The sequence below is a fragment of the Massilia sp. UYP11 genome, assembly GCF_050434805.1.
Taxonomy (GTDB): Bacteria; Pseudomonadota; Gammaproteobacteria; order Burkholderiales; family Burkholderiaceae_D; genus Telluria.
Window position 1 is genome coordinate 1 of sequence record NZ_JBNDJE010000018.1, and the last position, 55,224, is coordinate 55,224.

A 55,224-nucleotide genomic window follows, 5' to 3' on the forward strand; every position below is an offset into this window, starting at 1 on the left:
AAATATTCTTGCACGACTGCGAGCTTGAACTGCTCATCGTACTTGGTCATGAAAAACCCCCAAAAGTTGTGTCCAACTTTTGGGGGTCAGTTCACCGAGGTGCGCCGTTTTTTTGTTCCAGCTCAGCTGATCAGAACTTGGCGGTCAGGTTCAGGAATACGTGACGGCCCATCGCGTCGTACACCTGCGGGTAGGTGTTGCCGTTGCCGAAGACTTCAGCCACGACGCCCGACAGTGGCGGATCCTTGTCCAGCGCGTTGTTCATGCCGGCGCGCAGAGCGAAGATCTGGTTGATTTGCCAGCCGGCGGTCAGGTCCAGGTAGTTGCGCGCGCCCAGGCGTGCGTCGGCTGCCTGGAAGGTGCCGCTCAGCAGAGGCTGCTCGCTGGTCGAGTCGAGGTCGGTGCCCTTGACGTAGCGCCAGGTCGCGCCCAGCTCCACGCCACGCCATGGGGTGCCCCACACCGCGCGCACCTTGTGACGCCATTTCGGCAGCGGCACGCCGCAGGTGGTGCCGTGCAGGCCGGCGCAGTCGTACTCGCCCGAACCCGGGAAGTCTTCCTGCTTGAACTCCTTCAGGTAGGTGCCCATCAACGACAGGTTCAGGCTGCCCCATGCGCCGAGCTTGGTGTTCCAGTTGGCGCCCAGGTCGACGCCCTTGGTCGAGCTCATGCCCAGGTTCTGGTTGGTGGCGACAATGTTGGCGCTTTCCAGGGCCCACAGGCTGCCCAGGCGGTCACGCGTGATCAGGCCGCAGAACTGCGGGTCGCCGGTTTCCAGGCACTGGGTCAGGGTGGTCGATGCCGGCAGGCCGCCGATCGTGCCGTTGACCTTCATGTCGAAGGCATCGATGGTCAGCGAGGTATTGCGGGTCGGGGTCAGCACCAGGCCCAGGGTGTACGAATCCGATTCTTCCGGTTCCAGGTTGGTGTTGCCACCGATGATCTGGTTGTACTGCTGGGCCGGCGAATTCAGGATGTTGCCGTACTGGCCAGCGGTCACGCCGGTGCGCGCGCACTGTTCCAGGGTCGCGGCCGGATTGGCGCCGGCGCAAGGATCGGCGCCCATGCCGAACAGCGCCAGGCCGGACGGGGTGTACAGCTCGACCACGTTGGCGGCGCGCGCCGCGCGCTGGTAGCTGAAGCGGAACTTCGCTTCCTTCACTGGCGCCCACTCGAGGCCGAAACCGTAGGAGTCGGTGTCCTGGCCGGTCGAGTAATCCGATTTGCGGTAGCTGCCGGTCATGGTCAGCTGGTCGGCGAACGGCACGTTCTGCAGGATCGGGATGCGGGTTTCGGCGAAGTAGTCGCGCACGCTGAACTGGCCGCTCACGTTCTTGGTCGGGCCGCCCTGGCCGGCCAGGTCACCTGACTCGAAGGCGACGTCCGAGTTCAGCTCGAGCTTTTCGGTGCGGTGTTCCCAGCCGAGCGCGATGCCCACGCCTTCGCTGCTGGTGGGGAGCTTGATGCCGTATTCGCCCAGGTCGGACGACAGGTTGATGCCCTGCACGGTCTGCGAAGTGTGGCCCTTCTGGAAGCCCGGGGTCTGCAGGTAGGACAGCGCTTCCGGAGTCACGCCGCCCAGGCGCCAGATGTTGTACGGGACGCAGTTCGGGTCGACGCCGTTGAGGGTGCTGGCGCAGACCGGCTGGCCGTTGGCGCCCGGGACCACGTTCAGCGCGCGCGCGCTGCGCGAGACCGAGAAGTCGTTGAAGTAGGTTTCCGAGTACAGCACCTTGCCGACCTGGGCGAAGGCGTCGTACCTCCAGTTGCCGATATCGCCCTTGACGCCGATCACGCCGCGGTACGAGGTGTGGCGCAGGTCGTCGCGGCGACCGCCGCCTTCGACGTTGCGGCGCAGGATGACGACGTCGGCGGTGTCGCCGGGGCCGGTCATGCCCAGTGCGCTGCGCCAGGCGTCGGACAGCAGAGGATTTTCCCAGCGGATCGCATTGGCGCCGGAAGCGTCCAGGCCGAACAGGCCGGATGGCGCGATCTGGGCCACGGTGCTGTCGTCGTGGAAGCTGGCCTCGGCGTACAGGCGGGCCTTGTCGTTGATGTCGTAGTGGGTGAACGAGCTGAAGGTGTAGCGTTCCGAGGGACGGCGGAAGTAGTTCAGCGGACCGAAGTTGTAGGCATCGCTGGCGCCCACGTAGTTACGCACGTTGCCGTTGGCGTCGGCCACGGTTTTCAGGCCGGTGGCGGTGATGAACTGGCCGGGGAAGCTGGTGCCGGAACCGCCGCAGTTGAAGACGTCGCCACGGCTGGCGCCGCCCAGCGCGCAAGACGTGAAGTCGCGCTCGGATTGCAGCAGCGCGTCTTCCTTCTTGTAGCCGAAGAACACCACGGCATTGCCCTTGCCGTCGGCGAAGTTGCCGCCCATGGTCAGGCTGATGTCCTTGACCTTGCCGTCGGCGCCCTTGTCGCCCGGCAGCGCGAAATTGCGGCGCTTGGCGGCGTCGGCCACCGGGCCGCCGTTCTGGTCGTGGTTGTAGAACTGGTAGTTGGCGTCGATCTGGACGCCCTGGAAGCGGTCGTCCATGATGAAGTTGACCACGCCGGCCACGGCGTCCGAGCCGTAGATGGCGCCGGCGCCGCCGGTCAGTACTTCGACGCGCTTGATCAGGCCCACCGGAATCTGGTTCAGGTCGGCCGCGGTATTGCGCGGGCTGCCGGCCGGCAGGCGGCGGCCGTTGACCAGCACCAGGGTGCGGTCGGCGCCGAAGTTGCGCAGGTTGACGGTGGCGGTGCCGGACGAGCCGTTCGACACCGAGCCGCCCTGGTCGGCGAACACCTGGGGCAGGTTGTTCAGCAGGTTCTCGACCGAACGGACACCTTCCATCTTGATGTCCTTGGCGTTCACCACGGTCACCGGGCTGACGCTTTCCAGGTTCGCGGTCGCGATGCGCGAGCCGGTCACTTCCACCCGCTGCAGCGATTCGGCGGCAGGCGCCGTATCCTGGGCGTGGGCCGCCGTGCAGGCGACGGCAAGGCCGCCCGCGCAGATCAGGCGCACCGATCGAGATAACACAGTTTCAACCATCATAGTCAGTCTTCCCCGTAAGACCTGGCGGCGGGTCGCGCCGGCCAGTAAAAGTCAGTGAATCGCCGTGTGATATGGACACGGCATGTTTTTGCTACTTAACAATAAAAACATTGACCAATCGACAGTGTCAATTGGTAACGTCGGCGCCGAGCAAAATACAACTACTTGATGGCTTGTCTTTACAATCTGAATTTTTTTTGCTAGTCACACAAAAGTCACAAAACTCGGACTGCGATAGTTCATGCGACAAATATAGTTGGATGTGGAATTTGATTCGTTCAAACTTTATTTTTTGGGCATGATATTGCCGTCAGCACGTTGTGTGTGCCGAAGGAGGATGGCAAGGTTCTTATATGAAATATTGATACCTGTGTCATTACGTGGCAATAACCTGCAACTATCGGGGCATAAGATTGCGCGGCTGTCGGCGCGTGCGGATATGCGCTATCGTGTCGTTTTTTGCCGCCTAGAATTTGGGCTGGTGGCAATCCTTGGGGCGGCCCGTTCGCCCAATCCGCAAATTCGGGAGTGCGATGTTTGCTTATGTCCTGCGCCGGCTGTGGCAGATGGTGCCGACAATGGGCGGCGTGGTGCTGCTGGTGTTTTTCTTGTTCAACTGGGTCGGCGGCGACCCGGCCTATCTTTTGGCAGGCAAGATGGCCGACGCCGGCGCGATCGAGAACATCCGGCGCCAGCTGGGCACCGACCAGCCCTATGCTGTGCAGCTATGGATCTTCGTCAAGCAGATCCTGACCTTCGACTTCGGCAACGCCTGGAGCACCGGCGAGCCGGTGTCGCACATCATCAAGAGCCGCCTGGGGCCGTCGCTCACGGTCCTGATTCCACTCACCGTGCTCGAGACCGTGCTGGGCGTCGCGCTGGCGCTGGCGATCGCCTTCGTGCGCGGCTCGCTGACCGACCGTGCCGTGATGGTCGCCTGCACGGTGGGGATGTCGATCTCGATCCTGGTCTACATCATCGTGTTCCAGTACGTCTTCGCCTATCAGCTGGGCCTGTTTCCGGTCCAGGGCTGGGGCAATAGCCTGGGCGAGAACCTGCTGCGCTATGCGCTGCTGCCGATCATCATCGGCCTGGCGGTCTCGATCGCGCCGACGCTGCGCCTGTACCGCAGCTTCGTGCTCGACGAGGCAGGGCAGGACTACGTGCGCACCGCGCGCGCCAAAGGCCTGGGAGAGGGCCGCATCGTCTGGGTCCACGTGCTGCGCAATGCCGCGATCCCGATCATCACTCACGTGATGGCCAACCTGCCGGCGCTGCTGATCGGCGCCTTCCTGCTCGAGCGCTTCTTCGGCATTCCCGGCATCGGCCGCGAGGTGATCCTGGCCGTCGAACGCAGCGACTTCCCGGTGATCAAGGCGATCACGGTCTACGTGGCCGCCGCGACCATGGTGTTCAACCTGCTGGCCGACCTGCTGTACCAGGCGGTCGATCCCCGCGTGCAGCTCAAATAGCGATGACGGCCACCCTGAACACGAGCGCGCACATGCGCTCTCCCGGATTGTGGGCGCTCGCCTGGCGGCGCCTGTGCGCCGACCGCGTCGGGATGGCGGCGCTGGCCGTCGTCGCCGGTTTCCTGCTGCTGGTGTTGTTGTCGGCCACGGGCATGCTGGCGAGTGACTGGGAAGAAGAGGTTGCGGTCAACTATGCGCCGCCCACGTTCGTCGGCGCCGACCCCACGGCGCGTGCGCTGGCGCTGGCCCAGTTGCCGCGCACGACGCCGCCGAACGCCTTCGATCCGCTGGCGGAGGAGCTGGCCGAACTCAGGGCGCAGGTCGCGCAGACCCATCCGCCAGTGGAAAAGCGCACGACGTTGCCGTTCGGCGCCGACAAATGGGGGCACGACATCGTCAAGAAAACCATCAAGGGCGGCGAGACCTCGATCGTGGTGGGGCTGGTCGCGGCCCTGCTGGCGGTGGCGCTCGGCACGCTGTTCGGCGCTGTCTCGGGCTTTTATGGCGGCTGGGTCGACGACCTGTTCAACTGGTTCTACAGCATCTTCACGGCGATCCCGGCGATCCTCATGATCCTGACCGTGGCCGCCGTGCTCCAGCAAAAAGGCGTGGCCACCATCGTGCTGATCCTCGGCCTGACCGGCTGGACCGGCCCCTATCGCCTGATGCGCGCCGAATACATCAAGCACGGCGCGCGCGAATACGTGATGGCGGCCGATGCCATCGGCGCCTCGCCCTGGGCCCGCATGTTCGGCCACATCCTGCCCAACGTCTCGCACGTGGCGCTGGTGCAGATGTCGATCCTGGTGGTGGGCTTCATCAAGGCCGAGGTGATCCTGTCGTTCCTGGGCTTTGGCGTGCCGGTCGGCACCGTATCCTGGGGCAGCATGCTCAACGAGGCGCAGAATGAACTGATCCTCGGCAAGTGGTGGCAGCTGGCGGCGGCGGCGGGCGCGATGGCGCTGCTGGTGACGAGCTTCTCGCTGTTCGCGGACGCGCTGCGCGACGCACTCGATCCCAAGATCAAATGATGCCCGATATGACCCCAGCAACCACGCCCCTGCTGCAGGTACGCGACCTGCGCATCGCCTTTCGCACCGACAAGCGGCACACGTTCGAGGCTTTGAAGGGCGTCTCGTTCGACGTCCCGGACGACGGCACGGTGGCGCTGGTGGGCGAGTCCGGCAGCGGCAAGTCGGTCAGCTCGCTGGCCGTGATGGGCCTCTTGCCCGCGGCGACCACCGTCATCGATCCCGCCTCCAGCATCCGCTTCGCCGGCCGCGAACTGCTCGGCCTGCCTGCGCGCGAGCGGCGCGCGCTGTGCGGCAAGGAGATCGCGATGATCTTCCAGGAGCCGATGTCCTCGCTCAATCCGGTGTTCACGGTCGGCTATCAGATCGGCGAAGTCCTGCGCTTGCACCTGGGCATGAGCAGGCGCGCGGCGCGGGCGCGCACCCTGGCGCTGCTGCACGAGGTCGGCATTCCCGATCCGGACCGGAAGATCGACGCCTACCCGAACCAGATGTCGGGCGGCCAGCAACAGCGGGTGATGATCGCGATGGCGATCGCCTGCGAGCCACGCCTCCTGATCGCCGACGAACCGACCACGGCGCTGGACGTGACGATCCAGAAGCAGATCATGGACCTGATCGCGCGCCTGCAGCGCGAGCGCCGCATGGCGGTGCTGTTCATCACCCACGACCTGGGGCTGGTGGGCGAGATCGCCGACCGCGTGATCGTGATGCGCCACGGCGAGGTGCGCGAGCAGGGCGCGGTCGGCCAGGTGTTCGGCGCCCCGGTCGACGCGTATACCAGGGCCTTGCTGCATTGCCGGCCGCCGCTCGATGCGCGACCGCTGCGCCTGCCGGTGATCGACGACTATCTGCGTGGCCTCGAGCCCGATCAGGCGCCCGAGCGGGCGCCGGCGCAGCGCGTGCGCGGCACCGCGCCGGATGACGAGCCGGTGCTGGTGGTCAACAACCTGGCCAAGAGTTTCTGGGTGCGCGAAGGCCTGTTCGGCAAGCGCGAATTCAAGGCGGTCAAGGACGTTTCGTTCACCCTCTGCCGCGGCAAGACCCTGGGCGTGGTGGGCGAGTCGGGCTCGGGCAAGACCACGGTGGGCTTGACCCTGCTGCGCCTGCATCGCGCGAGCGGCGGCTCGGCGCTGTTCGAGGGGCGCGACCTGCTGGCCATGTCCGACCGCGAATACCAGGCGTATAAACGCCGGATCCAGATCATCTTCCAGAATCCCTATGCCTCGCTCAACCCGCGCTTCACGGTGGGCCAGATTTTGCTGGAACCGATGCGCATCCACGGCATCGGCGCCAATGAACTGGAGCGCGAAGCGTTGGCGCGCCAGCTGCTGGGACGGGTGGGCTTGCCGGACGCCGCCTATGGCCGCTATCCGCACGAGTTCTCGGGCGGCCAGCGCCAGCGCATCGCGATCGCGCGCTGCCTGACCATGCGGCCCGAGATCCTGGTGTGCGACGAATCGGTGTCGGCGCTCGACGTCTCGGTGCAGGCCCAGGTGCTGAACCTTCTGCAAGACCTGCAGGACGAATATGGCATGAGCTATATCTTCATCTCGCACGACCTGTCGGTGGTCAAGTACATCTCGGACCAGGTGATGGTGATGCACCACGGCAGCGTGGTCGAGATGGCGGATGCCGACGTGCTGTACCGCAATCCGCAGCATCCGTACACGCGCTCGCTGCTGGCGGCGATTCCCCGCGGCGCGGGGTAGAGCGGGGCGCAACCGGCGTCGATCGTCTGCGCCACATCCGTCCCGCATGCGCCCGGAGTCAAGGCCGCGTTGCGCTGACGCCAAACGGAATGGGGGCGCTCCTGTGCCGCCAGCCCAATTGCGCTAATATACATGGATGCCCCAGTTAGCCGAACTCCTCCAGGTCTATGGCGTGCTGATCGTGTTCGGCATCGTCCTCGTCGAACAGTTCGGCCTGCCCATACCCGCCTACCCGGTCCTGATCGTGGCCGGCGCGCTCTCGGTCACCGCCGACGTGAGCTGGCAGCTGGTATGGATGGCGGCCATCCTGGCCTGCCTGATCTGCGACGCCTTCTGGTTCCGCGCCGGCCGCTTCTACGGCAAGCGCATCCTGCGGCTGCTGTGCAAGATTTCGCTGTCCCCCGATTCCTGCGTCAACCAGACCGAGGATCGCTTTCGCAAGTTCGGCGTCAAGTCGCTGCTGGTATCCAAGTTCATCCCCGGCTTTAACATCGTCGCGGCGCCGTTGTCGGGCGCCATGGGCGTCCACCTGCGCCCGTTCCTGCTGTATGCGGTGAGCGGCGCGGCGCTCTGGAGCGGCACCGGCATCCTGCTCGGCGTCTGGTTCCACGACAGCGTCGACGGCGTGCTCGATACGCTCTCGACCATGGGCAGCACGGCGCTGACGATCGTGGCCGGCCTGCTGGCCCTGTTCATCGCCTTCAAGTATGCCGAACGGCGCCGCCACCGCTCGCGCAGCGCGATCGAGCGCATCGGCATCGACGAGGTGCTGGCCCTGATCGATGCCGGCCAGGATCCGGTGATCGTCGATGCGCGCAGCCTGAGCGCGCAACAGCTGGAAGCCCCGATCCCGGGCGCCCTGATTTTCAAGGCTTGCCAGCCCGAACACCTGATGGCCTCGCTCGACCGCGACCGCCACATCGTCGTCTACTGCAGCTGCCCGGACGACGTCACCGCCGCCCAGGTGGCGCGCCAGTTCCTGGCCAACGGTTTCCACCGGGCGCGGCCGCTCAAGGGCGGGCTCGACGCCTGGAACGCCCGGCGCGGCGACGATCCCGCGCTCGATCCGGCCGCCTGCTGATCGGCGCCGCGCGTCCGGCGGCGCGATGCTTTCAATGTTCGGTGCAAGTAGTTCTACTACGTCGGCGTGCGTCCAGGTAATAAGGTGCATTGGTGCATCGTGCCGCCGGGTATGTACCTAAACTACAGAAAACACTTGTCGTCAGGGCAAAAAATTTAGTAAGCTTGGGGGTCTCTTACATGCGTACCGCCATGACTGTCTCCCCGCTCAGCCCTTCCACCGACCGCCTGCACCGCGGCGGCGCCCGCCTGCTTGCCGATATCGGCGGCACCAATTGCCGCTTCGTGCTGGAGCTGGGGCCGGGCCGGCTCGCGGCAGTCGAGGTGCTGCCTTGCGCCGACTATGCGACCCTGGGCGAGGCCATGCGCGCCTACCTGGGCAGCGCGGCGGTCAAGGCCTGTTGGGCGGCGCCGATCCGCCACGCCGCGATCGCCATCGCCAACCCGGTGAATGGCGATTATGTGCGCATGACCAATCATCACTGGGAATTTTCCACTGAAGCCTTGCGGCAGGAATGCGGTTTCGAGATCCTGCTGGTGGTCAATGACTTTTCGGCCCTGGCACGTGCGCTGCCGCACCTGGGCGAGCAGAAGCGCCAGGTGGGTGGTGGTGCGCCGCAGCCGGACGCGGTGCTGGGTCTGGTGGGCGCCGGCACCGGCCTCGGCGTTTCCGGGCTGGTGCCGTGCGGCGCCAGCTGGACCGCGCTGCGCAGCGAAGGCGGCCACGTCAGCTTTTCCCCCGTCAGCGAGCAGGAAATCGCGATCCTGCAATATGCGTGGCGCGAGTTCGAGCACGTCTCGTTCGAGCGCTTCCTGTCCGGCGCCGGCGTCGAGCTCATCTATCGTGCGCTGGCCGATCGCGCCGGCCGCCCTGGCGAGCGCCTCGGCGCGGCCGAGATCTCGCGCCGCGCGCTCGCAGGCGAATGCGCGCTGTGCGACGAGGTGCTGGAAGCCTTCTGCGGCATGCTCGGCACCGTGGCCGGCAACCTGGCCGTCACCCTCGGCGCCCAGGGCGGCGTGTACATCGGCGGCGGCATCGTGCCGCGCCTCGGGGAGCGCTTCGACCGTTCGTCGTTCCGCCGCCGCTTCGAGCAGAAGGGGCGCTTCGCCGGCTACCTGGCCGACGTGCCGACCTATGTGATCACTGCCGAGTACCCCGCATTCCTTGGCGTATCGGCGATTTTGTCCGAAAAACTGTCCGACTGACGCAAATAGGTGCGCATCGCAGGGCCGTCCCTTGTCCGCTGCGGGGTTTTATCGGTTACAATGGCCGCCAGTTGGAAGAAACGACGTCGTCCACTCGCGTGCCGCACAGGCCGCTCCCAGGCGGCGCCCCGATCGCGGGCGTGCCTAAGAGCCAGAGTTCCGCCGAGTTCCACGTTTCGCAATGAAAATCAACACCAGCGGCCCGTCGCACAGGCGGGTTGCCCTGGCGGGTTCCTTGCCCGCCATGTATTAGCTCCGGCGCTCAGCGCGCCGGGCCCACGGATTCCGGTTTCAGGCAGCACAGCGCAAAGCGCAGGGCGACAGCCGGCGCATGGCACGCAGGCATGCGCACCACGCGCATCGATGCTGTCCCAACCCCGATTGGCCCAATTGTTTGATTGACGACATCGCGATATGAATACTGACGAGGCCAAGAGAGTCCTCGAAACCGCCTTGCTATGCGCCCGCGAGCCGATGTCGATCCACGGCATGAAGAAACTTTTCGCCGAGGTCGACGGGCAAGGACGGCAGATTGGCGCCGGCGTCGGCGCCGATACGATCAAAATCTTGCTGGAAGAACTGCGCCAGGACTGGGATGGACGCGGCATCGAGATCGTCAGCCTGGCGTCGGGCTGGCGTTTCCAGAGCCGTCCCGAGATGAAGCCCTATCTCGACCGCCTGGCGCCCGAAAAGCCGCCCAGGTACTCGCGGGCGACCCTGGAAACACTGGCGATCATTGCCTACCGCCAACCGGTGACGCGCGGCGACATCGAAGAGATCCGCGGCGTCGCGGTCAATTCGCAGACCATCAAGATGCTGGAAGACCGCGGCTGGATCGACGTCGTCGGGCACCGCGAAGTGGTGGGGCGGCCAGCCCTGCTGGGCACCACGCGCCAGTTCCTGGACGACCTGGGCCTGGCGGCGCTGTCCCAGTTGCCGCCGCTGCAGCCGCTGGCGGAAGGCCCGGACAGCCGCAGCCTGGAAGCCCTCGAGGCGGCATTGAATGACAATTTTGACAAGGTGGATGCCCCCGCACCTGCCGACGATATAGAGTTAGCGACTTCACCCGTTGAAGTTCCGATCCGCGACACGCTTGACGACGGGATTGCCAAGGCGGGTCAGCACAATAAAGACACGAACGATGAACCCAACTGAACAAAACGATACCAAGCCCGTGGATGCAGGCGAGCCGGCAGTAGCCAAGCCGAAGCGTACGCGCAAGACGGCTGCCGCTGTCGTTGCCGACACGACGACAGGCGAGGCCGTCGCGGCCGACGCGCCGGCCAAGCCGAAGCGCACCCGCAAGGCAGCCGTTGCCGCCGAGCCGGCCGCACCGGCGCCAGATGCCGAAGCGCCGGCGCCGAAGGCCCGCAAGCCGCGCGCCGCCAAGGTGGCGAAGGAGGCGTCCGACGCTTCGGCCGTGCCGGCAGCCGCCGCCGAAGCGCCGGCGGCCGTCGAAGTCGCCCCGGCCCAGGAAGCGCGCAAGCCGCGCGGCCCGCGCCAGATGCGCGAAAAGCGCGCCGAACGCGAAGCGTTGCAGCAGGCCGCCGCGCCGGTTGTCGCCGAGCAGGCTGCTGCCGCGCCCGAGACTGGCGCCGACGCCGCGCCGGAAGGCGCCGGCGCGCAGGAGGGCGCCCAGGAGGCGCGTGGCCGCGGCCAGGGCAAGCGCGGCCAGCAAAGCGGCCGTCCGACCCAGCAAAGCGGTCGCCCCACCGAAGGCGGACGTCCGGCCAAGCAGATCGGCCGCGGCGGCAAGCAGCAGCCGGGCAAGGGCGGCAAGCAACAGCCGGGCAACGAGGCCGATAATGTGTTTTCGTTCGTCACCTCGAGCGACTTCGACGCCAACGACGGCGCGCGCAGCAATGCGCCGGCCAAGGCGGCGCGGCGCGACCTGACCGCCGACGACGATGCGCCGAAGCTGCACAAGGTGCTGGCCGAGGCCGGCCTGGGTTCGCGCCGCGACATGGAAGACCTGATCGTCGCCGGCCGCGTCTCGGTCAATGGCGAGCCGGCCCATATCGGCCAGCGCATCCTGCCGACCGATGCGGTCCGCATCAACGGCAAGCTGATCCAGCGCCGCGTGAGCAGCAAGCCGCCGCGCGTGCTGGTCTACCACAAGCCGGCCGGCGAGATCGTCAGCCACGACGATCCGGAAGGCCGACCATCGGTGTTTGACCGCCTGCCGACCATGAAGGCCGGCAAGTGGCTGGCCGTCGGCCGCCTCGACTTCAATACCGAGGGCCTGCTGCTGTTTACGACCTCGGGTGATCTGGCCAACCGCTTGATGCACCCACGCTACAACATCGACCGCGAATACGCGGTGCGCACCCTGGGCGAGCTCGAGGAAGGCATGCGCCAGAAGCTGCTGTCCGGCGTGGACCTGGACGACGGCAAGGCTGCGTTCTCGAAGATCCAGAACGGCGGCGGCGAAGGCATCAATCGCTGGTACCGCGTGGTGATCGGCGAAGGCCGCAACCGCGAGGTGCGCCGCATGTTCGAGGCGGTCGGCCTGACCGTCTCGCGCCTGATCCGTACCCGCTACGGCGCCATGACCCTGCCGAGCGGCCTCAAGCGTGGCCGTTGGGAGGAGTTCGAAGAGAACGATGTGCGCGCGTTGATGGCGGCCTTCGGCGTCGAAAAGAAAGGCGCTGCCCCCGAGAAGCATGTCAAGGGCGGCCACAAGGGCAAGGGCCCGCGACCGGACGGCATGCGCGCCGACGGCAACCGCGGCGCCGAGCGCAACAACGAGCGCAGCGGCGAGCGCGGCAACGATCGCAGCGATGGCAATCGCATCGACCGCGCCGACGCCAACCGCAACGTCGATCCCTACGGCCCGCCGGTCGCGCGGGTCGGCAGCACCCGGGGGCAGGGCATCCTGAACGGTCCAGTGCCGAGCGGCAAGCCAGCCACCGGGCGCCAGGGCGGCTTCGGCGGCCAGGCTGGCGGCAAGGGCCGTGGAGCCAGCGCGGGCGGCGGCAAAGGTGGCGCCAACAGCGGCGCCGCCAGCAGCCGTCCGCGCCAGCCGGACCCGCTGCAGACGACCTTCGGCTTCGCCGGCACCGGCGGCGGTGGGCGTCGCGGTGGCCAGGGGCCGCGCGGCTCCGAGCACGGCCTGCCGCGCCGCGGTCGTCGCGGCTGAGAACCTACCGGGACAGGTTCTGAGTAGCATCCATGTCCGGCCTGCGCGAGCGTGCGCTGGCCGCGCATGCGCCGGTGGATCGGCGTAAAATATTTCTTCGCCCTTAGAAACTATCCCGTAGGTTCTTAGCAGCTCGCCAACTGTTGTTTAAAATCTCATTGATGGTATGGCGATTGCGAGAGAAGCGGAAAAGCAGTATAATTTGCAGCCTAATCGAAGTCCTTCCCCGAACGCTGTATCCGCAAGTCATGATGCGCGTGAAATTGGTGCAAGTGCTTTCATCTGGTTGGGTTGTAAGTACAAAAAGATGGGCAGATGCCCATTTTTTTTTTGGTAAATCGTTTTAAAGCCCTGGAGAAGTGCCGTGCAGCAGTTTGACTTAATCGCCACGACAGTCAGTGGACTCGGCTATGACCTCGTCGATGTGGAACGAGGCGAGCGCGGGATCCTGCGTGTGTACATCGATTTCCCGGCTGCCGATGCGGACGAAAAGGGCCCGATCACGGTCGAGGACTGCGCCAAGGTGAGCCACCAGTTGTCGCACGTGTTGACCGTGGAAAACGTCGATTACGAACGATTGGAAATTTCGTCGCCGGGCCTCGATCGCCCGGTACGGACCCTCGCCGATTTTGCCCGCTTCGCCGGCCATGAGTGCACGGTCAAGCTGCGCGTCGCGGTACCCGGCAGTGATCACCGCAAGACGTTCACCGGTATCCTGCGCGGCGTCGAGAACGACAAGGTCGGCTTGGAATTTGACAGTAAAGATGGCCCGGCGTTGATGGAATTTACGCTGGCCGAATTGGACAAGGCACGTTTGGTGCCACAGGTGGATTTTAGGAGTCGCAAAGCATGAGTCGCGAAATTTTATTGCTGGTGGATGCGCTTGCGCGCGAAAAGAACGTCGACAAGGAAGTCGTTTTCGGTGCGCTCGAGTTCGCGCTGGCACAGGCCACGAAGAAGCGCTATGAAGGCGAAGTCGACATTCGCGTGTCAATCGATCGCGACACCGGTGAATTCGAGACTTTCCGCCGCTGGCACGTGGTGCCGGACGAAGCGGGCCTGCAACTGCCTGACCAGGAAATCCTGCATTTCGAAGCCAAGGAACAGATTCCTGACATCGAAGTCGACGAGTACATTGAAGAGCCGATCGAATCGGTCGATTTCGGCCGTCGTTTTGCCCAGGATACCAAGCAAGTGGTGCTGCAGCGCGTGCGCGATGCCGAGCGCGAGCAGATCCTGCAAGACTTCCTGGAGCGCGGCGATTCGCTGGTCACCGGCACCATCAAGCGCATGGAACGCGGCGATGCGATCGTTGAGTCGGGCAAGATCGAGGCGCGCCTGCCGCGCGACCAGATGATCCCGAAAGAAAACCTGCGCATCGGTGACCGCGTGCGCGCCTTCATCCTGCGTGTGGACCGCAATATGCGCGGCCCGCAGGTGATCCTGTCGCGCACTGCGCCAGACTTCATCATGAAGCTGTTCGAGCTGGAAGTGCCAGAGATCGAACAAGGCCTGCTGCAGATCAAATCGGCGGCCCGTGACGCCGGCGTGCGCGCCAAGATTGCCGTGTTTACGGCCGACAAGCGCATCGATCCGATCGGCACCTGCGTCGGCATGCGCGGTTCGCGCGTGCAGGCCGTGACCGGCGAACTGGGCGGCGAGCGTGTGGACATCGTGTTGTGGTCGGACGATCCGGCCCAGTTCGTGATCGGCGCCCTGGCTCCTGCGAACGTTTCGTCGATCATGGTCGACGAAGAAAAGCACGCCATGGATGTGGTCGTGGACGAAGAAAACCTGGCCATCGCGATCGGCCGTTCGGGCCAGAACGTGCGCCTGGCGTCCGAGCTGACCGGCTGGAAGATCAATATCATGACCGCCGAGGAATCGGCGAACAAGGTGGAACAAGAATCGGCCGCGATCCGCGCGCTGTTCATGGAAAAACTGGACGTCGACCAGGAAGTGGCCGATATCCTGGTTGAAGAAGGCTTCTCGAGCCTGGAAGAGATCGCATACGTGCCAATTTCCGAGATGCTGGAAATTGAATCGTTCGATGAGGACACCGTCAACGAACTGCGCACCCGCGCCCGTGACGCGCTGGTGACCGAAGCGATCGCTTCCGAGGAAGGTCTCGAAGGCATGGAAGAAGCTCTGGTCAATCTGGAAGGCATGGACCGTACCGTTGCCGGCAAGCTTGGCCTGGCTGGCATCAAGACGGTCGAAGCATTCGCGGCGCTGGCCTATGACGAATTTGGCGCCATCCTGGCGTTGCCGTCGGACCGCGCCCGCGAATTGATCAAGAGTGAATTTAATGATGTGACCGACGACGAGATGAAGCTGGTCGATGGCAAGTATGACGACCGGGCGAAAGCACTGCAGGCGAAAGCCTGGAGCCTGGCAGAAACGGCCAAAGCTTGAACATTTCTTTATCATCTGTCGCGACACGTAGAAAAGAGGACTGAATGGCGAGTAACAACGTAGCCCAATTTGCCACCGAGCTGAAGATGCCTGCAGACCTGCTGCTGACCCAGCTGCGTTCGGCCGGCGTCGAGAAAAGCTCGACGTCAGATCCCTTGTCGAAAGATGATAAGGACAAGCTGCTGAACCACCTGCGCCGTGCCCACGGCGCAGCCGACACCGGCGAAAAGAAGAAAATCACGGTGACGCGCAAGGAAACCAGCGAAATCAAGCAGGCCGATTCGTCGGGTAAATCGCGCACCATCCAGGTCGAAGTCCGCAAGAAGCGTACCTTCGTGCAGCGCGACGACCTGGTCACCACCAAGGCCCCGGAAGAACCGGTGATCGACGCCGCCGAACAGGCGCGCCGAGAAGAAGATGCGCGCCGCCAGACCGAGCTGATTGCCCGTCAGGAAGCCGACCTGCGCGAAAAGCAGGAACGCCTGGCCAAGCTGGAAGCCGAAGAAAAGGCGCAAGCCGCGGCTGCCGAAGAGCAGTCCAAGCGCGAAGCCGCCGAGGCGGCCAAGCGCGACGCTGCCGAAAAGGCCGCTGTTGCTGCCGCCAAGGAAGTCGCTGCCGGCAAGGAAGCCGCTGCTGGCGCCGACGAGGCCGCCAAGAAGGCCGCCGACGACGCCAAGGCCGCCAAGGAAGCTGCCGCCAAGGAAGCTGCCGAACGCGTTGCCGCCACCGAGCGCGCACGCAAGGCCGTGGCCGACGAAGTGGCGCAGATCAAGCTCATGATGAGCCAGCCGCGCCGCGTGATCAAGGCGCCGGAACCGGTGGCCAAGCCAGCCGCTCCGGCCGCTGCCGCCGGCACGCTGCACAAGCCTGCGGACAAGAAGCCGGGCGAAGTCAAGAAGGACGACGCCAAGAAGCCGGGCGACAAGAAGTCGATCAAGTCGGCCAATGTGTCGTCGACCTGGTCGGACGACGCCAAGAAGCGTGGCGGCCAGGGCCTCAAGACCCGTGGCGCACCTGCCGGCGGCGGTGGCCGTGACGGCTGGCGCAGCGGTGGTCGTGGCGGCCGTCGTGGCCATGGCGACGATCGTGAATCGAACTTCCAGGCGCCGCTCGAAGCGATCGTGAAGGACGTGTACGTGCCCGAAACCATCACCGTGGCCGAGCTGGCGCACAAGATGTCGGTCAAGGCGTCCGAGGTCATCAAGCAGCTGATGAAGCTGGGCCAGATGTGCACCATCAACCAGGTGCTGGATCAGGAAACCGCGATGATCCTGGTGGAAGAGATGGGCCACAAGGCCTTCGCCGCCGCCGAGGACGATCCGGAAGCGGTCCTGGCCGACCAGGGCGAGCACACCGAGTTCGAGTCGAGCCCGCGTGCGCCGGTCGTTACCGTCATGGGTCACGTCGACCACGGCAAGACCTCGCTGCTGGACTACATCCGCCGCGCCAAGGTGGCGTCGGGCGAAGCCGGCGGCATTACCCAGCACATCGGTGCCTACCACGTGGATACCCCGCGCGGCATGATCACCTTCCTGGATACCCCGGGCCACGAAGCGTTCACCGCGATGCGTGCCCGCGGCGCGAAAGCGACCGACATCGTCATCCTGGTGGTGGCGGCGGACGACGGCGTGATGCCGCAGACGAAAGAGGCGATCGCTCACGCGAAAGCCGCCGGCGTGCCGCTGGTCGTCGCGATCAACAAGATCGACAAGCAGGGCGCCAACCCGGATCGCGTGACTCAGGAACTGGTCGCCGAAGGCGTGGTGCCGGAAGAATACGGTGGCGAGTCGCCATTCGTGCAAGTGTCGGCGAAAGTCGGCACCGGCATCGACGACCTGCTCGAGAACGTGCTGCTGCAGGCCGAAGTGCTGGAACTGAAGGCGCCGACCGAGTCGCTGGCCCGTGGCCTGGTGGTCGAAGCCCGTCTGGACAAGGGCCGCGGCCCGGTCGCGACGATCCTGGTGCAGTCGGGCACCCTGAAGCGCGGCGACGTCGTGCTGGCGGGTTCCTCATTCGGCCGCGTCAGGGCCATGCTGGACGAAAACGGCAAATCGATCGCCGCAGCCGGCCCGTCGATTCCCGTGGAAATCCAGGGCCTGACCGAAGTGCCGAGCGCCGGCGAGGAAGTCATGGTCATGGCCGACGAGCGCAAGGCGCGCGAGATCGCTCTGTTCCGTCAAGGCAAGTTCCGTGACGTGAAGCTGGCCAAGCAGCAAGCCGCGAAGCTGGAAAACATGTTCGAGCAGATGGCCGAGGGCGAGGTGAAGAACCTGCCGCTGATCGTCAAGACCGACGTGCAGGGTTCGCAGGAAGCGCTGGTGGGTTCGCTGCAGAAGCTGTCGACCTCGGAAGTGCGCGTGCAGATCGTCCATGCGGCGGTCGGCGGCATCACCGAGTCGGACGTCAACCTGGCGACCGCCTCGAAAGCGGTCATCATCGGCTTCAATGCCCGTGCGGACGCCCAGGCGCGCAAGCTGGCCGAGGCGAACGGCGTCGACATCCGTTACTACAGCATCATTTACGATGCGATCGACGAGATCAAGACCGCACTGTCGGGCATGCTGGCGCCGGAGAAGCGCGAGACCATCACCGGCCAGGTCGAGATTCGCCAGGTCATCCTGGTGTCGAAGGTCGGCGCGATCGCGGGCTGCCTGGTCACCGATGGCGTGGTCAAGCGTTCCTCCTCGGTCCGCCTGCTGCGCAACAACATCGTGATCTGGACCGGCGAGATCGATTCGCTGAAACGCTTCAAGGACGACGTGAAGGAAGTGCGCGCCGGTCTCGAGTGCGGTCTGTCGCTGAAGGGCAACAACGAAATCCAGGTCGGCGACGTCCTGGAGGTGTTCGAAGTCACCGAAGTGGCGCGTACGCTGTAAGTCACGCCGTTGGCGTACCATGGGGGCCAGGACGCTTCGCGGCAATGCCGCGGGGGGCCTGGCCCTTTTTTATCCGTACAGGAACGGGACGGCCACCGGCCCGGACACGTCGTTCCCGCGAAGGCGGGAACCCAAGTTTGTTCGCTTGAACGCTACCCGCAAGGCCAGCTGCTGAGCTAAGAAACTTGGGTCCCCGCCAAGGCGCCCGGCTAGGGCGGGGACGACGCTAACAAAAGAATAAAGTAGTGAACCATCATGGCTAAACACAGTAAAAGCATTCCACAGCGCGGCCTGCGCGTGGCCGACCAGATCCAGAAGGACCTGTCGGAACTCATTGCCTTCGAACTGAAGGACCCGCGCGTCGGCATGGTCACCATCAGCGAAGTCCAGCTGACCCCTGACTACGCCCACGCCAAGATCTATTTCACCCTGCTCAAGGACAGCGCGGAAGACGTGCGCCAGACGCTGGAGGGCTTGAACAAGGCCTCCGGCTACCTGCGCAATATGCTGGGCAAGCGCCTGCACATCCATACGCTGCCGTCGCTGCACTTCCTGCACGACACCTCGACCGTGCGTGGCCTGGCGATGTCGGCCCTGATCGACCAGGCCAACGCCACCCGCGCCAAGGACGATCCGGAGTCGAATCCCGATTCGCATCCCGACGCGCAGGCAGCCGACCCGGCGGAGAAAGAGTGAACGGTCGTCCCGCGAAAAAGCCGCGCGATCCTCTGGATGGCGTGCTGCTGCTCGACAAGCCGGTCGGCCTGTCCTCGAACGACGCCCTGATCCGCGCCAAGCGCGTGCTGAACGCGAAGAAGGCCGGCCACACCGGCACGCTCGACCCGTTCGCCACCGGCTTGCTGCCGCTGTGCTTTGGCGAAGCGACCAAGTTCTCGCAAGACCTGCTCGAGGCCGACAAGACCTATGAAGCCACGGTCCACCTGGGCGTCATGACGAATACCGGCGACACCGAGGGCGAAGCCATCGAGACCCTGCCGGTGGAGGTCACCGTGGAACAGATCGAGGCGGCGCTGGCGCGTTTTCGCGGTCCGATCCAGCAAGTGCCGCCGATGTATTCGGCGCTCAAGCGCGACGGCAAGGCCTTGTATGAATATGCGCGCCAAGGCATCACGCTCGAGCGCGAGGCGCGGCCGGTGACCATCCACGCGCTGGCGCTGATCGACTACCAGGCGCCGTTCCTGAAGATCCGCGTCACCTGCAGCAAGGGCACCTATGTGCGCGTGCTGGGCGAGGACATCGGCGCGGCGCTCGGCTGCGGCGCGCACCTGAACGCGCTGCGCCGGATCGAGGTCGGCGCGCTCGACGTCAGCGGCATGATCACGCTGGACGAGCTGCTGGCGCATCCGGACCCGCGCTCGCTGCTGCGGCCGGTCGATGCGCTGCTGTCGACCTTCCCGTCCATCGAGCTGGACGCCGAGCTGGCGCGCCGCTTCCTGCAGGGCCAGCGCCTGGCGCTCGGCAAGGAAGACGTCGCCGTGCCGGACCAGCAGGGCAGGATGCGCATCTACCATGCCGGCCGCCTGCTCGGCACCGGCCAGCTGGGCGAGTATGCGATCCTGGCGCCGGAGCGCCTGATCTCGACGGCGCCGGCGGCCTGATCCTTTTTTCCGCTACGCATGTCACGCCACTGTCACGGGCAGCGGCTACGCTGCCACCGTGACCGGCTGTTGAAATTCCGTCGAAAAGTCGTGCCTTTCGGCGGCGAGACTCAGACTGGGCGGCTTCCCATGCTATACTAGTCGGTTTCCGAAATCAGCAGTATCGGACCATCTTCGTACACCACGCTACTTCTCTAAAATCCATGTCAAACACCAAACGCGCGATTCGTAATATCGCAATCATTGCCCACGTTGACCACGGCAAGACCACGCTCGTCGACCAGCTGCTGCGCCAGTCCGGCACCTTCCGTGAAAACCAGGCCGTGGACACCCGCGTCATGGACTCGAATGATCTCGAGAAAGAGCGCGGCATTACCATTCTGTCGAAGAACTGCGCGGTCGAGTACGAAGGCACGCACATCAACATCGTCGACACCCCGGGCCACGCCGACTTCGGCGGCGAAGTGGAACGTGTGCTGTCGATGGTCGACTCGGTGCTGCTGCTGGTCGATGCGCAGGAAGGCCCGATGCCGCAGACCCGTTTCGTGACCCGCAAGGCGCTGGCGCTTGGCTTGAAGCCGATCGTCGTCGTCAACAAGATCGACCGTCCGGGCGCGCGCGCCGACTGGGCGATCAACCAGACCTTCGAACTGTTCGACAAGCTGGGCGCGAACGACGAGCAGCTGGACTTCCCGATCGTCTACGCTTCGGGCCTGAACGGCTATGCCGGCATGGACGAGAGCGTGCGCGGCGGCGACATGAAGCCGCTGTTCGACGCGATCCTGCAACACGTGCCGGTGCGTGACGACAATCCTGAAGGCCCGCTGCAAATGCAGATCACCTCGCTGGACTACTCGTCCTACGTCGGCAAGATCGGCATCGGCCGAGTCAATCGCGGCACCGTCAAGACCGGCCAGGACGTGATCGTCCTGAACGGCCCTGATTCGACGCCAATCCGCGGCCGCATCAACCAGGTGCTGAACTTCAAGGGCCTGGAGCGCGTGCTGGTCGACGAAGCCGTCGCCGGCGACATCTGCCTGATCAACGGTATCGAAGACATCGGCATCGGCTCGACCCTGTGCGCGGTGGACACCCCAGAAGCGCTGCCGATGCTGACCGTCGACGAGCCGACCCTGACCATGAACTTCATGGTCAACAACTCGCCACTGGCCGGCCGCGAAGGCAAGTTCGTCACCAGCCGCCAGCTGCGCGAGCGCCTCGAGCGCGAACTGAAGGCCAACGTCGCCCTGCGCGTGGCGCCGACCGACGACGACACGGTGTTCGAAGTGTCGGGCCGCGGCGAACTGCACCTGACCATCCTGCTGGAAAACATGCGTCGCGAAGGCTTCGAGCTGGCAGTGTCGCGTCCACGCGTCGTCTACAAGATGGTCGATGGCGTGCGCCACGAGCCGTACGAGAACCTGACCGTCGACGTCGAGGAAGTCAACCAGGGCGGCGTGATGGAAGAACTGGGCCGTCGCCGTGGTGACCTGCAGAACATGGAATCGGACGGCAAGGGCCGCGTGCGCCTGGAATACCTGATCCCGGCGCGTGGCCTGATCGGCTTCCAGGGCGAATTCATGACCCTGACCCGCGGCACTGGCCTCATGAGCCACGTGTTCCACGAGTACGCACCGGTCGACAACAGCAAGGGCGACCTGGCCGGCCGTCGCAACGGCGTGCTGATCTCGCAGGACGACGGCGCCGCCGTCGCCTACGCGATCTGGAAGCTGCAGGACCGCGGACGTATGTTCGTCGAGCACAACACCCCGGTGTACGAAGGCATGATCATCGGCATCCACTCGCGCGACAACGACCTGGTCGTCAACCCGATCAAGGGCAAGCAGCTGACCAACGTGCGTTCGTCGGGCACCGACGAAGCGGTGCGCCTGGTGCCGCCGATCCAGATGTCGCTGGAATACGCCGTCGAGTTCATCGAGGACGACGAACTGGTCGAGATCACCCCGAAATCGATCCGCCTGCGCAAGCGCTACCTGAAAGAGCACGAGCGCAAGAAGGCCAGCCGCGACGGCGCGTAAGCAATTCCCGGGGCGGTTCGCCGTCCTGGAACAAAAAAATCCCGCTGCATGCAGCGGGATTTTTTTTCGTCCGACCTGGCCGGCCTGGGCGTCGATGGCAGCCCGGGATTGCCGGCCGGCAGCGACTGCGTCAGATTGGTGCGGAGGTCGGCGTATTGGCTGGCGGCGGGTTGGGACGCGCGTCCCGTGGTGGAGGCGGTCGGCATGGTTCGATCATCCTGAGAGGGGATGTCGTGCAACCGGAGGTCGCTGACCGTGTTTTATCGCGTGAAAATGCGGCCGCGAACAGTCATCGATTGTAGCGGCGGCCGGAACGGTCAGGTTCCGGGCTCCCGCGCGGCTTTAGCGCAGGCCCAGCAGGGCGTGCACCCGCTCGCGGCTCACGCCGACCAGGGCCGAGGTGATGGCCAGCAGCGACTCGTAGTCGTGGCTGGCGGCGGTGGCGGTGAAGTCGCGCGCGATCATGGCCAGTTCGGCGGTCGGGATCTCGGGCTGGGCGGTGCGCGCCACGGCGGTGCTCAGCGCCAGCGAGGCCGCGTCCTGGGAGCGGCGCACCCGGGCCAGCGCCTGCACCACTTCGCGCAGGCTCTGGCGCAGGGCGTCGGGGTTGCCCAGCTCCCAGGCTTGCGGTGCGAGCGAGGACGGCAGGGCGACCGTGTCGACCCGGCCGCGGCCGGTCACCGCGATCGCATCCTTGACGCCGGCGAACGCCGATTCGCGGGTGGTGAACACCAGTTCGCGATCCCGGTCGAGGCCGGCGCGCACCTGGACCGGGGCCAGGGTGCGGTCCAGGCGCCGGGCGATCTCTTCCGGCGTCATGCCCGGTTCGATCGCGGCGGCCAGCTGCGGGCCGCCGGCGCTGCCGACCGAGAAACCCAGGGTCTGGGCGCCGCCGGCCTTGAGCGAGGCGATGTCGAGGCCCTGGATGCGGAAGCGCTGCTGGGCGCCCTTGACCGCGTCGAAGTCGAGTTGGGCGTCGAGGCCGTCGCCGGCCTGCTGGCGGCGCGCTTCGAGGGTGGCGGCGAGTTGGCGCACGCGTGCTTCGAGTTCGCGCGAAGCGGCGCCCCGGCCCGACAGGCGTGCGCTCAGGTCGCCCTTGAGCGCCTCGAGCTGGCCGGCCATGCGCTCGAGATAGTCGAGCGCCTGCTGGGCGCGCGCGACTTCGCCCTGGTTCTGCTGCATGCCGATGCCGCGCCGCAGCGGACTGGCCGTCGGCGCCGCGCGGCCGATGGTGCGCTCGGCGGAGCTGGCGCTCTGCAGCGCATGGGTGCGCCCGGTGGCCGCGGTGCTTTGGGCGCCGGTATTGCCGCTAACGACGCCGCCCTTGAGGTCAGCGCCGCTGGCGGTCGATGTGCTGGTTGGTCTGAGCAGGGCTTCCATGGCCATCAGATCGCATTGAACAGGCTCAGGTTGCCGATCTTGGCGTAGGCCTTGTAGGTCGCCTGCAGGGCAGTGGTATAACCGTTGAGCTCAGTGGCGGCGATGCCGACGTCGAGCGCGCCGATCTCGGTGATCGCGATCTTGTTCGACATGCTGACGTTGGCGTGGTTGTCGTCCAGCGTCTTGATGATGTTCTGGCGTCCGCCAAGATCGGCGATCTTGCTCGAGATGAGGGCCTGGGTATCGTCGAAACCGCCCAGGTTGGCGGTCAGCACCGCGCGCACGGCCGGATCATTGGGCGATGCGCCCGGCACCGACATCACGCGAATGGTTTCGTCGAGCTGGTTCAGCAATGTTTCCAGGCCGGCCAGGTTCTGGTTGGCGGGCTGCGTGAGGCCAGTGCCGACCACCACGTTCTGGGCGTTGGTATTGCCGGTGTAGGTATAGCGCGAACCGGAAGGCGCGGCCGGGTCGAAGGTGATCGCCGGGGTCTTGGTCAGCGTGCCCGAGAACAGGTGGTTGCCTTCATGGTCGACCGTGTTGGCCCCGTACAGCAGGCTCTCGCGCAGCGATGCCAGCGGCGCGATCATGGCTTGCAGGTCGTCCGGGGTATTGCCGCCGTCGAGGGCCCAGACCATCAGATCCCGCCCCGACGTCATCTCGGTGACCATATTGCTCAGGTAGCCTTCGGACTTGGTCAGGCGCAGCTGGAGCGAAGAAATATTGCTGCGGTACTGGGTTACGCTGGATTCCTCGCGCGCCAGGCGCGACAGGCGCACGCTGTCGACCGGGTCGTCCGAGGGCAGCAGGATGCGCTTCTGGCTATCCAGCTGGCGCATGATGTAGCTGAGCCGATCCTGGTTATTCTGGAGCGACTGGTTCATCGTCGATTGGTATTGGGCGGTCGCGATACGCATGGTGTTTCTCCTTAAGCCATCATCGCCAGGGTGGCGTCGAACAGCGAGTTGGCGATCGAGATCACCTGCATGTTGGCCTGGTACATGCGCTGGAACTCGACCAGCTTGACCGCTTCTTCGTCTTCGTTGACGCCGCTGGTCGACTGCCAGTCGTTGATCGACTGGACGCGCACGGTCTCGGTGGTCTTCAGGGCGGCCCTGTTGATCTTGCTGTCCACGGCCAGCTTGCCCAGCATCTGGCTGTCGGCGTCGCTCAGCAGCACGCTGCCGATGCCCGGCAGGGGGATCGACTGGCCCTTGAGCGCGGCCAGCTGCTGCAGGTTGCCGGTGTCGCCCGGCGTGCCGTCGCTCGAAAAGGCCAGGTCCTGGGCCTTGAAGCCGGCGACCGTCTTGAGCATGTCCGAACCGCTGCCCGGGGTATAAACGAACAGGGGGACGCCGTTCGGCGTGGCGCCGGGCGCGTTGTAGCCCAGCGTCAGCTGGGTGTTGACGCGGTTGGCGATCTCCTCGGCCAGCGCGGCGACGTCTTGCTGCAGCGGGAGCAGGGTATTGATCTCGAACTGGGTCAGGCCGCCGAGCTGGCCGCCCATCTTGCTGGCGTCGAGCGCGAAGGTCGAACTGGCGAAGGTGATCGAGAACGCTTGCGGCGACGTGGCGGTCGGCGCGGCTTTGAGCTTGCCGTGCATGCTGCCGATCACCAGCGCCTGTCCGCTCTTGAGCGAGACGTCGCGGCTGCCGTCGCCGTTGTCCGATACTTCCAGCGCCATCTTGGACGACAGGTCGTCGATCGCCTGGTCGCGCGCATCGATCAGGCTCGAGGCCGACACGCCGCCGGCCTGGGTTTCGATGATCTGCCGGTTCAGGCGGGCGATGGTGGCGATATCGACGTTGGCCGCGTCGACCAGGGCGCTGCGCTGCTGGCGCACCGAGGTCAGTTGCGAGTTGAAGACGTTGTTCAGGCCGTTGAAGCGCTCGCCCATCAGGCCGGCCGCAGTCAGGACCTGCTGGCGCAGCGGGGTCGAGCCGGGGTCGCCGGCCACCGCATTGACCGCCTTGAAGAAGTCGTCGATGCCGGCCGACAGGCTGGCCGAGGCGTCGCCCATCACGCTCTCGAGCTGGGTCAGGTAGGGCTGCGACTGCGAATACATGCCCTGTTCCGAATTGGCGCGCCACATCGCCTGGGTCTTGTAGTTGTCCGAGAAGCGCAGCAGCGAGGTCACTTGCACGCCATTGCCGGCCGAGCGGCCGCTGGCGTCCGGCCCGACCGCCGTCAACAGCGCCGACTGGCGGGTATAGCCCTTGGTCTGCAGGTTGGCGATGTTCTGGCTGCTGGCCGACAGGGCGAGCTGGGCGGCGAGGGCGCCGGTGAGGGCATTATTGATGATCGTCATGGTGCGAATACGTCCTCGAGACAGGGTTAACCTGCGTTAACCTAATAGGGCGACCAATTATTGCCGTTTATTAAGTGGTCGATGAATCGGATGTGCCCGGCAGGCCGGGCAGGCCTCAGCGCTTGCCGGTGGTGGCGCCCGGCACCAGCTGGCGCAGGATGGCGTCGGCGATGCCGAAGGCGCGCTGGCCGGCCATATTCCCGGCCAGCAAGTCGTCGGCCATGTCCTGCATGTCCTGGTTGACGCGGTTATTGAACACGCTGTCCTCGGCCGCCATCGCGCGGGTCGAGGAACGCATCGTGCGCAGCATGTGACTCACGAAGAAGCGTTCGAACTCGACCGCGGCCTGGGTGGCTTTCGCCAGGTAGGCCGGGTCGGGCTGGTCCGCGGCCGGCGCGACCGGGGCGTCAGCGTTCGCGCTCGGGCTGGCGTTGCGAAGATCGTCGATACGCATCAGATCACCACCAGTTCGCCTTCGATCGCGCCGGCCTGGTCGAGGGCCTGCAGGATCGCCATGATGTCGTCGGGCGAGGCGCCCAGGCTGTTCACGGTGTCGATGATGGTCTGCAGGCGCGCGCCGGGCGGCCAGCGGAACATCTGGCCTGAACCCTGGTCGACCGACAGCTTCGATTCCGGCGTCACCGCGGTCTGGCCGCGCGCGAACGGGCCCGGCTGGCTGACGCGCGAACTCTCCGAGATGATCACCTTGAGCGAGCCGTGGGTCACGGCGGCCGCCTTCACGCGCAGGCCGTCGGCGATGACGACGGTGCCGGTGCGCGAGTTGAACACGACTTTCGGCACTTCGATGCCGGCTTCCACGCTCATCGCGCTCAGGGCGGCCACAAAAGCGACGCGCGCGGTCGGGTTCTCGGGGGCGATGACTTCGACGCTGGTGCCGTCCAGGGTGGTGGCGATCGGGCCGTAGCGCTTGTTGATCGCGTTGACCACGTTGGTGGCGGTCTCGAAATGCGGCTGGCGCAGGCGCAGCATCACCTGCGGGCGGGTCGCGAAGTCGGTCGCGATCTCGCGCTCGATCATGGCGCCGTTCGGCACCCGGCCGGCGGTCGGGGTGTTGACGGTGACCGAGGAACCGCTGCGGCCGGTGGCGTTCAGGCCGCCGACCACCACATTGCCCTGGGCCAGGGCGTAGATTTCGTTGTCGGCCGCGCGCAGCTGGGTCAGCAGCAGGGTGCCGCCGCGCAGGCTCTTGGCGTCGCCCAGCGAGGAAACGGTGACGTCGATGCTCTGGCCGCGGCGGTAGCCGGGCGGGAAGGTGGCCGAGACCATGACGGCCGCCACGTTCTTGTTCTTGGCGTCCTCGCCTTCCGGCAGGCGCACGCCGAACTGCTTGAGCATGTTGATGACCGACTGGCTGGCGAACCTGACCTGGGTCGAGTCGCCCGAGCCGTTCAGGCCGACCACCAGGCCATAGCCGACCAGCGGGTTCTCGCGCACGCCTTCGACGCTGACCAGGTTGCGCAGGGCTTGCGCGGCCTGGGCGGGCAGGATGGCGCATCCGAGGACGGCGGCGACCATCAGGGGAGCGAGCTGGGAAATCTTTTGGCGCAGGTTCATATCGTCCTCAGAACGGCATCAGGGAGCTGTTGAAGAACCGCGTCAGCCAGCCCGGCTGGTTGGCGTCGGCCAGCGCGCCGCGCGCCGAGTAGGCGATGCGGGCATTGGCCACGCGCAGCGAGGACACACGGTTGTCTGCGTCGACGTCGGCCGCGCGCACGAAGCCCTTCAGGCGCACGAATTCCTCGCCCTGGTTCAGCATCAGGTTCTTTTCTCCGGCCACCCGCAACAGGCCGTTGGGCAGCACTTCCTGCACGATCACGGTCAGCGAGCCGGACAGCGCATTCTGCTGGGTGCTGGTGGCGTCGCCCTGGAAATCGCGGTCGGCCGTGATGTCGACCGCCACCTTGTCGTAGACCTTGCCCAGCGCGGCCAGCGGCGAGATGCCGATCGACGAGCCCTTCGAGATGCTGGTGCCGGCGCGCTTGCTGGCCTGGGTCGTCTCTTGCAGGATCACGGTGACGGCGTCGCCCACGCGGTAGGCGCGGCTGTCCGAGGTCAGCGAGACGGTGTCGGCGGTGAACACGCCGCCCGAGACGCCGCCGCGCGCCATGCGCTGCAGCGGCATGTGGTCGTCGTCGTCTTCGCGCATGGCGACCTGCGCCGGCGTGGCGCAGCCGGCCAGCACGACGATGCCGAGAACGGCGGCCAGGGCTTTCATCAGCGCGCCGCCTGCGACAGGTATTGCAGCATATTGTCGGCCGCCGACAGCACCTTGGTGTTCATTTCGTAGGTGCGCTGGGCGGCGATCATGTCGACCATCTCTTCGACCACCTGCACGTTCGAGCCTTCCAGCATGCCTTGTTTCAGGCTGCCGAAGGCGGCGTCGCCCGGACGGCCTTCGTTCGGCGCGCCGCTGGCGGCGGTTTCCTGGAACAGGTTGTCGCCCAGGGCCAGCAGGCCCGTGGGGTTGATGAAGGCGGTCAGGTTGATCTGGCCGATTTCCTGCGGATCGGGCTGGTTGGCGAAGCTCACCGAGACCACGCCGTTTTCGCCGATGGTGACGCGGGTGGCGTTCTGCGGAATCGTGATCTGCGGGACGATGGCCAGGCCCTGGGCATTGGTCAGCGTGCCGTTCGGGTCGACCTTGAGCTGGCCGGCGCGGGTGAAGGCCGGTTCGCCGTTCGGACGCAGCACCTGCAGGAAGCCGGCGCCCGAGATGGCGACGTCCAGCGGCTGGCTGGTGGTCTGCAGGCTGCCATTGGTGAAGGCTTTCTGGGTGCCGACCACGCGCACGCCGTTGCCGAGCTGGACGCCGCCGTTGACGGTGTTGTCGGCGTTCTGGGCGCCCGGCTGGGCGTCGACCTGGTAGAACAGGTCTTCGAACACGACGCGGTCGCGCTTGAAGCCGACGGTGTTGACGTTGGCCAGGTTGTTGGCGATGGCTTGCAGCTTGGCGTCTTGTGCCTGCACGCCGGTCTTGCTGATCCACATTGCTGGATTCATGGTTGCTCCCTGTTTGGTTGTGGCGTCGCGCTGTGCGCTATGCGCCGATGAGGCGGTTGCCCGACTCGTTCATGCTGTCGCTGGCCTTGAACATCTTCATCTGCAGTTCGAAGCTGCGGTTCAGGCTCATCACGGCCACCATCTCTTCCACTGCCGAGACGTTGCTGCCCTCGAGGGCGCGGCCGCGCACGGTCACGTTCTGGTCGGCCGCGAGCGGCGCGCCGTCGCGCGTGACGATCAGGCCGGCCTCGTTCTTGGCCAGCTGGGCGCCGTCGGCGCTTACCAGCCGCAGGCGGTCGATGATCTGGGTGATGGTGCCGCCTTCGGGCATCACCGAGATGGTGCCGTCGACCGCGATGTCGACCGCGGTGTGCGGCGGCAGCACGATCGCTCCGCCTTCGCCCAGCAGCGGGCGGCCATTGACCGACAGCGCGCCGTTGGCATCGATGTCGATCGCGCCGGCGCGGGTATAGGCTTCGCCGTTGTCGTATTCGACCGCCAGGTAGCCGTTGCCGTTGACGGCGACGTCCAGCGCGCGGCCGGTGTCGCGCACCGCGCCGTTGCGGGTCGAGACGGCATCGGCCACGCTGCGCGACAGGTGCACGTCGTCGTAGCCGTAGCCGGCCAGGGCCTGGCTCGATGCCAGTTCGATGTTCGCGCGAAAGCCCGGGGTGTCGGCATTGGCCAGGTTGTTGGCGCGCACCTGCTGTGCTTGCAGGGTACGCTGGGCGCCGCTGACGGCAGTGAAGATGAACTTGTCCATGGTCCGTGCTTACAGTGCCTGCATCAGCGACTGCATCATCTGGTTCTCGGCGGTGATCACCTTCGAGTTGGCCTGGTAGTTGCGCTGCGAAGTCATCAGGCCGACCAGTTCCGAGGTGATGTCGACGTTCGAGCCTTCGAGCGAGCCCTTGGACAGCTTGCCGGCCAGGCCGGAGCCCGGGGTGCTGTACAGCGGCGCGCCGGAACTGGCGTTGGCGACCCAGGTGGTGTCGCTGGACGGGGCCAGGCTGCCTTCGTCCGCGAAGGTGGCGATCGCCACGGTGCCCACGACCTGCTGCTGTTCGTTGCTGTACTTGGCGACGACCGAGCCGTCCTCGGCCAGTTCCACGCCGACGAAGGTGCCCGAAGCGTAGCCGTTCGCGCGGTTGGTGGTGGTGGTGGCTTCGCCGGCGAACTTGGTGGTGGCGGTGTAGTCGATGTTGATCGCCAGCGGGGCCGCGCCTGGCGCCGGGACGGCAATGGCCGGGCCGGTGACGCCGGCGGTGATCTGGCCATTGACGTCGAAAGTCAGCGTATGCGCGGCGCCCGTCGCGCCGCCGTTGACGCTGTAGTACACGTCCACGTCCGTCGGAGTGGTCTTGACGAAGTATTGCGACACGGTGTGCTGGTTGCCGAGCGAGTCGTAGACCACCGATTGCTTGACCATGTTGTAGGTATTGGCGTCGGTCATGTCGAACGCCAGGGCCGGCGTCTGCCAGTCGGCCGACATATTGCCGGTATAGGCGACTCGGGTGCTGGCCACCGCCGGGATCTGGCCGGTCGGGATCGCGATGTCGCCCATGGTGCCCATGATGCCGTTCACGGTGGCGCCATAGCCCTGCACGCGGTTGCCGGTGGCGTCGACCAGGTAACCGTCGACATTGGTGTTGAAGATGCCGACGCGCGAATACGAGACCACACCCTGGGCGTCGCGGCTGGCGAAGAATCCGCGGCCGAGGATGGCGGCGTCGAGGCCGCGGCCGGTGGTCTGCAGGCTACCGTTCTGGCCGATGTTCTGGGTCAGCGAGCCCACCTGCACGCCGTTGGCCATGTCGCCCGCGTACACCGACGCGAAATTGGCGCGGCTGCTCTTGAAGCCATAGGTGCCGGCGTTGGCGATATTGTTCGACAGGGTGTTCAGCTGTTCGTTGATGGCCTGGATGCCCGACAGGGCGATATTGAAGCTCATGGGGGAATCCTTTGTTTAGTTGGTCAACGCCAGGTCGGCGGAGGTGTTCTTGCCGTTGAAACCGGTGATCCAGCCTGGCTCGACTTCGCCAATGCCGGCCACCTGCATCAGGATGCCGCCGGTCGAGTCGAGGCGCACGCTGTTCAGGCGGCCGTTGATCTCGATCGCCGGCTTGGTGCCGTCCGACGCTTCGGCGGCGATGCTGTACTTGCCGGCCGGCAGGCCAAGCTTGGCCGGGTCGAGCGTGAATGCCTGGCCGCCGATGCCGTGCGGCGGCAGTTCAATGCGGGTCTGCCTGCCGGCAACGTCAGTCAGGACCACGTGGGTGAGGGTGCTGGCGCCTTCCAGGCGCACACTGCCGGTGACCGGCGCATCGCCCAGTTCCATGCGGCCGGTCTGGACCGAGACCTGGCTGCCGACCTGGCCGCCCATCGCCAGCACCTGCAGGCTCTGCAGCATGGCGGCGCTGGCGGCGGTGGTCTGGGTCATCTTTTCCAGCGCCTCGGTCTGCGACAGCTGCGACAGCTGGTTCACGAAGGTGGCCGGATCGGACGGCGCCAGCGGATCCTGGTTGCGGATCTGCGCCACCAGCAGCTTGGTGAACATGTCCTTGTTCTCGCTCACCGGCGCGCTGACCGGGCTGTTGCCGGTACCGGTGCTGGCGTAATTGCTGCTGAAACCGAAGTTATTGTTGGTCGTGACCATGATCAGCTTTCTCCCATGCGGATCAGGGACTGCTGCATCGACTTGATGCGGCCCATGACTTCGACGTTCGTTTCGAAGGCGCGCGACGCGGCCATCATGTCGGCCATCTCGGCCACTTCATTGACGTTGGCATAAAACACCATGCCATCGGCGTCGGCCAGCGGATTGTCCGGCTCGTGCAGACGGCGCAGCGGCTCGCTCGACTGCACCACGTCCAGCACCTGCACTTTGGCCACGCCTTCGCCGTCGAGCACGGCGGAAAACACGGGCTTCCTTGCGCGGTAGGCTTCGGCCTCGGTGGTAGCCACGGCATTCGCGTTGGCCAGGTTGCTGGCAATCGTGTTCATGCGCACGGTCTGGGCCGCCATGGCCGAGCCGGCGATCAGGGAAATATCTTTGAAACCCATTCAGCGCTCCTTATTGGCCGGAAATGGCTTTGTTCAGGCCGCGCAGCTTCATGTTGATGAAGGTCAGGCTGGTCTGGAAATCGGAAGCGTTCTGCGAGAACGCTGCCTGCTCTACGCCGATCTCGACGGTATTGCCGTCGGCGCTTGGGTGGTAGGGCACACGAAACAACGGGCCATCCTCGGACAGGGTAGGCAGGCCGTCGTCGGCATCCATCCGGCCCTGCATCACGCTGGCGAAGTCGATGTCGCGCGCCGTATAGCCGGGCGTGCTTTCGTTGGCGATGTTTGCGGCCAGCACGCGAGTGCGCTCGGCGCGCAGTTGGAGCGCGTCAGCGCTGACGCCGAGGGCTTCCTTGAAATTAATCGACATGGCGATTCTCCGGTGAACTGCAGTGAACTTGGTTAGAATGGATCTTTCTGCCTGACCCGTATTGTCCAATGATTGCTTTCCGCACGGCAACAATAAGTATTGTAACCTGTCTGTTGTGCACCACAGCGTGGTCGGCGCAAACTCTTTCCGTGCAAATAGAACAAGTCGCGCGCGAGCAGCTCGAGAAGGTCGCCGCGGCCAGCGGCCTGGGCGATCCCGAGTTCGACCTGGACGTCGCCAGCAGTCGTCCGGCGCCCGCCTGCAAGGGGCCCGTGAGCGTCGAAGCGCTCGACACGCGCCAGCCGGCGCGCATGCGCTTCGTGGCGCGCTGCCCGGACGGACAAGGCTGGCGCCATGATTTCGTGGTGCGCGCGCGCATGTCGGCGCTGGTGGCGGTCACCGCGACGCCGGTGGCCGCCAACCAGACATTGGGCGAATCCGACGTCACCTTCGAGCGGCGCGACGTCACCAACCTGCGCGATCCGGTCGGCGTGCCCGAGGAGGCGGTCGGCCGGTCGAGCCGGCGCAGCCTGCGCGCGGGCGAGGTCCTGCGCGCCAGCCAGCTGGTGGCGCCGATCGCGGTCAAGCGCGGCGACGCCGTGGTCATGACCGCGCGCCAGGACGGCATCGAGGTCAGCATGGCGGGCGAGGCGCTCGACGCCGGCGCGCGCGGCGCCGTGGTGCGGGTCAAGAACAGCGCCAGCGGCCAGGTGGTGCGCATGCGCGTGCTGGGCGCCGGCGCCGTGCAGCCGATCGACCTGCCGCTGGGCGAATAGACCGTCATTCCCTGTTTCCTTGCAGGCGGCCCGCGATGCGGGCCAGCTTGGCGGCGTAGCCCGGATCGGTCGCGTAACCGCCGCGCGCCAGTCCCTGGGCGAAGGCCTGCGCGTCGTTGCCGGTGTTCAGGGCGGCGCGGTAGCGCGGATTATCGGTCAATACGCGCGCATAATCCTGGAAGGCGCTGGCCGCGTCCGGATAGGCGCGGAAACGCTCGCGCGTCTTGAGCGCGGCGCCGTTCACGTATTCGGTGGTGGTGGACACGCCGGCGGCGCCTTCCCAACTGGCGCCGGCCTTGATTCCGAACAGGTTGTGGCTGCTCGCGCCGTCGGCGGTGCGCAGCGGACGCTGGCCCCAGCCCGATTCGAGGGCGGCGTGGGCCTGCACCAGTTCCGGCGCCACGCCGAGTTGTCTGGCGGCCTGGCGCGCCCAGGGGGCGATGCTGTCCAGGAATGCCTGCTGCTCGGGCGTGTCGGCGGCCGCGCCGCCGCTGACGGCGGCGGCATCGTCGCTGCGCTCTTCCTCGCCCATGATCACGCCTTGCGCGCGCAGGCGCACCGTGGCTCCTTCGGCGCTCAGGCCGCCGGCGGCGCCGCCATCCGGGTCGCCGTGCTGGATGTAGGCGTTCACCTCGCCCTGCAGTTCGCTGAACAGGCGGCCGAAGCTGGCTTCGCCGCCGCCGCCGATGGCCGCGGTCGGACGGGTCGAAGCGGTCGCCGCCGTGGCCGCGGTCGGCGCGATGGACAGATCAGCGTGGCGCATACAGGGTGTCCTCGCCGTGCAGCACGCGCTGCATGACGGAATATTGCTCGGCCAGCAGCTGGCCGTTGCGGGTGGTCGCTTCCTTGCAGGTGCGCACGATGGCTTCCAGCCCGGCCCAGGCGGCTTCGAACGTGGCACGCGCGGGCTGGGCCAGGCTGGCGACGTATTGTTCCATCGCGGCTTGCGGGCCGAGCAGGGCGCGCACCAGCTGCAGGCGCTGCTGGCGGCGGCCCTCCATGGCCTCGAGCAGCGGCGCCAGGTCTTCGGCCAGCGCGGTCAGTTCAACGCTGCGGTGGCGCACGGCGGCCTCGAACTGCCGTTCCAGCAAGGCGTGGATGGCGGTTGCTTCGTGCAGGTCGCGCTGGACGCCTTCGAGCAGCAGCGCATTGGCCTGGGTGCGGGTAAGTGTGGTCATCAGCGTCCCCCGTGGAATTTCTGGATCAGTCCGGCCAGGCGGCCCGGATCGAACGGCAGCTCGCCGCGCGCCAGTGCGTCGCGCAGCTCGGCCACGCGGGCGGCGTCGAAGTCGGGCATGGCGCGCAGCGCTTCGGCCGCGGGTTTGAGCACTTCGGACTGTAAGGCGGCGGCCGGCGCGGCCGATGAATCGGGCTGGAACTGCGCGACCTGGACCGGCGCGGCCACAGTCTGGGCGCTACTGGCGACGCTGGCCACGGCGCCGTTGGATGAGCCGGTGATTTTCATGCGGTTACCTCGGGATTTCGGTTGGATCGTCATGGCGTTTTCGGCAATTGGCCGCGCAATTCTTCGAGCGCCGTCGCGTCCGGCAGGGTGACGGTGGCGCCGCTGCCCAGCGCCACGCCGTTGCTGCCGGGGGCGCCGAACATGTTCGACACCGCGCGCGACTGGGCGCTGGTCAGGATCAGGAGTTCGATGCGGCGGTTCATGCCGCCCAGCGGGTCTTCCGGATGCAGCGGACCGCGGTCGGCCATGCCGACCACCTGCAGAATGGTGGAGGTCTGCATGCCGCCGGCGAGCAGCTGCGCGCGCGCGGACAGCGCGCGGTCGGTCGACAAGGCCCAGTTCGAATAGCCGCCCTTGTCGGCGCTGGCGTAGCGGCTCGAATCGGTATGGCCGACGATCAGCATCTGGTTGCGCATCTGGGCGAACAGCGGCCCCATCTTCTGCAGCAGGCGCGCGAAGCGGCCGGTGGGCAGCGCGCTGCCGCGCATGAACATGCCCTGCTTGTCGGTGTCGTGCAGCATCACGCGCAAGCCGTAGGGCGTGACGACGGTGGCCAGGTTCGCGCCCAGGCCGGCGTTCACCGACAGCTCGGTCAGGGCCTTCGACAGGGCGGCCAGGTCGGCCGGGGTTTCATAGGCGGTGCGCGGCGCGCTCGGGCTGCCCGGCTGGCTGGTGCCGGCATTGCCGGTGCGCGGGACTTCGAAGCGTTCGATCAGGCTGCCGCTCGGCTCGGTGGCGATGGCCGGCTTCTGGCCCTGGCCTTCGAGCATGCCGGCATTGGTGGCGTCGCTGACGATCGCCTTCAGGTTCTGCTGCTCGCGCGCCGCGATCAGCCACAGCACCAGGAATAGCGCCATCAGGGCCAGGCAGAAGTCGGCGAACGCCACTTTCCAGGCGCCGCCGTGCTCGTCGTGCTGGTGCTTGCCGCCGCCGCGCTTGACGATGGTCGATTCGTGCTTGTCGTTCGTTTTCGACACGTGTTACCCCGCCATGCGGTCGCTGCCGCGGCGCCGCTTGTTCTGCGATTCGTCTTCGCCGCCCATGGCGTTGATCCACTGTTCGAGCTGGGCGAAGCTGGGTTTGGTGTTCAGCTGGATCAGGCGGCGCCCGGCGTCGATCGCCAGCAGGGCTGGCTTGCCGGCCACGTGGGTGCACAGCACCACCTTGACGGTCTCCATGGTCGAGGCATCCGAATTGACGGTCTGCTTCATCAGGTTGGCCAGCGGTTCCAGCACGCCGTAGCAGAAGAAGATGCCGATGAAGGTGCCGACCATGGCCGCGCCCACTTTCTCGGCGATCTCGCCCGAATCGGCGCCGCCCGAGACCGAGAACATGGCCATCACGATGCCCAGCACCGCGGCCAGGATGCCGAACCCCGGCATCGCCTCGGCGATCTTTTGCAGCGATTTCGACGGCTGGGTCAGCTCTTCATGGATGGCTTCCAGTTCCTGCTCCAGCACGCCTTCCAGCTCGTGGGCGTTGATTTTGCCCATGGCCATCAGGCGGAAGTTGTCGACGATGAAGGCCAGCAGCTTCGGCTCTTCCAGGATCAGCGGATAGCGCTGGAACAGCGGGCTTTCGGCGGGCGCCTCGACGTGCGCATCCAGGGCCTTCAGGCCGCCGGCGGCGGTCTGCAGCAGCTCGTACATCAGGAGCAGCAGCTGGCGCTGGAATTCGGAATCGTGCTTCTTGCGCGCCGCGACCTTCTTGAGCTGGTGGCCCATCTCGGCCAGCACGTGCCTCGGATTGCCCAGCACCAGGGCGCCGAAGGCGGCGCCGCCGATGATCAGGATCTCGATCGGATGGAAGATTGCGGAGAATGTGCCTCCCATCATCGTGAAACCGCCGAAGACGGCGCCGAGCACGATGGCGATACCGAGTAGTTGCTGCATGACGTAGGGCCTTTCTGGCGTTTCTGTTATTCGGTTCAGTCGCGCTGGAGCGCGGCCTTCATCTTGGCCAGCGCACTCTTGTTGAGCTGGCAGACGCGGGCGTCGGACAGGTCGAGCACGGCGGCGATTTCCTTGTAGCTCAGTTCGAACTCGTAGATCATCTGGATCACGCGCTGCTCCTTTTCGTTGAGGGCGGTCAGCACCTGTTCCAGGCTGCGCCGCACCATGAACTGTTCTTCCGGGCCGGGCGTATGGTGGGCTTCGGCGACCGCGTCCTGCAGCACTTCGTCAAAGCTCAGCATTTCCTCGGCGCTGTCGTCGAGCAAATATTGCTGATACTCCTCGGCGGAAAGGCCCAGGGCCTGCGCCGCCTCCTTTTCGTTCGGCTCGCGGCCCAGGTTTCGGGTCAGCGCGCGCAGGGCGTCGCGCTGGCGGTGGCTGTCCTGGCGCACGGCGCGCGGGCGCCAGTCCTGGCGCCGCAGCTCGTCGAGGATGGCGCCGCGCACGCGCAGCGCCGCATAGCTCGAAAAGCCGGTGTCGGGCTGGCCGTAGCGGCGCAGCGCTTCGAGCAGGCCCATCAGGCCGATCTGTTCCATGTCCTCGCGCCCGACCGCGCCCGACACCTGGCTGCCGAGCTGGCGCGCGATGCGCTTGACCAGCGGCGCGTAGGCCAGCAGGTGGCGGCCTTCGTCCTGCGCGCTCATGGCGGCGGCTTGCGCCTCGCCATATTCGGCGCAGGCGCCGCCGGCGGCGACGTCGAGGTAATCGGTCATATAGGCCACGTGGTCACCCAAAATGGTGCATCACTCGATGATCAGCTTGCCGACCATGACTTCGGAAAACGGCTTGATGTGGTTTTCCTTTTCATAGTTGGCGTTGAAAACCTTGTTCAGCTCGGCCGCATACTGGTCCACCGTCATGCTTGATGCTTCTGCCATGGTGCGCGCCGACAGCGCCGAGACGGCGATCGAGCGCAGCAGCGGCAGCTGGTCCTTGGCTTCCTTTTCTTCGGCCGGGGTGGTGGCCAGCACCAGGTCGACCGACAGGTAGTGCGCGGCCTGCTCGTTCGGCGCGCGGCGCAGCATGACGATCACCTTGTCCAGCGTGACGTACTTGGTCGGCTTCTTTTCCGGGGCCGGCTTGGCCATGGCGCCCGCGGCGGGCGCCGGGGTCATGTACCACATGGCGCCGCCCGCGGCGGCGGCGGCGGCCACGGCGACCCCGGCAAAGGCGATGATCAGTTTTGCTTTCATGGTCTTCTTAGTCGCGGTTATTCATCGAAAACAAGGAACCGGCATCGCCGGCGTCGTTCAGGGCGAGGCCCGGCGCGCGCTGGCGCTGTTCTTCCTCGCTCTGCTGGCGGCCGCGGCCCTGGGCATCGGCGCCGGGCTGGCCGGACGGCTGGTTGCCGGCCTGGGCGGTCGATTGCGCGCGCGGGATCTCGCTGACGCTGACCGAGACGTTGCTGTACTGGCGGCCGGCCAGGTCGTTGCGCAGGCTGTCGCTGACCGTGTTCAGCTGGCGCAGCACTTCGCCGTTGGAGGCGGCGATGGACACTTCCAGGTTGCCGCCGCTGTGACGTACCGAGATGTCGATCCGGCCCAGCATCGGCGGCTCGAGGCGGATCGTGGCCTGCTGCGCGCCGCGGCCGAGCTGCAGCTGGAGACGCTCGCCCAGCGCTTCCTGCAGGGTCTGGCGCCAGGCGGTCGGCGGGCCGGCGAGGACGACGCTGTCGGCGCCGCGCGCCGCGGCCGGCTGGGCGCCGGCGCCGGCGATGCCGGCGCTGGTGGCGCTGGTGGCCGTGGGCGCGGTGTCGGCGCCGTCGGCCGGCGCGGCGTCACGGGCGGCGGCCGACGGCGCGGCCGGCGCGGCCGTGGCCGGGGTAGGGGTGGCCGGCAGCGACTGCGCCACGGCGGCGTCGCCGCGTGGTGCGGCGGGAGGAGCAGCCTGCAGTGCCGGGAGCGGGAGCGGGACCGGGCCGTCGACCGCGCTGCGGGCCTGCGGCGCCGCGGCATCGGGCGCCAGCGGCGCAGCCGCCATCGCGGCGGCGGCCGGCGCAGCCGCTATCGCCGCAGCCGCCGGCGCGACAGTCGCCTCCGGCGTCGCGGCGGCGGCCGGGGCGGCCAGCGTGGCTGGAGCAGTTGGAGCGGTTGGAGCGGTTGGAACGGCTGGAGCGACAGGTGCGGCAGGCGCGGCGCCGTCATTGGCGGCGCTGAATCTGGCGCCCGGTTTGGCGCCTGGCATGGCCAGCATCATGGCCGGCAATGCGGCCGGGACAACCTGCGGCGTCATCGCGGCCAGCGCGGCGTCGAGCGGCAAGGCGGCGTCGGCGTCGTCCGGCTGTGCGGCGGCTGGATCGCGCGGCGAGGCGTCAGGCGCGGCGGCGTCGGCCGTGGCGGCGTCGGGCGGCAGCGTCGCGGCGGGTGGCAGCGTCGCGTCGGCCAGCGACGGCGCGCCATCGACGGTGATCCATTGCTGGAACGGCATCACCTGGGCCGACAGCTGGGAAGGCAACGCGCCCGGCAGCGCGCCCTCGCCGGGCATCGCGGCCGGGGCCGATCCGAGCGGCGCGCCGTTCGCGGCGACCTTGCCGGCGCTGGCGCCGACGGCGTTCATGGCATTCATCGCGCTGTTCATGGAGAAATTCATTATTGGGTGCTACCTGCTTCGAGTTCGCCCGCGAGGGCATAGGCTATCCAGCCTTCCTTGTTGTCGCGCATCTCGCCCAGCTGCGCTTGCAGCTGCGTGGTGGCGGCGGCGGCCGCGCTGGCGGCGCCATCGTGGGCCGCGCGCAGGCCGGCCAGGGCGGCGCGTTCGCGCTCGTTCCAGGCGCCGCGCTCGGCCAGCGTTTGCACCTGCGGCCCCAGCTCGCGCACGGCCAGCTCCAGCAGGCTCCAGTCGGCGCGCGTAGCGGCATCGTTCAGGCGCCCGGCCAGGCCGTCGATGGCGGCGGTCCTATCCATTGCGTTCCTGTACACCTTTCCAGCCCTGGCGGATGGTGGTCAGCACCCCGATCACATCATCGACCATGGTGGGGTCGAGCTTGATCCCGGCGCCGTGCAGGCGGGCGGCGCAGAATTCATAGATATTGGCCAGGTTGGCCACGGTCTCGCCGCCGCCGTCGAAGTCGAGCGAGCTCGACAGACCATTGATGATCTCGATGCATTTGTCGATGCTGATCGCCTTGGCTTCGTAACGGCGCGCGACGATATGGGCGCGGGCGCGCGCCAGCTCGTCGAGCAGGCCGTCGGTCAGCAGCAGGACCAGCTCCACCGGCGAGGCGCGCGAGGTCTGCGCGTCCAGGTTGACGGCGTGGTAGCTGCCGTAGGCTTCCTGATAGGACATGATGTCTGGCTTTCGTTTAGTCTTTGCTGTTGCCGAACAGGGCGTCGAACAGCGACACGTTATGGTTCATGACGCCCTGCATGGCTTGCAGTTGCGTGAACTGGCGCAGGTAGCGGTCGTAGGCCGACTTGTGCTGCATGTCGAGCGTGGCCTGGCGATCGGTCATCCGGGCTTGCTTGATGCCGTTCTGGTCGCGGCGCAGCTTGATCTGCCCGTCGACGCCGTTGCTCCAGGTCTTCACGTACTTGTCGAGCTCACCGGCGATGCCGGTCGGGGCGCTGATCGAGGCCGAACCGATCACGGCATCCAGGCCGTTCGGATTGCGCGCCAGCTGGGCCAGAAGGCGATCGGTGTTCACTTCGAGGGTGCCGCTGCGGGTGGCGATGATGCCGTAGGTGGCCAGCGATTCGCCGGTGCCCGGACGCAGCAGGGCCGCCAGTCGATCGCTCAGCGCGCGCACGCCGCTGTCGCGGGCAAAGGCGCCGTCGTCGGCCGCGGTGGCAGGGTCGTTGCCGGCGGTTAACTTGGTCAGGGTACCCTTGAGCTTGTTGAAGGCATCGACGAAAGCCTGGACATTGGCGATGGTGCCCTTGTCGTCCGGCGCCACGGTCAAGCTGACCGCCGCGTCGCCGCTGGCCTGGGCCTTGGTGAAGGTCATCTTGACGCCATCGATGGCGGTGAAGATGTTGCTGGCCTGGATAATCGGGGTCCCGCCTTCGGCGCCGACATGGATTTCGGCATCGGACGCCGCGACCACCGTGCGCAGGTTGGCGGCGTCGAACTTGTCGGCGAGCGTGCCGGCGGTGAGCGTGCCTTGCAGGTTGGAGGCATCGACCGTGATCTTCGAAGCCAGGCCGGTGTCCTTGGCCGTGAGCACCAGCTCCGAGGTGCCGTTGCCGGTATTGACCACCGAGGCCATCACCTTGCCGGCGTTGCCCTGGGCGCTGTTGATCGCGGTCGCCAGTTCGCGTGGGGTCAGATCGCGGGGTGTGGCGCCCAGGTCGACCTCGAAGGACGTCCCGCTGGCGCCGCCCATTTCAATGGTCAGCTTGCCGCTGACATTGGTGGCGTTGCCCAAGCCGGCATACGACACCTGGCTGGCGGCGGCCAGTTGCTTGACGAAGAAGGAATAGGTGCCGGCCGCGGCGGTGGCGGTGGCGGTGGCGCTGCCGATGGTGGTGTCGCCGAAGGTTGCCGACTGCGCATACACAGTCTTGTTCAGGCCGGTAAGCGCGGCCAGGCTGGTCTGGAACGAGGTCAGCGCCGAACCCAGGTCGGACAGGCCTTTTTCGGCGGCATTGGCGGCCGCCTTCTGCGCGTTCAGGATGGACTGGCGCGACGCGATGTACTTGTCGGCCAGATCGTTCGCGGTCGGAATCGGATCGTAGGATGGTGCCGTGATTGCAGTTGCCATGAATTGCTCCTTGGTTTATTCGTATGGGTCGTTCATGCTGCGGCCAGGCCGCCCGTTTTTCCAGCCATCCACGATTGCGTGGCGACGTCGTCTTCGCGCTTTCTGGTGGCGCGCTCTTGTTCGATTGCCAGCGCATCCTGCTCGCGCACCAGCACCTTGCCCAGCAGCTCGCGCCGCACCCAGGCGTCCTTCAGGCGGCCCTGCGCCACCGCCATGTTCGCTTCGTGCAGCGACAGGTCGACGCGATGGCTGTCGGCCAGCGCCAGCACGCCCTGCTTGTAGGCGCCGCAGTTCAGCGCCAGCGCCGGGTTGAGCGCCAGCCTGGCGCCGGACGCGCCGCTGCCTTCGGCCAGCCGCGCCAGGCGCTCCAGGTTGACCTGGTAGCGCGCCCGGGTCGCTTCCTGGCTGGCCAGATCGGCCTGCAGGCGGTCGACCTGGGTCGAGCGCAGCTGCACCAGGGTGTCCAGGCTCCGGATCGTCTGTTCGCGCTTCATGCCATCATCTCCTTCAGGGCGGCGACGCAGCCATCCATCGGCGCTTCCTCGCGCGTGCCCTGGCACAGGAAGGCTTCGATCCGCGGCTGCAGCTGCACCGCGCGGTCGGTTTCCGGATCGGCGCCCGGCACATAGGCCCCGAGCGGAATCAGGTCGCGCACGCGCGCATGGCGCGCCATCGCGGCTTTCAGCTTGCGCGCGGCCAGCGTGTGCTCCTGCGACACCACCTGGGCCATGCAGCGCGAGATCGACTGGGCGACGTCGATCGCCGGATAGTGGCCGCGCTCGGCCAGTTCGCGGGTCAGCACGATGTGACCGTCGAGGATCGCGCGCGCCGAGTCCACCACCGGATCCTGCTGGTCGTCGCCCTCGGCCAGCACCGTATAGATGGCGCTCATGCTGCCTTGCGGGTGTTCGCCATTGCCGGCCGATTCGACCAGCTGTGGCATGTTCGAAAACACCGAGGGCGGATAGCCGCGCGTGGCCGGCGGCTCGCCGAGCGACAGCGCCACTTCGCGCAGCGCCATCGCATAGCGGGTCAGCGAATCGCACAGCAGCAATACGTTCAGGCCACGGTCGCGGAAGTGGGCGGCGACCGCGTGGCACATCTCGGTCGCCATCACGCGCATCAGCGGACTTTCGTCGGCCGGCGCCACCACCAGTACGGCGCGTTTCAGGCCTTCGGGGCCGAGCGAGCGCTCGACGAATTCGCGCACCTCGCGGTTACGCTCGCCGATCAGGCCGACCACGATCACGTCGGCCACGGTCTGGCGCGTGATCAGGCCCAGCAGCACCGACTTGCCGACCCCGGAGCCGGCCATCAGGCCGACGCGCTGCCCTTTGCCGATGGTGAGCATGGCGTTGATGGCGCGCACGCCGACGTCGAGCGGCTCCTCGACCGGCGCCTTCTTCAGCGGATTGACGCGCGGCGGGGCGGTCGACAGCGGCTGGTCGCCGCCAAGGCGGCCCAGGCCGTCGATCGGCTCGCCCAGGCCGTTGACCATGCGGCCAAGCCAGGAAGGGCCGATCATCAGTTCGCTCTTGTCGGGCGTGGGCAGCACCCGCGCGCCGGTGGACAAGCCGGTCGCCTTCTTGAACGGCATCAGGTACGAAACCTTGTCGCGAAAGCCCACCACCTGGGCGTCGAGCCACTCGCCGTCGACGGTCTCGATGCGGCAGCGCTGGCCGGTGTGCAGGCGGCAGCCGACGGACTCCAGCAGGAGTCCCTGGGCGCCCACCAGGCGCCCGGTCGGCGTCGCCACCGGCACCGCGCCGATGTCGACCGCGCGCAGACTGTCGGCCAGGGCCATCATGCCGTCGGCTCTTCCATCATGAGCTGCTCATGGACCTGCTCCATCACCGCCGCCAGGCGGCCCTGGCAGCCAGCGTCGACCTCGTTGTCGCCCGAGCGCACGCGGCACTCGCCGGGTTCCAGGGCCGGGTCGGGCAGCAGGGTCCAGGTGCGCGCGCGCTTGGGATCGAGTTCCTGCACCCGGCGCAGTTCTTCGGGGTTGAGGAAAACCTCGACCTCGTCGCGCGAAGGCGGCATCACGGACAGCGCTTCTTCCACCAGGGCCAGCAGCTGCACCGGCTGCAGCGCCAGTTCGGCGCGGATCACCTGGCGTGCGATCTTGCCGACCAGTTCGACGACTTCGTTGCGCTGGGCCGCGCGCAGGTCGGCCTTCAGCTGGGTCAGGCCCTGGAGCATGGCCTCGACCGGGCGCGCCAGCTCGTCGAAGCGCGCCAGCGCGACGGCGCGGCCTTCTTCCATCCCGCGCTCGCGGCCTTCGGCCTCGCCGCGCGGATAGCCTTCGGCGCGGCCCTGGTCGAGGCCGGCCTCATAGCCCTCGCGCTGGCCCTGGCGGTAGCCGTCGGCCAGGGCGCCCTGCCATTCTTCCTGCGAGCCCACGCCGCTGGAGCCAGCCGGGCGCGCGGCGCCGAACTGGTGCAGCGGCGGGAAGTGATAGGACCTGAACTGCTTCATTCCGCGGTCGCCTCGGCAAACAGCTGGATGTCGATTTCGCCGGCGTCGGCCAGTTGCTTGACGGTGGCCATGATTTCGCGGCGGGTCTGCTCGATGCGCGACATCGGGACCGGGCCCGAACGGCGCATCAGGTCTTCGAAGCTCTGGGCCTGGCGGCGTGGCATCGCGGCCAGGATGGCGTCGCGCAGCGGCGCCTCGGCGCCCTTGAGCGCGATCGCCCACTGTTCCAGCGGCACGTCGTCGAGCAGGCGGGTGATGACCTGTTCGGTCTGGCGCGACAGGATGAAGAAGTCGTACATCGACATCTCGATCTGCGACACCACTTCCGGATCGTGGGCGCGCAGCAGTTCGACCATGCCGGCGCGGTTGTCCTGCAGGCGGTTGAGGATGTCGGCGACCTGGCGCACGCCTTCCACGCTGGCGCTTTGCGTATCCAGCGCGGCCAGGCAGCGGTGGACCAGCTCTTCGAGTTCGTGCAGCACGTCGCGGTCGATCTCGTCGAGGCGCGCCATGTTCAGCAATACCAGCTCACGGCCCTCGACCGGCAGCGCCTCCAGGATCTGGGAAGCCAGCGCCGGCGGCAGGAAGGCCAGGAACACGGCCTGCATCTGCACGTGCTCGCTCGAGACGAATTCGGCCAGCCAGCGCGGCGACGCGTATTGCAGGCGCGCCATCTTCGGGCGGATCGCATCGCCATAGATCGTGTTGAGCACGCTGTTGGCGATGTCGCTGCCCAGCGCCAGGTCGAGCGAGCGCTTGAGGTAGCTGCGCGAGGCGCCGTGCAGGCCGCTCTGCTGGCGGTAGTCGTCGAAGAAGGACTGGAGCGCCGACTTGACGGCATCGACCTTGATGCCGCTCATGCGCGACATGACCTGGGTCAGTTCCATCAATTCGTCCCGTTCCAGGCAGCGCAGCACGGCCGCAGCCTGCTCCTCGCCGATCGACAGCAGCACGATCGCGGCCTGTTCGACCGGGCTCAGGACGACGGCGTCGTCGTCCTCGTAATTATTCTGGTCGGCCATGTTTTTTCTGTACCCATTGTTTGACGACTTCGGCAACGCGCTCAGGCTCCTTGCCGGCCAGGATCTTCAGGTGATCGACCATGACGTCCACCGCGGAACCGCTCGGCGGCAGGTCGTAGTTCTCGAGCAGCGGGACCACGGCGCCGGGGCTGGCGGCCGTGGCGGCGTCCGGCGCGCCGAGGGCGGCCACGCCGGCCGGCAGCGCGCCGGCAGGCGTAGCAGCGGCGCCGGGGGCGCCCGGCAGGGCCGCGGTGGCCGGCGCCAGCGGCGGCTGCTGCGGCGCCAGGCGCGTGGTGACAGCGCGCAGCAGCGGGCGCGCCAGCAGGAAGTAAGCCAGGATCGCGCCCAGCGCCCACAGGGCGTAGCTGGTCATGTCGACCACGTTGTCGCGCTCCTGCCACCATTCCTGGGCGACCGGCGCGGCCGGGAAGCTCAGGCTCGACACGGCCAGCACGTCGCCGCGCGCGGCGTCGATGCCCAGGCCGCCGGCCAGGATGGTCTTGATGTTGGCCAGCTCGGCCGCGGTCCAGGCCTGACCATTGGCGGCGCTGGCATTGTTCAGCACCACCGCCACCGACAGCTTCTTGAGGCGGCCGCGTTCGCGCTTGATCTGGGTGATCGCGCGGTCGTAGGCGTACTGGCGGGTGGTGGCGTTCTTGCGCGCGCTGCCGTCATCGTCGTTCGCGCCCGGCGCCTCGGTGTCGAGCGCATCGGGGTTGGCCGGCGCCGGCGCGCGGTTCGACAGGGTGCCGGGCACGCCCACCGTCATGCGGTTCTTTTCCATCTCCTCGCGCATCGCTTCGCTGGTGACCTTCGGCGCTTCGCCGTATTTTTCCTGGGTCTCCTGGATGCGGTCGTTGTCGACCGCGGCGGTGACGCTGAGCTTGTAGTTGTTCACGCCCAGGATCGGCGCCAGCAGGTCGTTGACATTGGCGCGCACCTCGTCGGTGTAGCGCTTCGAGGCTGCATCGCCCTGCGTCGCGCCCTCGAAGCCATCCTCCAGGTCGACCCGCGAGGACAGCAGGTTGCCGGCCTGGTCGACCAGCGACACGCGCTGCGGCTGAAGGCCTGGCACGCTGCCCGAGACCAGGTTGACGATCGCCGCCACCTGTTCGTTCGACAGCGCGCGGCCGGGCTTCACCGAGACCATCACCGAGGCCGAGTTGCCATCGGTATTGGCGGTCACGAAGGAGCTGGTCTTGGCGATCGCCAGGTGAACCCGGGCCGAAGCGATGGCGTCCATGGTCAGGATGCTTTGCGCCAGCTCGCCTTCCAGGCCGCGCCGGAAGCGCACGTCCTGCACGAACTGCGACACGCCCAGCGGATCGTTGCGGTCCATCAGTTCCAGGCCGGCCGGCAGCTGGGCGGTCACGCCCTTGGCGGCCAGCAGCATGCGCACCTTGCCCAGCGCCGACGCCGGCACCATCACCTGGCCGCTCTCGGGATGGATGCGATAAGGAATCTGCTCGGCTTCGAGCACGGTCATCATGTCGGCGGCGACGACTTTTTCGCGCGCGCCGAACACCGGCTTGTAGCTGGACTGGTCCTGCCACAGGTACATCATGACGGCGGCGGTGAGCGCCACGGCCAGGCCGAGCATCAGCGGCAGGTTGTTGCGCAGCAGCGGCGGCAGCGAGGGCAGGGCCAGCTTGCCGCCGAAGGCGGACTTGAGAGAGGAAATCACGGGAAGTTTCGCTGAATGGTTAGACCGGGAGCTTGATCAGCTCGTCGACGGCCGTCATGACCTTATTGCGTACTTGCATCAGCATCGAGAACGACAGGCTGGCTTGCTGGCTGGCCAGCATGGCGCCGACCAGGTCGTCGCTCTTGCCGGATTCGACGGCGGCCACGCGCGCGCCCGCCGCCTGGTCCTGGGCATCGACGTTGGCGATGGCCTGCTTCATCGCCTGGGTGAAGGAAAAGGCGTTTCCGGCATCGGCGCCGGGGGCGTCGAAGGGGTTAGCGGGCGCGATCGCCAGGCGGTTCGCGTCGTTGGTCAGTTGTGCCAGGTCGGCCCGGATCAAGCCGGCAAGTTCAGTTGCCATCGTGGTTCCCATGTAAAAGCGTTGTTGTTTGCGAGCGACAAAAATGTGCGATTTTTCGGCTTTTGCCAGCCCGGTGAGTCTTTTAATTCTTAAACATCGGTCAACGAACGAACGTTTGTTTTTACTGTTTGTTTCGTGTTCTGGAACCCATTCTCTCCTCTGAGAAGCCGGGAAGCGGGGCCGGTTGTTGCGATGCGACAGTACGATATTACCGTACGGCAAGTTGGAAATCAAAGAAGAATGTCAAAGCTTCTGCGGAAGACTTCCCTGTATAATTGTTGCCGTGGAGAATGAAAAGCTGCTATCGAAACGTAACACTTAGTCAACAAACATGTCGATAAATCAACCAGATCGTGCACGCGATTTCCAGGTGCTCGACCCCTGCCTGCTGGGGCGGCCGGTGCATCTGTTGCCGGCCTTCGCGGCGCGCCTGGCCGAGGCGCTCGCCGCTGCGATGGTTTCTCCGGGAGGACGCCGCTATTGGGGCGCCTTCCGTCTCGAGAGCCTCGCCTTCGAGCGCGCCCCCGATGACCGCGCGCTGCGCTGGCTGGGCTTGAACGGTCCGTATGGCGTGTCCGCCGTCGCTTTCGAACGCAGCCTGCTGCTGGACCTGCTCGAAGGCCGCTATGCGCGCCGCACGCAGGGCGCGCCGCAGGGGGCGACTGCCGCGCCACAGCGCGACCCCGGTCTCGAGCGTGTGACCGCCACCGAGGAGCGCCTGGCCGCGACCCTGGCCCAGCAGGTGGCGCGGCTGCTCGACGAGCAAGTGGCGCACGGGCTGGCCGCGGCCGGCGCCGCCGCGCCTGCGGCCGCGCCGCAGCCGGCCAGGGCCGGCGCCTCGATCGTGCCGGCCGGCGCGCCAAGCAAGGCCGGCTGGGTGATCCGCGCCGTGCTGCGCGCCCAGTACGGCCGGCGCGACACCGACGACCCCGGCCTGGCGGCGCCGGAAGGCCGCCTGTGGATCGGTCTCGACCACGCCCTGATGGCCCACGTGCTGCAGGGCCTGATGGCCGACCGCAACGGCATGCGCGGCGCGCCGCGCATGGCGCGCGAGACGCTGGCGTCGCACCTCCAGGTCAAGCTCGAAGGCCGCCTGGTGAGCAAGGAAGTGACCCTCGCCACACTGTTCGGCCTGAAGGTCGGCGACGTGATCCCGGTCTCGGTCGGCCGCGCCGACGTCCTGCTCGACGATTCCCGCCTGTTCACGGCCGCGGTGGCCGAGCACAAGGGCAAGCTGTGTTTAACCTCATTTGAAGACGCCGAATAATGGACATGAACCTCAACGAGCAACTGGCTGGCGACGTGATCATCGATGATCTGGACGCCGCCGACGGCGCGGCCCCCACGGCCGGCCGCGATGCCGGACGCCGGCTGCCGCAGATGATGCGGCGCATCCCGGTGACCCTGACCCTCGAGGTCGGCTCTGTCCGCGTCTCGCTGCAGGAACTGATGGAGATCCAGCCGTCGTCGGTGCTGCCGCTCGATTCGCTGGCCGGCGAGCCGCTGGTGATCAAGGTCAACGGCACCCCGATCGGGCGCGCCGAGGTGGTGGTCGCGGGCGAGCAGTACGGCCTGAAGGTGATCGACCTGGACGGCCTGAACCTGGACATGCTCGCGCCATGACGGGTGTCACCCGCAGTGCGCCGATGGGCGCGCTGCTGTTCGGCGCGCTGCTGGGCGGCCTGCTGTTGTCGTCCCCGGCGCTGGCCCAGAACCAGGACCTGCTGGCCGGCGTCATCCCGGGCGCCGATGCGACCAGCTCCGGCATGACCGTCAAGTCGCAGATCCTGGTCATCATGACCCTGCTCGGGCTGCTGCCCGTGATGATCATGATGACGACCTGCTTCACCCGCTTCGTGATCGTGCTGTCGCTGCTGCGCCAGGCTCTCGGCCTGCAGCAGGGACTGCCCACCCGGATCATCACCGGCATCGCCCTGATCCTGACCATCCTGGTGATGCGTCCGGTCGGCGAGCAGGTGTGGAAAGAGGCGTTCCTGCCCTACGACCAGGACAAGATCGGCCTGGAACAGGCGCTGCGGATCGCCGAAGTGCCCCTGTCGCGCTTCATGCTGGCCCAGACCAGCAAGACCTCGCTGGCGCAGGTCGCGCGCCTGGCGGGCGAACCGGCATATGCGCAGCCGCAGCAGCACAGCTTCCCGGTCAAGCTGGCCGCCTTCGTGCTGTCCGAACTGAAGACCGCGTTCCAGATCGGAGCCATGCTGTTCATTCCGTTCCTGATCATCGACCTGGTGGTGGCCTCGGTGCTGATGGCGATGGGCATGATGATGCTGTCGCCGCTGGTGATCTCGCTGCCGTTCAAGCTGCTGCTGTTCGTGCTGGTCGACGGCTGGACGCTGACGGTGAGCACGCTGGTGGGCAGCATCCACGGCTACTAGCCGGCCATTCCTACACGAGAGAGCGACGAACATGAGTCCCGATATCGCCGTCGACCTGGTGGTCGAGGCCCTGCAGATCGTGATGCTGCTGGTGATGGTGCTGGTCATCCCGGGCCTGATCATGGGCCTGGTGGTGGCGCTGTTCCAGGCCGCGACCCAGATCAACGAACAGACCCTGAGTTTCCTGCCGCGCCTCCTGGTGACCCTGCTGGCGGTGATCCTTGCCGGCCACTGGATGACGACCCGGCTGATGGATTACTGCGTCTCGGTGTTCCAGCGCGCGGCGACCCTGGTGGGTTGAATGGGCGTCGAGCTGTACGGATACCTGTTGCCGCTGATCGGCGCCCTGTGGTGGCCGTTCTGCCGCATCATGGCGATGATGGTCACCGCGCCGGTGATGGGCGACGGCGCCATCCCGATGCCGGTGCGCGTGCTGCTGGCGATCGTGCTGTCGTTCCTGATGCTGCCCCTGACCACGCGCGCCGGCATGGCCGCTCCCGATCCGTTTTCGCTCTCCGGCGTGGTCGCCATGTTCGAGCAGGCCGTGATCGGCGGCGTGCTGGGCCTGGCCCTGCAGTTCGCGATGGCGGCCGTCACCATGCTGGGCTTCCTGGCCTCGAGCCAGATCGGGTTTTCGATGGCGCAGATGAACGATCCGATCAACGGCCAGGTGTCGGACGTGATCTCGGGCCTGATGTCGCTGGTGGCGATGCTGGTGTTCTTCGCCATCGACGGCCACCTGGTGCTGGTGGCGGTGCTGGGCCAGAGCTTCCATGCCTGGCCGGTCGGCGCCGGCTTCCAACCCATGCTGCTGGAGGCGGTCGCGCTCAACGTCGGCTGGGTGTTCGCGGCCGCCGTGCTGCTGGCGCTGCCGATCGTGTTCTCGACCATCGTGGTGCAGATGGGCTTCGGTTTCCTGAACCGGGTCGCGCCCAGCCTGAACCTGTTCTCGCTGGGTTTCGCGCTGGTGACGATCTTTGGCCTGTTGATGTTGATCCAGCTGGTGCGCTTCATCCCCGAGCACTACGTGGCGATGACCAACCAGGTGCTGGAGATGCTGACCGAACAGATGAGGATGGCCCGTGGCGGATAACAACAGCAGCGGCGACAAGACCGAAAAACCCTCGGCGCAAAAGCTCAAGAAAGCGCGCCAGGAGGGCCAGGTGGTGCGCTCGCGCGACCTGGCGACCGCGGTCGGCATTTTGATCAGCCTGAAGCTGTTCGCGCTGATGGCGCCCGGCTACCTGGAAGACCTGCGCCACCTGTTCCGGCTGGTGTTCGTGCCCATGGGCGCGGCCGGCAACATGGAAAACGCGCTGTCGACCGTGTTCGGCGCCAGCATGATGCTGCTGGTGCAGATGGTGCTGCCGCTGCTGGCGATTCCGCTGGCGATCATCGTGGCCGGCGCGGTGCCGGGCGGCCTCATCGCCAGCGGCAAGAACCTGCAGCCCAAGTTCAGCCGCTTCAGCCCCATCACCAACCTGGGCAACCTGTTCTCGCAAAAGCACTGGGTGGGCTTTTTCACCTCGGCCGGCAAGGCCGTCATGCTGGGCGTGGTGCTGTGGATGGTCTCGCGCGCCGGCATGAAGGCCTACGTCGAGCTGCAGCGCATGCCGCTGACGGAAGCCGTCGTCGCCGGCAGCAGCCTGGCCTTCGACGCCCTGATGGCGATGGTCGCGGTGTTCGTGGTGTTCGCGCTGATCGACGTGCCGGTGCAGCACTGGCTGTTCATGCGCAACCAGCGCATGAGCAAGCAGGATATGAAGGAAGAACACAAGAGCAACGAGGGCCGGCCCGAGGTCAAGCAGCGCATCCGCCAGTTGCAGCAGCAGCTGGCCCGGCGCAGCGTGCGCAGCACGGTGCCGACCGCCGACGTCGTGATCGTCAACCCGGAACACTACGCGGTGGCGCTCAAGTACGACACCGAGCGCGCCGAGGCGCCGTTCGTCGTGGCCAAGGGCGTGGACGAGATGGCGCTGTACATCCGCCGGGTGGCGCGAGAAAACAACGTCGAGACCCTGACCCTGCCGCCGCTGGCGCGCGCCATCTACAACACCAGCCAGGTGCAGCAGCAGATCCCGGCCCAGCTGTACCAGGCTGTGTCGCAGGTGCTGAACTACGTGCTGCAACTGAATGCGTTCCGCACGGGCCGGCGCCAGGCGCCCCCGCGGTTCCCCAACGAGATGGAAGTCCCATCTCATCTGAGCGAGAAACAAGCATGAACTTTACGACTACCTTCAACGCGTTCGTCGGCGAGCTGCGACGGCACAAGTTCGCCGCGCCGGTATTCCTGATCGCGCTGCTGGCCATGATCATGCTGCCGCTGCCGCCGATCCTGCTCGACGTGCTGTTCACCTTCAACATCATGCTGTCGCTGATCGTGATCCTGGTCGCGGTGACTGCCAAGCGTCCGCTCGACTTCTCGGTGTTCCCGACCGTGATCCTGGGCGCCACGTTGATGCGCCTGGCGCTCAGCGTCGCTTCCACGCGCGTCGTGCTGCTGCACGGCCACGAGGGCACGCATGCCGCCGGCCAGGTGATCGAAGCCTTCGGCAACGTGGTCATCGGCGGCAACTTCGTGGTCGGCCTGGTGATTTTCGTGATCCTGATGATCGTCAACTTCATCGTCGTCACCAAGGGCGCGGAACGGATTTCGGAAGTCTCGGCGCGCTTCACGCTCGATGCCCTGCCGGGCAAGCAGATGGCGATCGACGCCGACCTGAACGCGGGCCTGATCAACCAGGAACAGGCGACCACGCGGCGCAAGGACGTCGCGGCCGAAGCCGACTTCTATGGCGCCATGGATGGCGCCTCGAAGTTCGTGCGCGGCGATGCGATCGCCTCGATCCTGATCCTGATCATCAACCTGGTGGGCGGCGTCGCCATCGGCGCCCTGATGTACGACCTCGCCCTGGGCGACGCTTTCCGCGTGTATGCGCTGTTGACCATCGGTGACGGCCTGGTGGCCCAGATCCCGGCCCTGATGCTGTCGGCGGCCGCCGCGATCCTGGTGACCCGCATCGGCGAATCGGGCGATCTCGAACAGCAGGTCGGCAACCAGGTGCTGGCCCAGCCGGGCGTACTGTATTCGGCGGCCGGCGTCATGCTGCTGCTGGCGATCGTGCCGGGCATGCCGTGGATGTTCTTCACGGTGGCCGCGGGCGTGCTGGCCTACGCCGGCTGGAAGGTCGGCGCGCGGGTCAAGGCGCCCGACATCGACGGCGTGGCGAAAATCGAGGCCGCGCTGCGCGACGAGCGCGCGCCCGACCTCGACTGGCAGGCCTTGCCGGTGGTGCAGCAGGTGGCGGTGGCGGTCGGCTACAAGCTGGTCGGCATGGTCGACCGCGCCCAGGGCGAGCCGCTGGTCAAGCGCGTCAAGGGCGTGCGCCAGAGCCTGTCGGAACAGATGGGGATGCTGCTGCCGGCGATCGCGGTGCGCGACGACCTGGCGCTGCGCCCGACCCAGTATTCGATCAGCCTGTCCGGCACCGTGGTGGCCGAGGCCGAGGTGATGCCCGAGCACCTGCTGGCGATCCCGTCGCCGAGCGTGTACGGCGAGCTCGATGGCATCCCCGGCATCGAACCGGCCTACGGCATGGCCATCACCTGGATCGAACCAGGCCAGAAGGCGCACGCGCTGGGCCTGGGCTACCAGGTGGTCGAAGTGCCGAGCGCGATCGCGACCCACGTCTCGAAGGTGGTGCGCGAATACCTGCACGAGCTGTTCCGCCACGAAGACGTGCCGGCGATCCTGGAACGCCTCACCGCCTTGTCGCCCAAGCTGGCCGCGGCGCTGGAAAAGTCGCTGACGCACACCCAGCTGCTGCGCGTGTTCCGCGTGCTGCTGGCCGAGGGCGTGTCGCTGAAGGACATCGTGGTGATCGCCACCACCTTGCTCGACAGCTCGGAGACGACCAAGGATCCGATCCTGCTGGCGGCCGAGGTGCGCTGCGCGCTGCGGCGCCAGATCGTCTCGACCCTGTTCGGCAAGAAGAAGGAGATGCCGGCCTTTAACCTGTCGGCCGAACTGGAAAACATGCTGCTCGGTTCCCTGAACCAGGCGCGCCAGAACGGCGGCGGCAAGGTCGTGCTGGACAATTACCCGATCGATCCGCAACTGCTGTCGCAATTACAGATTAATATGCCGGTGGCGCGCGAGCAGATGAAGCAGCAGCATACGCCGCCGCTGCTGCTGGTGCTGCCGCAGGTGCGTCCGCTGCTGGCGCGCTATGCGCGCCTGTTCGCGCCGGGCCTGCACGTGCTGTCGTATAACGAGATTCCCGAGAACCGCGACGTGTCGATCGTGGGAACGGTCGGGTAAAGGAAGAGGGGAGAGGAGATGGCGGAGGATATGAGCCAGCGCAAGCCGATCTATGTGACCCAGCCGGACATGCCGCCGCTGGAGCAGTTCCATGCCTATCTCGCGCAGATATGGGACAACAAGATGCTGACCAACGGCGGTCCCTTCCACCAGCAGCTGGAGGAAGAGCTGTGCCGCCACCTCGGCGTCGAGCACATCTGCCTGTTCACCAATGGCACCCTGGCGCTGCTCACCGCGCTGCAGGCGCTGCGCGTCACGGGGGAGGTGATTACCACCCCGTACTCGTTCGTGGCGACTTCGCACTCGCTGCTGTGGAACGGCATCAAGCCGGTGTTCGTCGACGTCGACCCCGACACGCTCAACCTCGACCCGCGCCGGATCGAGGCCGCGATCACGCCCCAGACCACCGCCATCATGCCGGTGCACTGCTACGGCCAGCCGTGCGACACGCGCGCCATCGGGGCCATCGCCGACAACTACAACCTGAAGGTGATCTACGACGCGGCCCATGCCTTCGGCGTGCGCCACGAGGGCTCGAGCGTACTGAACCAGGGTGACCTGTCGGTGCTGAGCTTTCATGCGACCAAGGTGTTCAACACCTTCGAGGGCGGCGCCATCGTGTGCGGCGATGCGCGCACCAAGCAGCGCATCGACCGCCTCAAGAACTTCGGCATCGTCGACGAGACCACGGTGGTGGCGCCCGGCATCAACGGCAAGATGAGCGAGATTAACGCCGCCTTCGGCCTGCTGCAGCTCAAGGGCGTGGATGCCGCGATCGCGGCGCGCGGCCGGCTGGCGCGCGCCTATACCGAGGCGCTGGCCGGGGTGCCCGGCATCCGCTGCGTGCAGCCATGGACCGAGCCCGACGCCAACGCGCGCGATGCGACTAATTTCTCGTACTTTCCGATCCTGGTCGGCCCCGACTATCCGCTCAGCCGCGACGCCCTGCATGCACGCCTGAAGGAGCACGACATCGTCGCGCGGCGCTACTTCTATCCCTTGATCTCGAGCTTCCCGATGTACCGCGACCTGCCGTCGGCGGCCCCTGACCGCTTGCCGGTCGCGGCGCGCGCCGCCGAGCAGGTGCTGTGCCTGCCGATCTTCCCGGCGCTGGCCGACAGCGACCAGCGCCGCGTCATCGACCTGATACGGGAGACCGCATGAAACAGCACGCCACCCTGGCCGTCATCGCCGACCTGGCCGGACACCTGCCCGCCACCGTGCTCGACAACGAGGAACTGGGCCGCCTGTATCCCGGCTGGGGCGCCGACAAGATCTTCGAGAAGACCGGCATCCGCAGCCGCCGCATCGCCGCGCCGAACGAGACGGCGGGCGACCTGGCCTTCCACGCCGCCGAGGCGCTGTTCGCGCGCGGCAAGGTCAAGCGTGAACAGGTCGACTTCGTGATCCTGTGCACCCAGGCGCCCGACCATGTGCTGCCGACCACCGCCTGCATCCTGCAGCACCGGCTCGGCCTGGCCACCGGCAGCGGCGCGCTCGACGTCAACCTGGGCTGCTCGGGATTCGTGTATTGCCTGTCGCTGGCCCGCGGGCTGGTCGAGAGCGGCGCGGCGCGCTGCGTGCTGGTGCTGACCGCCGACACCTATTCGAAATACATTCACCCGCTCGACAAGAGCGTGCGCACGCTGTTCGGCGACGGCGCCGCGGCGACCGCCGTGGTGGCGCGCGAGGCCGCGCCGGAGGAACAGCCCGCGATCGGCCCCTTCGTGTTCGGCACCGATGGCCGCGGCGCCGACAAGCTGATCGTCGAGGCCGGGGGCTTTCGCACCCCGCGCAGCCAGGACACGGCGCGCGAAACCAGCGACGACTCGGGCAATGTCCGTTCGCGCGAGCACCTGTACATGGCGGGCGCCGATATCATGGCGTTCTCGCTGCGCGAAGTGCCGCGCGCGGCTACCGCGCTGCTGGACAAGGCGCAGGTCGCGCGCGAGGCGGTCGACTACTTCGTGCTGCACCAGGCCAACCGCTTCATGCTCGAATCGCTGCGCAAGAAGATGGGCGTGGACCCGGAGCGCTTCCCGATCCACGTCGAGGACTGCGGCAATACGGTGTCGTCGACGATTCCGCTGGCGCTCGACGCGATGCGCGCGCAGGGCTGCCTTGCGACCCCCAAAACATTGATGCTACTCGGCTTCGGCGTGGGATTTTCCTGGGCCGGCTGCCTGTTAACCCTGGAACTGGACTAAAAACATGAGCAAATTCTACGAAGGCATGGCCGAGATCTTCGAGGTCGACCCAGCGCGCATCAACCCGGAATTCGAATTGAACAGTGCCG

The 55,224-nt window shown here is 66.6% G+C and carries 54 protein-coding genes (1 of these 54 only partly in view); 24 read left to right on the forward strand and 30 right to left on the reverse strand.

All coding sequences use genetic code 11. The features are described from left to right. Positions 1-130: 130 nt before the first annotated feature. Positions 131-3,043, reverse strand: coding sequence for a TonB-dependent receptor plug domain-containing protein (locus tag ABIB38_RS19355; RefSeq protein WP_429206335.1), 2,913 nt, complete (start codon positions 3,041-3,043; stop codon positions 131-133). A 533-nt stretch (positions 3,044-3,576) separates the two neighbouring features. On the opposite strand from ABIB38_RS19355, the gene ABIB38_RS19360 reads away from it, so the two are divergent. The 13 genes from ABIB38_RS19360 to typA all read left to right on the forward strand — a co-directional run bounded on the left by ABIB38_RS19360 (position 3,577) and on the right by typA (position 21,632). Further along, on the forward strand, positions 3,577-4,515 hold the full coding sequence (locus tag ABIB38_RS19360; RefSeq protein ID WP_429206336.1) for an ABC transporter permease: 939 nt from the start codon (positions 3,577-3,579) through the stop codon (positions 4,513-4,515). Positions 4,516-4,547: 32 nt separating this feature from the next. After that, positions 4,548-5,546 (forward strand): ABC transporter permease, encoded by a 999-nt coding sequence (locus ABIB38_RS19365; RefSeq protein WP_429206337.1) that lies wholly within the window; start codon positions 4,548-4,550, stop codon positions 5,544-5,546. An 8-nt stretch (positions 5,547-5,554) separates the two neighbouring features. Continuing rightward, positions 5,555-7,258 (forward strand): ABC transporter ATP-binding protein, encoded by a 1,704-nt coding sequence (locus ABIB38_RS19370; RefSeq protein ID WP_429206338.1) that lies wholly within the window; start codon positions 5,555-5,557, stop codon positions 7,256-7,258. A 136-nt stretch (positions 7,259-7,394) separates the two neighbouring features. Next, entirely contained in the window at positions 7,395-8,339 is a 945-nt protein-coding gene (locus ABIB38_RS19375; RefSeq protein ID WP_429206339.1) for a VTT domain-containing protein, read from the forward strand. Between the two features lie 191 nt (positions 8,340-8,530). Next, positions 8,531-9,544 carry a glucokinase gene (locus ABIB38_RS19380; protein ID WP_429206340.1) on the forward strand — a complete coding sequence of 338 codons (1,014 nt, stop codon included), beginning with the start codon at positions 8,531-8,533 and terminating at the stop codon, positions 9,542-9,544. A 414-nt stretch (positions 9,545-9,958) separates the two neighbouring features. Then, positions 9,959-10,699, forward strand: a complete 741-nt coding sequence (gene scpB / locus ABIB38_RS19385) for an SMC-Scp complex subunit ScpB (RefSeq protein ID WP_429206341.1) — start codon at positions 9,959-9,961, stop codon at positions 10,697-10,699. After that, positions 10,686-12,683, forward strand: a complete 1,998-nt coding sequence (gene rluB / locus ABIB38_RS19390) for a 23S rRNA pseudouridine(2605) synthase RluB (protein ID WP_429206342.1) — start codon at positions 10,686-10,688, stop codon at positions 12,681-12,683. The genes scpB and rluB overlap by 14 nt, the downstream gene beginning before the upstream one ends. Before the next feature lie 364 nt (positions 12,684-13,047). Continuing rightward, a complete protein-coding gene (gene rimP / locus ABIB38_RS19395) occupies positions 13,048-13,536 on the forward strand; it encodes a ribosome maturation factor RimP (protein ID WP_137175228.1) in 489 nt (162 codons plus the stop codon). Beyond that, complete coding sequence (gene nusA / locus ABIB38_RS19400) at positions 13,533-15,098, forward strand: transcription termination factor NusA (RefSeq protein ID WP_429206343.1); 1,566 nt, start codon at positions 13,533-13,535, stop codon at positions 15,096-15,098. Before rimP ends, nusA begins: the two co-directional genes overlap by 4 nt. A gap of 44 nt (positions 15,099-15,142) precedes the next feature. Further along, positions 15,143-17,974 (forward strand): translation initiation factor IF-2, encoded by a 2,832-nt coding sequence (gene infB / locus ABIB38_RS19405; RefSeq protein WP_429206344.1) that lies wholly within the window; start codon positions 15,143-15,145, stop codon positions 17,972-17,974. Positions 17,975-18,229: 255 nt separating this feature from the next. Further along, on the forward strand, positions 18,230-18,670 hold the full coding sequence (rbfA, locus tag ABIB38_RS19410) for a 30S ribosome-binding factor RbfA (RefSeq protein WP_429206345.1): 441 nt from the start codon (positions 18,230-18,232) through the stop codon (positions 18,668-18,670). Further along, the gene (gene truB, locus ABIB38_RS19415; protein ID WP_429206346.1) at positions 18,667-19,593 is read left to right on the forward strand and encodes a tRNA pseudouridine(55) synthase TruB; all 927 of its coding nucleotides are present in this window, start codon (positions 18,667-18,669) and stop codon (positions 19,591-19,593) included. The genes rbfA and truB overlap by 4 nt, the downstream gene beginning before the upstream one ends. Positions 19,594-19,796: 203 nt before the next feature. Next, entirely contained in the window at positions 19,797-21,632 is a 1,836-nt protein-coding gene (gene typA / locus ABIB38_RS19420; RefSeq protein WP_429206347.1) for a translational GTPase TypA, read from the forward strand. Positions 21,633-21,974: 342 nt separating this feature from the next. On the opposite strand, the gene ABIB38_RS19425 is transcribed toward typA, so the two are convergent. The 12 genes from ABIB38_RS19425 to ABIB38_RS19480 form a co-directional block, all read right to left on the reverse strand. Beyond that, entirely contained in the window at positions 21,975-23,018 is a 1,044-nt protein-coding gene (locus ABIB38_RS19425) for a hypothetical protein (RefSeq protein ID WP_429206348.1), read from the reverse strand. Beyond that, the gene (gene flgL, locus ABIB38_RS19430) at positions 23,018-23,929 is read right to left on the reverse strand and encodes a flagellar hook-associated protein FlgL (protein WP_429206349.1); all 912 of its coding nucleotides are present in this window, start codon (positions 23,927-23,929) and stop codon (positions 23,018-23,020) included. Before flgL ends, ABIB38_RS19425 begins: the two co-directional genes overlap by 1 nt. Positions 23,930-23,940: 11 nt before the next feature. After that, a complete protein-coding gene (gene flgK, locus ABIB38_RS19435; protein WP_429206350.1) occupies positions 23,941-25,320 on the reverse strand; it encodes a flagellar hook-associated protein FlgK in 1,380 nt (459 codons plus the stop codon). Between the two features lie 115 nt (positions 25,321-25,435). Then, a complete protein-coding gene (locus ABIB38_RS19440; RefSeq protein WP_429206351.1) occupies positions 25,436-25,774 on the reverse strand; it encodes a rod-binding protein in 339 nt (112 codons plus the stop codon). After that, the gene (locus ABIB38_RS19445) at positions 25,774-26,895 is read right to left on the reverse strand and encodes a flagellar basal body P-ring protein FlgI (RefSeq protein ID WP_429206352.1); all 1,122 of its coding nucleotides are present in this window, start codon (positions 26,893-26,895) and stop codon (positions 25,774-25,776) included. Before ABIB38_RS19445 ends, ABIB38_RS19440 begins: the two co-directional genes overlap by 1 nt. Before the next feature lie 7 nt (positions 26,896-26,902). Next, positions 26,903-27,556: a flagellar basal body L-ring protein FlgH gene (flgH, locus tag ABIB38_RS19450; RefSeq protein ID WP_429206353.1), complete on the reverse strand. Its 654-nt coding sequence runs from the start codon at positions 27,554-27,556 to the stop codon at positions 26,903-26,905. Then, positions 27,556-28,341 (reverse strand): flagellar basal-body rod protein FlgG, encoded by a 786-nt coding sequence (gene flgG, locus ABIB38_RS19455; RefSeq protein ID WP_429206354.1) that lies wholly within the window; start codon positions 28,339-28,341, stop codon positions 27,556-27,558. The genes flgH and flgG overlap by 1 nt, the downstream gene beginning before the upstream one ends. A gap of 37 nt (positions 28,342-28,378) precedes the next feature. Next, positions 28,379-29,104, reverse strand: coding sequence for a flagellar basal body rod protein FlgF (locus tag ABIB38_RS19460; protein ID WP_429206355.1), 726 nt, complete (start codon positions 29,102-29,104; stop codon positions 28,379-28,381). A gap of 9 nt (positions 29,105-29,113) precedes the next feature. Then, positions 29,114-30,292 carry a flagellar hook protein FlgE gene (locus tag ABIB38_RS19465; RefSeq protein ID WP_429206356.1) on the reverse strand — a complete coding sequence of 393 codons (1,179 nt, stop codon included), beginning with the start codon at positions 30,290-30,292 and terminating at the stop codon, positions 29,114-29,116. Positions 30,293-30,307: 15 nt separating this feature from the next. Further along, positions 30,308-30,997 (reverse strand): flagellar hook capping FlgD N-terminal domain-containing protein, encoded by a 690-nt coding sequence (locus ABIB38_RS19470; RefSeq protein WP_429206357.1) that lies wholly within the window; start codon positions 30,995-30,997, stop codon positions 30,308-30,310. Positions 30,998-30,999: 2 nt separating this feature from the next. After that, entirely contained in the window at positions 31,000-31,404 is a 405-nt protein-coding gene (gene flgC, locus ABIB38_RS19475) for a flagellar basal body rod protein FlgC (RefSeq protein WP_429206358.1), read from the reverse strand. A gap of 10 nt (positions 31,405-31,414) precedes the next feature. After that, on the reverse strand, positions 31,415-31,774 hold the full coding sequence (locus tag ABIB38_RS19480; RefSeq protein WP_429206359.1) for a flagellar basal body protein: 360 nt from the start codon (positions 31,772-31,774) through the stop codon (positions 31,415-31,417). Between the two features lie 149 nt (positions 31,775-31,923). Here ABIB38_RS19480 and flgA point away from each other — a divergent pair, with 149 nt between their 5' ends. After that, the gene (gene flgA / locus ABIB38_RS19485) at positions 31,924-32,550 is read left to right on the forward strand and encodes a flagellar basal body P-ring formation chaperone FlgA (RefSeq protein WP_429206360.1); all 627 of its coding nucleotides are present in this window, start codon (positions 31,924-31,926) and stop codon (positions 32,548-32,550) included. A 4-nt stretch (positions 32,551-32,554) separates the two neighbouring features. Here flgA and flgJ read toward each other — a convergent pair whose 3' ends face one another. From flgJ to ABIB38_RS19570, 17 genes are read right to left on the reverse strand one after another with little or no spacing between them, the layout of a single operon-like run. Then, a complete protein-coding gene (flgJ, locus tag ABIB38_RS19490) occupies positions 32,555-33,313 on the reverse strand; it encodes a flagellar assembly peptidoglycan hydrolase FlgJ (RefSeq protein ID WP_429206361.1) in 759 nt (252 codons plus the stop codon). Next, complete coding sequence (flgN, locus tag ABIB38_RS19495; protein WP_429206362.1) at positions 33,300-33,728, reverse strand: flagellar export chaperone FlgN; 429 nt, start codon at positions 33,726-33,728, stop codon at positions 33,300-33,302. The genes flgJ and flgN overlap by 14 nt, the downstream gene beginning before the upstream one ends. Further along, on the reverse strand, positions 33,728-34,015 hold the full coding sequence (gene flgM / locus ABIB38_RS19500; RefSeq protein ID WP_429206363.1) for a flagellar biosynthesis anti-sigma factor FlgM: 288 nt from the start codon (positions 34,013-34,015) through the stop codon (positions 33,728-33,730). Before flgM ends, flgN begins: the two co-directional genes overlap by 1 nt. Positions 34,016-34,044: 29 nt before the next feature. After that, positions 34,045-34,992 carry a flagellar motor protein MotB gene (locus ABIB38_RS19505; protein ID WP_429206364.1) on the reverse strand — a complete coding sequence of 316 codons (948 nt, stop codon included), beginning with the start codon at positions 34,990-34,992 and terminating at the stop codon, positions 34,045-34,047. A 3-nt stretch (positions 34,993-34,995) separates the two neighbouring features. Beyond that, a complete protein-coding gene (gene motA / locus ABIB38_RS19510) occupies positions 34,996-35,907 on the reverse strand; it encodes a flagellar motor stator protein MotA (protein WP_429206365.1) in 912 nt (303 codons plus the stop codon). 35 nt (positions 35,908-35,942) lie between these two features. Then, on the reverse strand, positions 35,943-36,680 hold the full coding sequence (locus tag ABIB38_RS19515) for a FliA/WhiG family RNA polymerase sigma factor (RefSeq protein ID WP_429206366.1): 738 nt from the start codon (positions 36,678-36,680) through the stop codon (positions 35,943-35,945). A 30-nt stretch (positions 36,681-36,710) separates the two neighbouring features. After that, the gene (locus ABIB38_RS19520; protein ID WP_429206367.1) at positions 36,711-37,160 is read right to left on the reverse strand and encodes a flagellar basal body-associated FliL family protein; all 450 of its coding nucleotides are present in this window, start codon (positions 37,158-37,160) and stop codon (positions 36,711-36,713) included. 7 nt (positions 37,161-37,167) lie between these two features. After that, positions 37,168-38,544, reverse strand: coding sequence for a flagellar hook-length control protein FliK (locus tag ABIB38_RS19525; RefSeq protein WP_429206368.1), 1,377 nt, complete (start codon positions 38,542-38,544; stop codon positions 37,168-37,170). A gap of 11 nt (positions 38,545-38,555) precedes the next feature. Continuing rightward, a complete protein-coding gene (locus tag ABIB38_RS19530) occupies positions 38,556-38,870 on the reverse strand; it encodes a hypothetical protein (protein WP_429206369.1) in 315 nt (104 codons plus the stop codon). Beyond that, positions 38,863-39,252, reverse strand: a complete 390-nt coding sequence (fliS, locus tag ABIB38_RS19535) for a flagellar export chaperone FliS (protein ID WP_429206370.1) — start codon at positions 39,250-39,252, stop codon at positions 38,863-38,865. The genes ABIB38_RS19530 and fliS overlap by 8 nt, the downstream gene beginning before the upstream one ends. 16 nt (positions 39,253-39,268) lie before the next feature. Next, positions 39,269-40,666 (reverse strand): flagellar filament capping protein FliD, encoded by a 1,398-nt coding sequence (gene fliD, locus ABIB38_RS19540; RefSeq protein WP_429206371.1) that lies wholly within the window; start codon positions 40,664-40,666, stop codon positions 39,269-39,271. 32 nt (positions 40,667-40,698) lie between these two features. After that, the gene (locus ABIB38_RS19545; protein ID WP_429206372.1) at positions 40,699-41,160 is read right to left on the reverse strand and encodes a flagellar export protein FliJ; all 462 of its coding nucleotides are present in this window, start codon (positions 41,158-41,160) and stop codon (positions 40,699-40,701) included. After that, positions 41,157-42,473: a flagellar protein export ATPase FliI gene (fliI, locus tag ABIB38_RS19550; protein ID WP_429206373.1), complete on the reverse strand. Its 1,317-nt coding sequence runs from the start codon at positions 42,471-42,473 to the stop codon at positions 41,157-41,159. The genes ABIB38_RS19545 and fliI overlap by 4 nt, the downstream gene beginning before the upstream one ends. Further along, positions 42,470-43,144, reverse strand: coding sequence for a flagellar assembly protein FliH (gene fliH, locus ABIB38_RS19555; protein ID WP_429206374.1), 675 nt, complete (start codon positions 43,142-43,144; stop codon positions 42,470-42,472). The genes fliI and fliH overlap by 4 nt, the downstream gene beginning before the upstream one ends. Next, complete coding sequence (locus tag ABIB38_RS19560) at positions 43,141-44,166, reverse strand: FliG C-terminal domain-containing protein (protein WP_429206375.1); 1,026 nt, start codon at positions 44,164-44,166, stop codon at positions 43,141-43,143. Before ABIB38_RS19560 ends, fliH begins: the two co-directional genes overlap by 4 nt. Beyond that, positions 44,150-45,850, reverse strand: coding sequence for a flagellar basal-body MS-ring/collar protein FliF (gene fliF, locus ABIB38_RS19565; protein WP_429206376.1), 1,701 nt, complete (start codon positions 45,848-45,850; stop codon positions 44,150-44,152). Before fliF ends, ABIB38_RS19560 begins: the two co-directional genes overlap by 17 nt. A gap of 19 nt (positions 45,851-45,869) precedes the next feature. Continuing rightward, positions 45,870-46,211 carry a flagellar hook-basal body complex protein FliE gene (locus ABIB38_RS19570; RefSeq protein WP_429206377.1) on the reverse strand — a complete coding sequence of 114 codons (342 nt, stop codon included), beginning with the start codon at positions 46,209-46,211 and terminating at the stop codon, positions 45,870-45,872. 331 nt (positions 46,212-46,542) lie between these two features. Here ABIB38_RS19570 and ABIB38_RS19575 point away from each other — a divergent pair, with 331 nt between their 5' ends. The 10 genes in view from ABIB38_RS19575 to ABIB38_RS19620 are tightly spaced (at most 31 nt apart) and all read left to right on the forward strand, a layout consistent with a single transcriptional unit that may run on beyond the window. Further along, positions 46,543-47,478 carry a FliM/FliN family flagellar motor switch protein gene (locus ABIB38_RS19575; RefSeq protein WP_429206378.1) on the forward strand — a complete coding sequence of 312 codons (936 nt, stop codon included), beginning with the start codon at positions 46,543-46,545 and terminating at the stop codon, positions 47,476-47,478. A gap of 5 nt (positions 47,479-47,483) precedes the next feature. Further along, the gene (locus ABIB38_RS19580; RefSeq protein WP_429206379.1) at positions 47,484-47,834 is read left to right on the forward strand and encodes a FliM/FliN family flagellar motor switch protein; all 351 of its coding nucleotides are present in this window, start codon (positions 47,484-47,486) and stop codon (positions 47,832-47,834) included. Next, the gene (gene fliP / locus ABIB38_RS19585; protein ID WP_429206380.1) at positions 47,831-48,607 is read left to right on the forward strand and encodes a flagellar type III secretion system pore protein FliP; all 777 of its coding nucleotides are present in this window, start codon (positions 47,831-47,833) and stop codon (positions 48,605-48,607) included. Before ABIB38_RS19580 ends, fliP begins: the two co-directional genes overlap by 4 nt. 31 nt (positions 48,608-48,638) lie before the next feature. Then, entirely contained in the window at positions 48,639-48,908 is a 270-nt protein-coding gene (gene fliQ / locus ABIB38_RS19590) for a flagellar biosynthesis protein FliQ (protein WP_429206381.1), read from the forward strand. Next, entirely contained in the window at positions 48,909-49,700 is a 792-nt protein-coding gene (gene fliR, locus ABIB38_RS19595; protein ID WP_429206382.1) for a flagellar biosynthetic protein FliR, read from the forward strand. After that, positions 49,690-50,829 carry a flagellar type III secretion system protein FlhB gene (flhB, locus tag ABIB38_RS19600; protein WP_429206383.1) on the forward strand — a complete coding sequence of 380 codons (1,140 nt, stop codon included), beginning with the start codon at positions 49,690-49,692 and terminating at the stop codon, positions 50,827-50,829. Before fliR ends, flhB begins: the two co-directional genes overlap by 11 nt. Then, a complete protein-coding gene (locus tag ABIB38_RS19605) occupies positions 50,826-52,928 on the forward strand; it encodes a flagellar biosynthesis protein FlhA (protein ID WP_429206384.1) in 2,103 nt (700 codons plus the stop codon). The genes flhB and ABIB38_RS19605 overlap by 4 nt, the downstream gene beginning before the upstream one ends. Before the next feature lie 30 nt (positions 52,929-52,958). Next, complete coding sequence (locus tag ABIB38_RS19610) at positions 52,959-54,092, forward strand: DegT/DnrJ/EryC1/StrS family aminotransferase (RefSeq protein ID WP_429206385.1); 1,134 nt, start codon at positions 52,959-52,961, stop codon at positions 54,090-54,092. After that, on the forward strand, positions 54,089-55,135 hold the full coding sequence (locus ABIB38_RS19615; RefSeq protein ID WP_429206386.1) for a ketoacyl-ACP synthase III: 1,047 nt from the start codon (positions 54,089-54,091) through the stop codon (positions 55,133-55,135). The genes ABIB38_RS19610 and ABIB38_RS19615 overlap by 4 nt, the downstream gene beginning before the upstream one ends. A gap of 4 nt (positions 55,136-55,139) precedes the next feature. Beyond that, on the forward strand, positions 55,140-55,224 hold the 5' end (the start) of the coding sequence (locus tag ABIB38_RS19620) for an acyl carrier protein (protein WP_429206387.1). The gene runs 146 nt beyond the window's last position; only the first 85 of its 231 coding nucleotides appear in the window; it begins with the start codon at positions 55,140-55,142; the stop codon falls past the right edge of the window.

What these genes read in the sequence shown, in the direction of transcription:
- ABIB38_RS19355 (WP_429206335.1), bottom strand. Translation starts at nt 3,043, where the DNA reads ATGATGGTTGAAACTGTGTTATCTCGATCGGTGCGCCTGATCTGCGCG.
- ABIB38_RS19360 (WP_429206336.1), top strand. Translation starts at nt 3,577, where the DNA reads ATGTTTGCTTATGTCCTGCGCCGGCTGTGGCAGATGGTGCCGACAATG.
- ABIB38_RS19365 (WP_429206337.1), top strand. Translation starts at nt 4,548, where the DNA reads ATGCGCTCTCCCGGATTGTGGGCGCTCGCCTGGCGGCGCCTGTGCGCC.
- ABIB38_RS19370 (WP_429206338.1), top strand. Translation starts at nt 5,555, where the DNA reads ATGACCCCAGCAACCACGCCCCTGCTGCAGGTACGCGACCTGCGCATC.
- ABIB38_RS19375 (WP_429206339.1), top strand. Translation starts at nt 7,395, where the DNA reads ATGCCCCAGTTAGCCGAACTCCTCCAGGTCTATGGCGTGCTGATCGTG.
- ABIB38_RS19380 (WP_429206340.1), top strand. Translation starts at nt 8,531, where the DNA reads ATGACTGTCTCCCCGCTCAGCCCTTCCACCGACCGCCTGCACCGCGGC.
- scpB (WP_429206341.1), top strand. Translation starts at nt 9,959, where the DNA reads ATGAATACTGACGAGGCCAAGAGAGTCCTCGAAACCGCCTTGCTATGC.
- rluB (WP_429206342.1), top strand. Translation starts at nt 10,686, where the DNA reads ATGAACCCAACTGAACAAAACGATACCAAGCCCGTGGATGCAGGCGAG.
- nusA (WP_429206343.1), top strand. Translation starts at nt 13,533, where the DNA reads ATGAGTCGCGAAATTTTATTGCTGGTGGATGCGCTTGCGCGCGAAAAG.
- infB (WP_429206344.1), top strand. Translation starts at nt 15,143, where the DNA reads ATGGCGAGTAACAACGTAGCCCAATTTGCCACCGAGCTGAAGATGCCT.
- rbfA (WP_429206345.1), top strand. Translation starts at nt 18,230, where the DNA reads ATGGCTAAACACAGTAAAAGCATTCCACAGCGCGGCCTGCGCGTGGCC.
- typA (WP_429206347.1), top strand. Translation starts at nt 19,797, where the DNA reads ATGTCAAACACCAAACGCGCGATTCGTAATATCGCAATCATTGCCCAC.
- ABIB38_RS19425 (WP_429206348.1), bottom strand. Translation starts at nt 23,018, where the DNA reads ATGGCCATGGAAGCCCTGCTCAGACCAACCAGCACATCGACCGCCAGC.
- flgL (WP_429206349.1), bottom strand. Translation starts at nt 23,929, where the DNA reads ATGCGTATCGCGACCGCCCAATACCAATCGACGATGAACCAGTCGCTC.
- flgK (WP_429206350.1), bottom strand. Translation starts at nt 25,320, where the DNA reads ATGACGATCATCAATAATGCCCTCACCGGCGCCCTCGCCGCCCAGCTC.
- ABIB38_RS19440 (WP_429206351.1), bottom strand. Translation starts at nt 25,774, where the DNA reads ATGCGTATCGACGATCTTCGCAACGCCAGCCCGAGCGCGAACGCTGAC.
- ABIB38_RS19445 (WP_429206352.1), bottom strand. Translation starts at nt 26,895, where the DNA reads ATGAACCTGCGCCAAAAGATTTCCCAGCTCGCTCCCCTGATGGTCGCC.
- flgH (WP_429206353.1), bottom strand. Translation starts at nt 27,556, where the DNA reads ATGAAAGCCCTGGCCGCCGTTCTCGGCATCGTCGTGCTGGCCGGCTGC.
- flgG (WP_429206354.1), bottom strand. Translation starts at nt 28,341, where the DNA reads ATGAATCCAGCAATGTGGATCAGCAAGACCGGCGTGCAGGCACAAGAC.
- ABIB38_RS19460 (WP_429206355.1), bottom strand. Translation starts at nt 29,104, where the DNA reads ATGGACAAGTTCATCTTCACTGCCGTCAGCGGCGCCCAGCGTACCCTG.
- ABIB38_RS19465 (WP_429206356.1), bottom strand. Translation starts at nt 30,292, where the DNA reads ATGAGCTTCAATATCGCCCTGTCGGGCATCCAGGCCATCAACGAACAG.
- ABIB38_RS19470 (WP_429206357.1), bottom strand. Translation starts at nt 30,997, where the DNA reads ATGGTCACGACCAACAATAACTTCGGTTTCAGCAGCAATTACGCCAGC.
- flgC (WP_429206358.1), bottom strand. Translation starts at nt 31,404, where the DNA reads ATGGGTTTCAAAGATATTTCCCTGATCGCCGGCTCGGCCATGGCGGCC.
- ABIB38_RS19480 (WP_429206359.1), bottom strand. Translation starts at nt 31,774, where the DNA reads ATGTCGATTAATTTCAAGGAAGCCCTCGGCGTCAGCGCTGACGCGCTC.
- flgJ (WP_429206361.1), bottom strand. Translation starts at nt 33,313, where the DNA reads ATGCGCCACGCTGATCTGTCCATCGCGCCGACCGCGGCCACGGCGGCG.
- flgN (WP_429206362.1), bottom strand. Translation starts at nt 33,728, where the DNA reads ATGACCACACTTACCCGCACCCAGGCCAATGCGCTGCTGCTCGAAGGC.
- flgM (WP_429206363.1), bottom strand. Translation starts at nt 34,015, where the DNA reads ATGAAAATCACCGGCTCATCCAACGGCGCCGTGGCCAGCGTCGCCAGT.
- motA (WP_429206365.1), bottom strand. Translation starts at nt 35,907, where the DNA reads ATGCAGCAACTACTCGGTATCGCCATCGTGCTCGGCGCCGTCTTCGGC.
- ABIB38_RS19515 (WP_429206366.1), bottom strand. Translation starts at nt 36,680, where the DNA reads ATGACCGATTACCTCGACGTCGCCGCCGGCGGCGCCTGCGCCGAATAT.
- ABIB38_RS19520 (WP_429206367.1), bottom strand. Translation starts at nt 37,160, where the DNA reads ATGAAAGCAAAACTGATCATCGCCTTTGCCGGGGTCGCCGTGGCCGCC.
- ABIB38_RS19525 (WP_429206368.1), bottom strand. Translation starts at nt 38,544, where the DNA reads ATGAACAGCGCGATGAATGCCATGAACGCCGTCGGCGCCAGCGCCGGC.
- ABIB38_RS19530 (WP_429206369.1), bottom strand. Translation starts at nt 38,870, where the DNA reads ATGGATAGGACCGCCGCCATCGACGGCCTGGCCGGGCGCCTGAACGAT.
- fliS (WP_429206370.1), bottom strand. Translation starts at nt 39,252, where the DNA reads ATGTCCTATCAGGAAGCCTACGGCAGCTACCACGCCGTCAACCTGGAC.
- fliD (WP_429206371.1), bottom strand. Translation starts at nt 40,666, where the DNA reads ATGGCAACTGCAATCACGGCACCATCCTACGATCCGATTCCGACCGCG.
- ABIB38_RS19545 (WP_429206372.1), bottom strand. Translation starts at nt 41,160, where the DNA reads ATGAAGCGCGAACAGACGATCCGGAGCCTGGACACCCTGGTGCAGCTG.
- fliI (WP_429206373.1), bottom strand. Translation starts at nt 42,473, where the DNA reads ATGATGGCCCTGGCCGACAGTCTGCGCGCGGTCGACATCGGCGCGGTG.
- fliH (WP_429206374.1), bottom strand. Translation starts at nt 43,144, where the DNA reads ATGAAGCAGTTCAGGTCCTATCACTTCCCGCCGCTGCACCAGTTCGGC.
- ABIB38_RS19560 (WP_429206375.1), bottom strand. Translation starts at nt 44,166, where the DNA reads ATGGCCGACCAGAATAATTACGAGGACGACGACGCCGTCGTCCTGAGC.
- ABIB38_RS19570 (WP_429206377.1), bottom strand. Translation starts at nt 46,211, where the DNA reads ATGGCAACTGAACTTGCCGGCTTGATCCGGGCCGACCTGGCACAACTG.
- ABIB38_RS19575 (WP_429206378.1), top strand. Translation starts at nt 46,543, where the DNA reads ATGTCGATAAATCAACCAGATCGTGCACGCGATTTCCAGGTGCTCGAC.
- ABIB38_RS19580 (WP_429206379.1), top strand. Translation starts at nt 47,484, where the DNA reads ATGAACCTCAACGAGCAACTGGCTGGCGACGTGATCATCGATGATCTG.
- fliP (WP_429206380.1), top strand. Translation starts at nt 47,831, where the DNA reads ATGACGGGTGTCACCCGCAGTGCGCCGATGGGCGCGCTGCTGTTCGGC.
- fliQ (WP_429206381.1), top strand. Translation starts at nt 48,639, where the DNA reads ATGAGTCCCGATATCGCCGTCGACCTGGTGGTCGAGGCCCTGCAGATC.
- fliR (WP_429206382.1), top strand. Translation starts at nt 48,909, where the DNA reads ATGGGCGTCGAGCTGTACGGATACCTGTTGCCGCTGATCGGCGCCCTG.
- ABIB38_RS19605 (WP_429206384.1), top strand. Translation starts at nt 50,826, where the DNA reads ATGAACTTTACGACTACCTTCAACGCGTTCGTCGGCGAGCTGCGACGG.
- ABIB38_RS19610 (WP_429206385.1), top strand. Translation starts at nt 52,959, where the DNA reads ATGAGCCAGCGCAAGCCGATCTATGTGACCCAGCCGGACATGCCGCCG.
- ABIB38_RS19615 (WP_429206386.1), top strand. Translation starts at nt 54,089, where the DNA reads ATGAAACAGCACGCCACCCTGGCCGTCATCGCCGACCTGGCCGGACAC.